The 43,733-nt window shown below is 69.1% G+C and carries 40 protein-coding genes (1 of these 40 only partly in view); 24 read left to right on the top strand and 16 right to left on the bottom strand.

Annotated features, from left to right (window positions below; genetic code table 11):
• The first annotated feature begins 152 nt into the window (after nt 1-152).
• From iolB to C5B97_RS06500, 8 genes are all read left to right on the top strand, one after another.
• Entirely contained in the window at nt 153-1,085 is a 933-nt protein-coding gene (iolB, locus tag C5B97_RS06535; protein ID WP_104311301.1) for a 5-deoxy-glucuronate isomerase, read from the top strand.
• Between the two features lie 66 nt (nt 1,086-1,151).
• The gene (gene iolD / locus C5B97_RS06530; protein WP_181026929.1) at nt 1,152-3,059 is read left to right on the top strand and encodes a 3D-(3,5/4)-trihydroxycyclohexane-1,2-dione acylhydrolase (decyclizing); all 1,908 of its coding nucleotides are present in this window, start codon (nt 1,152-1,154) and stop codon (nt 3,057-3,059) included.
• A gap of 61 nt (nt 3,060-3,120) precedes the next feature.
• Nucleotides 3,121-4,032, top strand: a complete 912-nt coding sequence (locus tag C5B97_RS06525; RefSeq protein ID WP_104311300.1) for a sugar phosphate isomerase/epimerase — start codon at nt 3,121-3,123, stop codon at nt 4,030-4,032.
• Nucleotides 4,033-4,059: 27 nt separating this feature from the next.
• A complete protein-coding gene (locus C5B97_RS06520; RefSeq protein WP_104311299.1) occupies nt 4,060-5,082 on the top strand; it encodes a Gfo/Idh/MocA family protein in 1,023 nt (340 codons plus the stop codon).
• 12 nt (nt 5,083-5,094) lie between these two features.
• Nucleotides 5,095-5,967 carry a sugar phosphate isomerase/epimerase gene (locus C5B97_RS06515; RefSeq protein ID WP_104311298.1) on the top strand — a complete coding sequence of 291 codons (873 nt, stop codon included), beginning with the start codon at nt 5,095-5,097 and terminating at the stop codon, nt 5,965-5,967.
• 179 nt (nt 5,968-6,146) lie between these two features.
• Nucleotides 6,147-7,598 carry a sugar porter family MFS transporter gene (locus C5B97_RS06510; RefSeq protein ID WP_104311297.1) on the top strand — a complete coding sequence of 484 codons (1,452 nt, stop codon included), beginning with the start codon at nt 6,147-6,149 and terminating at the stop codon, nt 7,596-7,598.
• Nucleotides 7,599-7,702: 104 nt separating this feature from the next.
• Nucleotides 7,703-8,737, top strand: coding sequence for a DMT family transporter (locus C5B97_RS06505; RefSeq protein WP_104311296.1), 1,035 nt, complete (start codon nt 7,703-7,705; stop codon nt 8,735-8,737).
• Entirely contained in the window at nt 8,734-9,405 is a 672-nt protein-coding gene (locus tag C5B97_RS06500) for a GntR family transcriptional regulator (RefSeq protein ID WP_104311295.1), read from the top strand. Before C5B97_RS06505 ends, C5B97_RS06500 begins: the two co-directional genes overlap by 4 nt.
• A 203-nt stretch (nt 9,406-9,608) precedes the next feature.
• On the opposite strand, the gene C5B97_RS06495 is transcribed toward C5B97_RS06500, so the two are convergent.
• The gene (locus tag C5B97_RS06495; RefSeq protein WP_104311294.1) at nt 9,609-11,150 is read right to left on the bottom strand and encodes a DEAD/DEAH box helicase; all 1,542 of its coding nucleotides are present in this window, start codon (nt 11,148-11,150) and stop codon (nt 9,609-9,611) included.
• 353 nt (nt 11,151-11,503) lie between these two features.
• On the opposite strand from C5B97_RS06495, the gene C5B97_RS06490 reads away from it, so the two are divergent.
• Nucleotides 11,504-12,730, top strand: a complete 1,227-nt coding sequence (locus tag C5B97_RS06490; protein ID WP_104311293.1) for a galactokinase family protein — start codon at nt 11,504-11,506, stop codon at nt 12,728-12,730.
• Between the two features lie 27 nt (nt 12,731-12,757).
• Here the strand turns inward: C5B97_RS06490 and C5B97_RS06485 are convergent, their stop codons facing one another.
• Nucleotides 12,758-13,792, bottom strand: coding sequence for a LacI family DNA-binding transcriptional regulator (locus tag C5B97_RS06485; RefSeq protein WP_104311292.1), 1,035 nt, complete (start codon nt 13,790-13,792; stop codon nt 12,758-12,760).
• Between the two features lie 129 nt (nt 13,793-13,921).
• On the opposite strand from C5B97_RS06485, the gene C5B97_RS06480 reads away from it, so the two are divergent.
• The 3 genes from C5B97_RS06480 (at nt 13,922) to C5B97_RS06470 (ending at nt 16,730) form a co-directional block, all read left to right on the top strand.
• Nucleotides 13,922-15,130, top strand: coding sequence for a Gfo/Idh/MocA family protein (locus tag C5B97_RS06480; RefSeq protein WP_104311291.1), 1,209 nt, complete (start codon nt 13,922-13,924; stop codon nt 15,128-15,130).
• A 1-nt stretch (nt 15,131) separates the two neighbouring features.
• Nucleotides 15,132-16,136 (top strand): sugar phosphate isomerase/epimerase, encoded by a 1,005-nt coding sequence (locus C5B97_RS06475; RefSeq protein ID WP_104311290.1) that lies wholly within the window; start codon nt 15,132-15,134, stop codon nt 16,134-16,136.
• 186 nt (nt 16,137-16,322) lie between these two features.
• Nucleotides 16,323-16,730, top strand: a complete 408-nt coding sequence (locus C5B97_RS06470) for a tautomerase family protein (protein ID WP_104311289.1) — start codon at nt 16,323-16,325, stop codon at nt 16,728-16,730.
• A gap of 204 nt (nt 16,731-16,934) precedes the next feature.
• Here the strand turns inward: C5B97_RS06470 and C5B97_RS06465 are convergent, their stop codons facing one another.
• The gene (locus C5B97_RS06465; RefSeq protein ID WP_104252487.1) at nt 16,935-17,711 is read right to left on the bottom strand and encodes a GntR family transcriptional regulator; all 777 of its coding nucleotides are present in this window, start codon (nt 17,709-17,711) and stop codon (nt 16,935-16,937) included.
• Between the two features lie 219 nt (nt 17,712-17,930).
• Here C5B97_RS06465 and C5B97_RS17905 point away from each other — a divergent pair, with 219 nt between their 5' ends.
• Nucleotides 17,931-19,283, top strand: coding sequence for a choice-of-anchor L domain-containing protein (locus tag C5B97_RS17905; RefSeq protein WP_181026928.1), 1,353 nt, complete (start codon nt 17,931-17,933; stop codon nt 19,281-19,283).
• Between the two features lie 170 nt (nt 19,284-19,453).
• On the opposite strand, the gene ffh is transcribed toward C5B97_RS17905, so the two are convergent.
• Entirely contained in the window at nt 19,454-21,025 is a 1,572-nt protein-coding gene (gene ffh, locus C5B97_RS06455) for a signal recognition particle protein (RefSeq protein WP_104311288.1), read from the bottom strand.
• Between the two features lie 79 nt (nt 21,026-21,104).
• Here ffh and C5B97_RS06450 point away from each other — a divergent pair, with 79 nt between their 5' ends.
• The 3 genes from C5B97_RS06450 to C5B97_RS06440 all read left to right on the top strand — a co-directional run bounded on the left by C5B97_RS06450 (nt 21,105) and on the right by C5B97_RS06440 (nt 23,180).
• Complete coding sequence (locus tag C5B97_RS06450) at nt 21,105-21,671, top strand: gamma carbonic anhydrase family protein (protein ID WP_104311287.1); 567 nt, start codon at nt 21,105-21,107, stop codon at nt 21,669-21,671.
• A 9-nt stretch (nt 21,672-21,680) separates the two neighbouring features.
• Nucleotides 21,681-21,896, top strand: coding sequence for an SCO4848 family membrane protein (locus C5B97_RS06445; protein ID WP_104311286.1), 216 nt, complete (start codon nt 21,681-21,683; stop codon nt 21,894-21,896).
• 102 nt (nt 21,897-21,998) lie between these two features.
• On the top strand, nt 21,999-23,180 hold the full coding sequence (locus tag C5B97_RS06440; protein ID WP_104311285.1) for a sorbosone dehydrogenase family protein: 1,182 nt from the start codon (nt 21,999-22,001) through the stop codon (nt 23,178-23,180).
• A 41-nt stretch (nt 23,181-23,221) separates the two neighbouring features.
• Here C5B97_RS06440 and C5B97_RS06435 read toward each other — a convergent pair whose 3' ends face one another.
• From C5B97_RS06435 to ftsY, 3 genes are all read right to left on the bottom strand, one after another.
• Complete coding sequence (locus C5B97_RS06435; protein ID WP_104311284.1) at nt 23,222-24,589, bottom strand: MFS transporter; 1,368 nt, start codon at nt 24,587-24,589, stop codon at nt 23,222-23,224.
• 125 nt (nt 24,590-24,714) lie between these two features.
• On the bottom strand, nt 24,715-25,107 hold the full coding sequence (locus C5B97_RS06430; protein WP_104311283.1) for a hypothetical protein: 393 nt from the start codon (nt 25,105-25,107) through the stop codon (nt 24,715-24,717).
• A 60-nt stretch (nt 25,108-25,167) separates the two neighbouring features.
• On the bottom strand, nt 25,168-26,043 hold the full coding sequence (gene ftsY / locus C5B97_RS06425; RefSeq protein WP_104311282.1) for a signal recognition particle-docking protein FtsY: 876 nt from the start codon (nt 26,041-26,043) through the stop codon (nt 25,168-25,170).
• A 97-nt stretch (nt 26,044-26,140) separates the two neighbouring features.
• On the opposite strand from ftsY, the gene C5B97_RS06420 reads away from it, so the two are divergent.
• Both C5B97_RS06420 and C5B97_RS06415 read left to right on the top strand, forming a co-directional pair.
• The gene (locus C5B97_RS06420; protein WP_104311281.1) at nt 26,141-26,707 is read left to right on the top strand and encodes a histidine phosphatase family protein; all 567 of its coding nucleotides are present in this window, start codon (nt 26,141-26,143) and stop codon (nt 26,705-26,707) included.
• Between the two features lie 233 nt (nt 26,708-26,940).
• Nucleotides 26,941-28,044, top strand: coding sequence for a TerC/Alx family metal homeostasis membrane protein (locus C5B97_RS06415; RefSeq protein WP_104311280.1), 1,104 nt, complete (start codon nt 26,941-26,943; stop codon nt 28,042-28,044).
• Nucleotides 28,045-28,360: 316 nt separating this feature from the next.
• Here the strand turns inward: C5B97_RS06415 and C5B97_RS06410 are convergent, their stop codons facing one another.
• Entirely contained in the window at nt 28,361-30,883 is a 2,523-nt protein-coding gene (locus C5B97_RS06410; RefSeq protein WP_258068043.1) for an RNA helicase, read from the bottom strand.
• Nucleotides 30,884-31,184: 301 nt separating this feature from the next.
• Complete coding sequence (locus tag C5B97_RS06405; RefSeq protein WP_104311278.1) at nt 31,185-35,144, bottom strand: AAA family ATPase; 3,960 nt, start codon at nt 35,142-35,144, stop codon at nt 31,185-31,187.
• Nucleotides 35,145-35,285: 141 nt separating this feature from the next.
• Between C5B97_RS06405 and C5B97_RS06400 the strand changes: the two genes are divergently transcribed.
• From C5B97_RS06400 to C5B97_RS06380, 5 genes are all read left to right on the top strand, one after another.
• Nucleotides 35,286-36,389: a GNAT family N-acetyltransferase gene (locus tag C5B97_RS06400; protein ID WP_104311277.1), complete on the top strand. Its 1,104-nt coding sequence runs from the start codon at nt 35,286-35,288 to the stop codon at nt 36,387-36,389.
• A 154-nt stretch (nt 36,390-36,543) separates the two neighbouring features.
• Nucleotides 36,544-37,254: a bifunctional 2-polyprenyl-6-hydroxyphenol methylase/3-demethylubiquinol 3-O-methyltransferase UbiG gene (locus C5B97_RS06395; RefSeq protein ID WP_104311276.1), complete on the top strand. Its 711-nt coding sequence runs from the start codon at nt 36,544-36,546 to the stop codon at nt 37,252-37,254.
• Nucleotides 37,255-37,314: 60 nt separating this feature from the next.
• On the top strand, nt 37,315-37,785 hold the full coding sequence (locus tag C5B97_RS06390; protein ID WP_104311275.1) for a hypothetical protein: 471 nt from the start codon (nt 37,315-37,317) through the stop codon (nt 37,783-37,785).
• 55 nt (nt 37,786-37,840) lie between these two features.
• Nucleotides 37,841-38,290 carry a ribonuclease HI gene (rnhA, locus tag C5B97_RS06385; RefSeq protein WP_104311274.1) on the top strand — a complete coding sequence of 150 codons (450 nt, stop codon included), beginning with the start codon at nt 37,841-37,843 and terminating at the stop codon, nt 38,288-38,290.
• A gap of 22 nt (nt 38,291-38,312) precedes the next feature.
• The gene (locus C5B97_RS06380) at nt 38,313-38,678 is read left to right on the top strand and encodes an iron chaperone (RefSeq protein WP_104311273.1); all 366 of its coding nucleotides are present in this window, start codon (nt 38,313-38,315) and stop codon (nt 38,676-38,678) included.
• An 18-nt stretch (nt 38,679-38,696) separates the two neighbouring features.
• Here the strand turns inward: C5B97_RS06380 and C5B97_RS06375 are convergent, their stop codons facing one another.
• Nucleotides 38,697-39,236, bottom strand: coding sequence for a TetR/AcrR family transcriptional regulator (locus C5B97_RS06375; RefSeq protein WP_104311272.1), 540 nt, complete (start codon nt 39,234-39,236; stop codon nt 38,697-38,699).
• Nucleotides 39,237-39,289: 53 nt separating this feature from the next.
• On the opposite strand from C5B97_RS06375, the gene C5B97_RS06370 reads away from it, so the two are divergent.
• Complete coding sequence (locus C5B97_RS06370) at nt 39,290-40,012, top strand: MBL fold metallo-hydrolase (RefSeq protein ID WP_104311271.1); 723 nt, start codon at nt 39,290-39,292, stop codon at nt 40,010-40,012.
• A 46-nt stretch (nt 40,013-40,058) separates the two neighbouring features.
• Here C5B97_RS06370 and mutM read toward each other — a convergent pair whose 3' ends face one another.
• From mutM to C5B97_RS06340, 6 genes are all read right to left on the bottom strand, one after another.
• Entirely contained in the window at nt 40,059-40,928 is an 870-nt protein-coding gene (mutM, locus tag C5B97_RS06365) for a bifunctional DNA-formamidopyrimidine glycosylase/DNA-(apurinic or apyrimidinic site) lyase (RefSeq protein ID WP_104311270.1), read from the bottom strand.
• A gap of 2 nt (nt 40,929-40,930) precedes the next feature.
• Complete coding sequence (gene rnc / locus C5B97_RS06360; protein WP_104311269.1) at nt 40,931-41,677, bottom strand: ribonuclease III; 747 nt, start codon at nt 41,675-41,677, stop codon at nt 40,931-40,933.
• Nucleotides 41,678-41,687: 10 nt separating this feature from the next.
• Nucleotides 41,688-41,891: a 50S ribosomal protein L32 gene (gene rpmF, locus C5B97_RS06355; protein ID WP_068484295.1), complete on the bottom strand. Its 204-nt coding sequence runs from the start codon at nt 41,889-41,891 to the stop codon at nt 41,688-41,690.
• Between the two features lie 41 nt (nt 41,892-41,932).
• Nucleotides 41,933-42,553, bottom strand: coding sequence for a DUF177 domain-containing protein (locus C5B97_RS06350; protein WP_258068027.1), 621 nt, complete (start codon nt 42,551-42,553; stop codon nt 41,933-41,935).
• A 44-nt stretch (nt 42,554-42,597) separates the two neighbouring features.
• Entirely contained in the window at nt 42,598-43,098 is a 501-nt protein-coding gene (gene coaD, locus C5B97_RS06345; protein WP_104252466.1) for a pantetheine-phosphate adenylyltransferase, read from the bottom strand.
• Between the two features lie 108 nt (nt 43,099-43,206).
• Nucleotides 43,207-43,733 carry the 3' portion of a copper resistance CopC family protein gene (locus C5B97_RS06340; RefSeq protein WP_104311267.1) on the bottom strand. 214 nt of this gene lie beyond the right edge of the window, so the window shows 527 of its 741 coding nt (coding positions 215-741); its start codon lies beyond the right edge, outside the window — the gene reads right to left on this strand; its stop codon occupies nt 43,207-43,209.

Genomic DNA, 43,733 nt, shown 5'->3' with positions numbered 1-43,733 from the left:
ACACCCGCGAGAAAGCCGTCACCAGCCGCTGGCTCGACCCCGCCAAGCACGGCGGCATCAACCTCGGCTTCCCCGAGAACGACTGAGCAGCCCAGAACGACTAGCCTCCACCGGCTAGCCAGACCATTCGCACCTAGAAAGACTCACGAGCAATGTCCTCACACGCAGCAGCTTCCCCCAGGGACACAGCAGAGAACACCTGGTTCAGGGCCCGCGGAGCCCTCTCGCGAGACGGCTGGGAGAGCGTCGTCGATGCGACGCTCCCCGGCTGGGAACACACGGGCATCCGAGTCGCAGACCTCTCCGATGGTGTGCGCCTCGAGCTGCCCGCAGGCGACATTGAGCGAATGGTCATCCCCCTCCGCGGAGACGCGGCCCTCGAGCTCGACGGGGCGGATGCGCCCGCATCCGTCGAGCTCGAGGGCCGCCCCTCGGTCTTCGACGGTCCGGCAGACGTCGCCTACCTGCCCGTCGGCACCAGTGCCGTCGTCACGGGGAACGGCAGGGTCGCCGTCGCCGAGGCGCCGACGACCCAGGTCTTCCCGTTCCAGGTGCTCCGCAAGGGCGACGTGCCGGTCGAGCTGCGCGGCGCCGGCCGCTCGAGCCGGCAGGTGCAGAACTTCGGCATCCCCGGCTCGCTGCAGGCCGCCAAGCTCATCGTGTGCGAGGTCATCACACCGGCCGAGAACTGGTCGTCGTACCCGCCCCACAAGCACGACGAGCACCACCCGGGCCACGAGAGCCGCCTCGAGGAGATCTACTACTTCGAGAGCGAGCCCACCAAGAACGCGACGGTCCCCGAGGGCGCTGACGCCTTCGGCATGTTCGCGACCTACACGTCGCCAGCGGGCGAGATCTCCATCAACGAGATCGTGCGCACGGGGGACATCGCGCTGGTCCCGTTCGGCTACCACGGCCCCGCCGTCGCGGCCCCAGGCTACGACCTGTACTACCTCAACGTCATGGCCGGCCCAGATGAGGCGCGCGAATGGCTCATCAGCGACGACCCGGCCCACGGCTGGGTGCGCGAGCAGTGGACCTCCCAGGAGTTCGACTCCCGCCTCCCCTACGGCCCCCAGCAGTAACGCCGCGCTTCCAACGCACCAGCATTAGCACCAGCACCAGCACCAGCTCAGTACCAACGCAGAAAGATGACGCAGATGTCAACCAAGCGAATGACCGTCGGCCAGGCGCTCGTCGAGTTCCTCGGCAAGCAGTACACCGTCGACGGCGACGTGCGCGAGCGCACGATCCCCGGCATGTTCGGGATCTTCGGCCACGGCAATGTCGCCGGCATCGGCCAGGCGCTCAAGCAGGCCAACGTCGAAGACCCGAGCCTCATGCCGTACTTCCAGGCGCGCAACGAGCAGGCGATGGTGCACCAGTCGGTGGGTTACGCGCGCATGCGCCGCCGCCGCGCGACGTACGCGAGCGCCGCATCCGTCGGACCGGGCGCCGCCAACATGCTCACGGGTGCCGCCCTCGCGACGGCCAACCGCCTGCCGGCACTGCTCCTGCCGAGCGACACCTTCGCGACGCGCGTCTCCGACCCCGTGCTGCAGCAGCTCGAGTTCCCGCACGACACGGGCATCCAGGTGACGGATGCGTTCCGTCCCCTCTCCCGCTTCTTCGACCGCGTGCAGCGCCCCGAGCAGCTGTTCTCGATCGCACTCGCCGCCATGCGCGTCCTCACCGACCCTGCCGAGACGGGTGCCGTGACGATCGCGCTGCCGGAGGACGTCCAGGCCGAGCTCATCGACGTGCCGCTCGCCTTCCTCGAGGAGCGCGAGTGGCACATCCGCCGTCCCCTCCCCGAGGCCGGTCCGCTCGCCCGTGCTGTCGAGGCGATCAAGAACGCGAAGAACCCGATCATCGTCGCGGGCGGCGGCGTCATCTACTCGGGAGCTGAGGACGAGCTGCGCGCGTTCGTCGAGGCCACCGGCATCCCGGTCGGCACGAGCCAGGCAGGCGGCGGGTCCCTCGACTGGGACCACCCGCAGTACCTCGGCGGCATCGGAGCCACCGGCACGACCGCCGCGAACCGCCTCGCGGCGCAGGCCGACGTCGTCATCGGCATCGGCACGCGCTACAGCGACTTCACGACGGCGAGCCGCACGGTGTTCCAGAACGACGGCGTGCGCTTCGTCAACATCAACGTGGCCGCCTTCGACGCCTACAAGCACGGCTCGCAGCTGCCCGTCGTGGCGGATGCGCGCGAGACGCTCGTGAAGCTCATCGGCGCCCTCTCCGGGTTCCGCGTGAGCGACGACTACTCGCGGCAGATCGCCGCCGAGAAGAGCGGGTGGGATGCGGCCGTCGACGCCGCGTTCGAGCCGAGCGGCCTCGAGCTGCCGGGCCAGCCCGAGATCATCGGCGCTGTGCAGGGCGCAAGCGACCCGCGCGACGTCGTCGTCCAGGCCGCCGGCTCCCTGCCGGGCGACCTGCACAAGCTCTGGCGCGTGCGCGACCCGCTCGGCTACCACGTCGAGTACGCGTTCTCCTGCATGGGCTACGAGATCGCAGGCGGCATGGGCGTGCACCGCGCGGCTCCCGACCGCGACGTGATCGTCATGGTCGGCGACGGCTCGTACCTCATGCTCCACACCGAGCTCGTGACTGCCGTCGCCGAGGGCATCAAGATCATCGTCGTGCTCATCCAGAACCACGGCTACGCCTCCATCGGCCACCTCTCCGAGACGGTCGGCTCCGAGCGCTTCGGCACCTGGTACCGCGCCTTCGACGAGGCCGGCTCGAACTTCCAGGGCGACGAGATCCTCCCCGTCGACCTCGCCGCCAACGCGCGCAGCTACGGCATCACCACGATCGAGATCGAGCCGAGCGCCAACGCCATCAGCGACCTGCGCGACGCCATGGCCGCGGCGAAGGCATCTGACACCTCGACCCTCATCCACATCAACAGCAACCCGCTCCTCTACGCCCCCGACGGCGAAGGATGGTGGGATGTGCCGGTCGCCGAGACCTCCACGCTCGACTCCACGAAGAGCGCGCTCGAGGCCTACAAGGAGCAGAAGGCCGCCCAGCGGCCGCTCCTCGGCTGACGCCACGACAACACCCTCTTCTCGACCTCCCCGAACGACCCTCAACAGAAAGCAGACGACGATGTCGCAGAGCATCCGAATCGGAACCGCACCTGACTCCTGGGGCATCTGGCTCCCCGATCACCCGGGCCAGATCCCGTGGCAGACCTTCCTCGACGAGGTCGTCAAGGCCGGTTACACGTGGATTGAGCTCGGCCCGTACGGCTACCTCCCCACCGACCCCAACCAGCTCTCCGACGAACTCGAGTCGCGCGGCCTGAAGCTCTCGGCCGGAACCGTCTTCACGGGTTTCCACAACGAGGACGAGAGCCAGTGGCAGCGCGCCTGGGACCAGGCCATCGCCGTCGCGGGGCTCGCCTCGAAGCTCGGCGCCGAGCACCTCGTGACGATCCCCGACATGTGGCGTGACGACATCACGGGCCAGGCGAAGGAGCCCCGCACGCTCGACGCCGAGCAGTGGACGCGCCTCGCGGCCGGCCATGACCGCCTCGGCAAGGCACTCCTCGAGGAGTACGGCGTCAAGCAGCAGTTCCACTCGCACGCCGACAGCCACGTCGGCACGTACCGCGAGGTCGAGCGCCTGCTCACCGAGACCGACGCTCGGTACACGAACCTCTGCCTCGACACGGGTCACTTCTCGTACTACGGCGGCGACAGCCTGCGCCTCATGAACGCCTACCCCGAGCGCATCGGCTACCTGCACCTCAAGCAGGTTGATCCTGACCGCCTGTTCGACGTCCTCAAGAACGATGTTCCGTGGGCCGAGGCCGCAGCCGACATGATCATGGTCGAGCCGCCGAACGGCATCCCGGAGCTCGGCCCCATCGTGGCCCGTGCCGCCGAGATCGACCTGAACATCTTCGGCATCGTCGAGCAGGACATGTTCGGCTGCTCGGCCGACCGCCCGTACCCGATCGCCGAGCGCACGCTCAAGCACATCTGCGGCTCCACGCCGGCAGCCCGCGCGAAGTAGCGCCAGAGAAGAACAGGAACCATCGACATGACTTCAACTGACCTCCGCGTCGGCGTCGTCGGCGCCGGCCTCATGGGCGCAGACCACATCGCCCGCATCACGAAGCGCATCAGCGGTGCCATCGTCTCGGCCGTCATCGAGCCGGACGAGGGACGCGGCACCGCGGCCCTGCAGAACGCGCCGGGCGCGCAGTGGTTCACGAGCATCGAGGACGCCATCGCGGCGAACGCCGTCGACGCGGTGGTCATCGCGACGCCAGGCAAGTTCCACGAGCCCGTGCTCCTGCCCGCCCTCGCGGCGAAGCTCCCCATCCTGTGCGAGAAGCCGCTGACGGCAGACTCCGCGTCGTCCCTGCGCGTCGTCGAGGCCGAGATGGCCGCGTCAGACCGACCGCTCATCCAGCTCGGCTTCATGCGCCGCTTCGACGCCGAGTACGCCCGCCTGCGCGAGATCATCGCCTCGGGCGAGGCAGGCGAGCTGCTCGCGCTGCGCGCCGTGCACCGCAACCCCGACGTGCCCGAGACGTACACGCAGGACATGCTCATCAACGACTCGGTCGTGCACGAACTCGATGTCATCCCGTGGCTCGCGGGCAGCGAGATCCGCAGCATCGAGATCAAGTACATGCGTCGCAACCCGAACTCGCCCGAGCGCCTCCGCGAGCCGATCCTCGTGCTCATGGAGCTCGAGAACGGCATCCTCGTCGACGTCGAGATGAACGTCAGCATCAAGTTCGGCTACCAGGTCGCGACCGAGGCAGTGTTCTCGAACGGGCTCGCCCGCATCGGCCAGGCCAACGGAGTGCAGACCTGGTCGGACGGCTCGTTCGCGAAGGAGGAGCACCGCTCGTTCGTGACCCGCTTCGCGGCCGCCTACGACGTGCAGATCCAGCGCTGGGTGGATGCGGTCGCCCGCGGAACCATCGACGGCCCGGACGCGTGGCACGGCTACCGCGTCGCGCTCGCCTGCGAGGCCGGCGTGAAGGCGTTCGACGGTGGCATCGTCGAGGTCCAGCAGGTCGAGCGCCCCGCGTTCTACGACAAGGCGTGAGGAGAGACCCCCATGGTTCGCATCGCACTGGACCCGACGCCGTTCCACCACGAGGCCGGCTTCCTCGAGTTCCCGGACATCGCAGCCCGCCTCGGCTACGAGCACCTGCAGATCACGCCCCACCCCGACTTCTCCTGGTTCTTCCGCCACCCGTCGGCCGACGACGCGTACGCGCTGAAGTTCAAGAAGCGGGCGGCGGATGCAGGGGTCAAGATCCCCGCCATCCTGCCGGTGCAGCGCATCTCGGGGCCGGAGGAAGCCGGCCGCCTCGCGGCGGTCCGCAACTTCACGCGGGTCATCGAGTTGGCGTCGCTGCTCGAGATCCCCGTGATCAACACGGAGTTCAGCGGAGAGCCCTCCCAGTTCAACGAGTCGGAGGACGCCTTCCACCGCTCGATGGAGACGCTGCTGCCGATCCTCGAGCGCGAGGGCATCCAGCTCAACATCGACCCGCACCCCAACGACTTCGTCGAGGACGGGCTCGAGGGGTGGCGCGTCATCCGCGGTCTGAACAGCAAGAACGTGGGCTTCGTCTACGTCGCCTCGCACACCTTCCACTACGGCGACCGGGCGAGGACGCTGCTCCCCGAACTGGGTGAGCGGCTCGGCGCCGTCTATACGGCGGACACGTTCGACCACCACCGTTCGCACGGCCTGCGCTACATCTCGAACCCTCCAGGGAACGAGGCGCGCATCCACCAGCACCTCCGCATCGGCGACGGCGACGTCGACTTCGCGGAGCTCTTCGCGACGCTGAAGCAGGTCGGGTACCTCGACCGCCCGGACGCGCTGATCGTCTCGAACGTCTTCGCAGAGGACGAGCGGGCCGACGAGGTCTCGAAGTTCCAGCTCGAGAAGATCCGGGAGCTTGTCGCCTCCTCCTGACGCCGTGTGGCCCCGCAGCTCTGAGCTGCGGGGCCATTGTCACTCCCGACGAATTTGTCAGGACATATTCACATCACGTCATTCTTCGGTTACCATCAAGACACGCGTTCGCAGAAGACGCGCCAGCAGCACCGCACAACCTTGCTCCACCTCGCAGCATCCACGACAAGGACGTCCAAATGGCCTCATCGCATCCGGCGGGCAACACCGCCGAGAAATCACTTCCGCCCCTCACAGCTGGGCCGCACCGTTCGCGGCTCGGGCTGATCTCGATCGTCGCGTGCTTCGGCGGTCTCCTCTTCGGCTACGACACCGGTGTCATCAACGGCGCCCTGAACCCCATGACCGAGGAGCTCGGTCTGACGCCGCTCACCGAAGGCGTCGTCACGAGCTCGCTCGTCTTCGCGGCCGCCATCGGCGCCATCTTCTGCGGCCGCCTCTCCGACGGCTGGGGCCGCCGCAAGACCATCATCATGCTCGCCGTGCTCTTCTTCCTCGGCACGCTCGTCGTCGTCTTCACCCCGAACTTCGAGGTGCTCGTCGTCGGCCGCATCCTCCTCGGTCTTGCCGTCGGCGGAGCGTCCACGGTCGTCCCGGTCTTCTTGGCCGAGCTGGCACCCTACGAGATCCGCGGGTCGATCTCAGGCCGCAACGAAGCCGCCATCGTCATCGGACAGCTCTCCGCGTTCATCATCAACGCCATCCTCGGCAACACGCTCGGACACCTCGACGGCGTCTGGCGCATCATGTTCGCCATCTGCGCCATCCCGGCCATCTGCCTCTTCTTCGGCATGCTGCGCATGCCGGAATCACCCCGCTGGCTCGTCGAGAAGGGCCGCGACGCCGAGGCGCTCGAGGTGCTCAAGACCGTCCGCTCACCCGAGCGCGCCGAAGCTGAGCTCGCACAGGTCGAGAAGGTCGCGCTGGAAGAGGGCCAGGAGAAGCAGGTCGGCTTCGCAGCCATCCTCAAGAACAAGTGGCTCCTGCGCATCCTGCTCGTCGGCATCGGACTCGGTGTCGCCCAGCAGCTCACGGGCATCAACTCGATCATGTACTACGGCCAGATCGTGCTCATCGAGTCCGGCTTCGACTCGAGCGCGGCCCTCATCGCCAACATCGCGCCAGGCGTCATCGCCGTGGTCGGTGCATTCATCGCGCTCTCCTACATGGACAAGTTCGACCGCCGCAAGACGTTCATCATCGGCTTCACGCTGACGACGATCTGCCACCTGCTCATCGGCCTGTCTTCGATGCTCCTCGAGGTCGGCAACCCGCTGCGCCCCTGGGTCATCCTGTTCCTCGTCGTCGCATTCGTCGGGTCGATGCAGACGTTCCTCAACGTGGCCGTCTGGGTCTACCTCTCCGAGGTCTTCCCGCTGCACATGCGCGGCATCGGCATGGGCGTCTCGATCTTCTTCCTCTGGGTCGCGAACGGCTTCCTCTCGCTGTACTTCCCCTCGCTCGTCGACGGAATGGGCATCACTGGAACCTTCTTCCTGTTCGGCGCGCTGAACGTGGTCGCGCTCATCTTCGTCGCAACGCAGATCCCGGAGACCCGCGGCCGCACGCTCGAGTCACTGGATGAGGGCGTCACGACCGGCGCGATCTTCCTTCCGACCGCGAAGAAGTAACCCCCTCTGCAGCAATGAGCGATGGGCTCGGCCGTTCTGGCCGGGCCCATCACTCGTCTTCGGATGCACCCCACGCGCACGACGGATTGTGTAACAATCTGTTCGTGGTGCCTCTCCTCCTCGTCCTCCTCGCCGCCGTCTGCTTCGGCACGACCGGGACGGCGCAGGCGCTCGGCGCGCCGGAGGTGAGCGCGTTCTCGCTGGGCTCCGCCCGTCTCGCCATCGGCGGGACGCTCCTCGGCGCCTGGGCGCTGTTCGCCGTGCGGCATCGCCGCGGAGCCCGCGGAACAACCGCGAAGTTCACGCCGGACGCAGCCCGGCTCCGCCGACCGAATCGTGCCCATCTCGGTCTGATCTCCCTGGGAGCGCTCGGTGTGCTCCTCTACCAGCCGCTGTTCTTCGCGGGCACGGCAGGCAGCGGCGTGGCAGTCGGCACCGTCCTCGCGCTCGGATCAGCACCGGTCCTCACGGGACTGCTGCAGTGGGCGCTCGAACGCCGCTTTCCCGGACTGAGCTGGGGCGTCGCGACCGCGATCGCCGTCCTCGGCGTCGCGCTCATCGCGGCGGCTGGCGCAGGAGACGCGGGCGGAGCGAACCTCGCCGGGATCGCGGCGTCGATCGGTGCCGGCGCGAGCTACAGCGTCTACACGCTCTCGGCGAAGGCGCTCATGAACCGAGGCTGGAGCGCCGACGGCACCATGGGCGTCGTCTTCGGTGTCGCCGGCATCGTCAGCGTTCCCCTGCTCCTCGCGAGCGGGGCCGAGTGGATGCTCACGCCGGCCGGGCTCGCGACCGCGGCCTGGCTCGGTGTCGTCACGACGACCATCGCCTACCTGTGCTTCGGGGCTGGCCTCGCGAAGCTGCAGGCAGCGACCGTCTCGACACTGACGCTCGCGGAGCCGCTGACCGCGAGCATCCTGGGGCTCCTCGTGCTTCGCGAGCAGCTCGCGGGCCTCGAAGCCCTCGGCCTCATCGTGCTCGCGGCGGGAATCGTGGTGCTGGTGCTGGGGTCCACCGCTGCCTTCCAGCGGTTCTCACCTGCGACGAAGATGAGACTCGCCGTGAACGGCGCGACAACGGGCACGGCTGCGGCTGGCATCCATCCGGACGCAGATTCGGCGGAGCGGCAGCAGCGATGACGCGTGCTGGAGCGCCTGACGCAACGCCACGACTGACCGCCGCCTCGAAGCTCGCCACGACGCTTCGCGAGCGCATCCTCGAGGGCAGCTACGCCCGCGGCCAGTCGCTGCGCGAGGAGCACCTCGCGGACGAGTTCGGACTGTCGCGGCACACGGTGCGCACGGCCCTCGCCGCGCTGGCCGCGGAACGGCTTGTCCACTCCGCTCCCTACAAGGGGGTCGAGGTCACGAAGCTCGACGACGCGGAGATCAGGGCCATGCAGGATCTGCGCTGCGCGCTCGAATCCGAGGCCGTGCGCATCCTGAACTCGAGGCACGCAGGCGGGTGGCCGCTGGCCGTGCGGCAGCCGATCCAGTCGAAGATCGCCCGATTGCGGGAGATCGAGGCGAGCGATGCGCAGTCCTGGCGCCTGCTCGAGGCGGCGCACGCCGCCGTGCACCAGGCCATCGTCGACGCGGCCGGGAGTCCCCGGATCAGCGAGGCCTCGCGATCACTCGAGAGCGAGGTCCGCCTGCTGCTGGCGGGAGCGCACGAGCACTACGAGGCCACGGGGCTGGCCGACGACCACGAGGCCTACCTCACCCTGCTCGAGCACGACGGCGCGGCCGCCGTGCGAGCCCACCTCGACGCCCTCACCGCCCACCTGGTGAGCGACTCCCCCGCCTGAGCCGACTCAGCGCCTGCCTGCGCAGCGCCCGTGGCATCCACACATCCAGACGAGAGCTGCCGCTTCCTGCGCGATCAAAGCCGCATCTCCCACGTGGATGGACTCCGAATGCGGGCAGACCGGCGAGCGGCGCGGGCAGAGCACGAACGGGCGGACCGATTGCTCGGGCCGCCCGTTCGGGGATGCTGTGCGTCTGGCGCTGACTACTGCCCGGAGGACCAGCTGGCGCGACGCGAGCCGCGCTCGCCGCCACCGCGCGACGGAGCCGCTGCGGAGGTGGTGCCTGCGCGGCGCGGGCGACCCTCGCCGCGGCGCTGGCCCTGGGCTGCACCCTCTCCACCCTGCGCGCGCGCGGGGCGCGACGCGGACGACGCGGAGGAGGTCTGCGATGAGGACCCGCCGCGGCCACGGCCACCGCCGGTGCTCGATCCGCCACGCGATGCGCCACCACGCGAGGAGGCGTTGTCGCGCTTGCGGCGCGCGTTCGCTCCCTGCGAGGTGCCGCGGCCCTGGCTGACCTCGACGTTGCCGGATCCCGGTCCACCCGGAACGGGGCGCACGGTCGGGGCGACTTCGCCGACGAGCTCGGCCACGAACGGCGAGTTGACGTTGGCGCGCTGCGGGGTCACGCCGATCTTCGCGCGACGGAGCAGCATCTCCGTGTCCTTGCGCTGGCTCGGGAGCATGAGGGTGACGACGTCGCCCTCGGAGCCCGCGCGTGCCGTGCGGCCGGAGCGGTGCAGGTACGCCTTGTGCTCTGCCGGCGGGTCGACGTGGACGACGAGCTCGATGGCGTCGACGTGCACGCCGCGTGCGGCGACGTCGGTCGCGACGAGCACGTTGACCTCGCCGCCGGAGAACGCCGCGAGGTTGCGGTCGCGGGCGTTCTGCGAGAGGTTGCCGTGCAGGTCGACGGCCGGGATGCCGGCAGCGGTCAGCTGCTTGGCGAGCTTCTTCGCCTGGTGCTTGGTGCGCATGAACATGATGCGGCGGCCCTTGCCACTGGCGAGGGCGTGCACGAGCGCCGTCTTCGCCTCGGGCGTCTCCGTCTCGTAGACGTGGTGCGTCATGGCGGCGACGTGCGAGTTCGACTCGTCCACCGAGTGGAGGATCGGGTCGTTGAGGAACTTCTTGACGAGCTTGTCCACGCCGTTGTCGAGCGTGGCGGAGAAGAGGAGGCGCTGCCCGCTCTGCGGCGTGGCGTTCATGATGCGCGTGACGACGGGCAGGAAGCCCAGGTCGGCCATGTGGTCGGCCTCGTCGAGCACGGTGACCTCGACGGCGTCGAGGTTCACGATGCGCTGCTTCATGAGGTCGTCGAGGCGTCCGGGGCAGGCCACGACGATGTCGACGCCGTTGCGGAACGCGGTCTCCTGCGGGCGCTGCGAGACGCCGCCGAAGACGGTGGTCACGGTGAGGCCTGCGGCCTTGGCGAGCGGCTCGATGACCGCTGCGACCTGGGTTGCGAGCTCGCGGGTGGGAAGCAGCACGAGGCCGAGCGGACGGCCCGGGCGGCGCTTGCCACCGGACACGGCACCGGCGAGGCGGGCGACGAGCGGGATCGCGAACGCGAGCGTCTTGCCGGAGCCTGTCTTGCCACGGCCGAGGACGTCGCGGCCTGCGAGGGTGCTCGGGAGTGTGGACTGCTGGATGGGGAAGGCTTCGCGCTTGCCTGCTGCATCGAGCACGCTCACGAGGGACTTGGGGACGCCGAGCTCGGCGAAAGTTGAGGTTGTTTCCGTCATATGGAGGTCTTGCCTTTCAATCAGCACGCAGAGAACGCACAACACTCGAGTGCTGCGCTCTTGCGGCGATGATGCGGGCGAATGTGCCCGTTCGCCGCAACTCGTGAAATCGTGCCGAGGCAGGAAAGGTGCCCTCGAACAACAAACGGTACGACGATTGTGGGAAATAGGACCCACGAAGGTCCGACTCTAGCACGCGAGACCAGTCCCGACCAGATGGAAGGCCCGTTCCGTAGGATGCGCGGCTCGTCCGCTGGAGTTTCGGCACTCGTTCAGGACGCAGTTATTAGAATCGGCCTGCGCATGCACAGGGGCGGACGCCCATTCGCCCATGCCTGAGAAACGGTGACGAGATGAGCAGAGACCTGACGACGATCGTCTGTGAGGGCTTTCGGGCCGCCTTCGAGCGCGAACCCCTCGGAGTCTGGTCCGCGCCGGGTCGCGTCAGCATCATGGGCGACCACACCGACCTGCAGGATGGCGTCGGCTACGGGTGCGCCATCCCCCTCCGCTCGAGCGCGGCGATCGCGCCGCGTGACGACGGCCGCATCCGCATCGTCACCGATCTCTCCACCGAGGAAGCTGTGACCGACCTGCGGTCGATCTCCTCGGAGATCCCCACCAAGGATTGGCGCGCGTACCCGCTCGGAGCGGTCTCGAGCATGCTGCGCTTCGCTCGCGAGAACCCGCCGGAAGGCACTCGCGGCGACGACGACGAGACGGACCCCGGGGTGCCCTTCTTTCTGGGCACCGGCCTCGACATCTTCCTGACGACGGACGTGCCCATCGGGGCTGGCCTCGCCTCCTCCGCCTCCGTGTGCGCCACCATCAGCACGGCCCTCAACGACTTCTGGGGCCTCGGCATGAACGTCGAGGAGCTCGCGGAGATCGGCCGACAGACCGAGGCCGACATCGTCGGCGCGCCCGGCGGCCTGAGCGATCACATCACCGTGCACGCCGCGCGCAGCGATGAGGACGTCTTCTTCGACGCGCGCGGGTCCGACGTCTCCATCCTTCCCGCGCCGCGACCAGCCGAGTCCGGCCTGGTCCGCGTGCTCATCGACACGCGGGAATCGCACCGCAACTGGTCGGCGGAGTTCGCATCGAGGGCCGAGGACTGCGCCAGGGCTGCCGAGGCGCTCGGCTGCCAGACGCTGCGCGAGGTGCGACCTGCTGAACTCGACGCGGCTGCGGACAAGCTCGACGAGGTCGTCTTCAGGCGCGCCCGCCACGTCGTCTCCGAGATCGCTCGCACGCTGGAGTTCACGAAGCTGATGCGCACGGGCGAGACGCCCGAGGAACGCAATCATTTGCTCGCCGCGTCGCAAGCGTCGCTCCGGGATGACTTCGAGGTCTCGACCGCGCGCATCGACTTCACCGTGGAGCTGGCCACCTACCTCGGCGCCGCGAGCGCGCGCATGACCGGCACGGGCCTCGGCGGCTCCGTGTTCGTGATGCACCCAGCCGAGAAGGTCGACGAGCTGCGCGAGAGCGTGCTGAGCGCGTACGCGGAGCAGGGCTGGGAGGCTCCCCTCGTGCTCGCCTTCGAACCTGAGGCAGGGGCGCGACGCGACCGCTGAGCCGCGTCATCGGCCCGCGAGCGCAGCTCAGGCGGAGCCGTCGGCGGACGCGGTCGAGCCCCGGACCGTGAGGATCGGCTGGATGAGCCTGCGCGTTCCCTCGCCTCGCTCTCCGGCCTCCGGACGGCGCCCTTCGATGCGCGCGAGCAGGAGCTCGGCCGCCACACGACCCACGTCGGCACTGCGGTCGTCGACCGAGGTGAGCGACAGGTGCTCGGCGCCCGCGAGGTGCGAGTCGTCGTAGCCGACGATCGAGATGTCGTCCGGCACACGCATCCCGAGCTTGTCGAGCGTTCCGAGCACGCCAAGCGCCATGACGTCGTTCGCGGCGAAAACGGCCGTGGTCTCCGGCCAGTTCTCGAGCAGCTCGCGCGAGGCTCGTCGCCCTTCGTCCTGGTCAGTGGGACCAGAGCCTCCGACGACGCGCGGCTGGAGCCCCGCCTCGACCATGGCCGCCTCGTAGGCCATGCGCCTGAGTTCGGCCGCTCGCCCGCTGCCCGTGACATGCCCGATCCTCGCGTGGCCGAGTGACCGCAGGTGCTCGACAGCGAGGCGGGCGCCAGCTTCGTCGTCGTTGGCCACGAGGTCGGCCCCGGCCGGCACCGTCGCCCGGTTGCCCGCGACGACGGTCGGCACCGGGAAGCCCTTCGCAGGCACCGCATCCACGTCACCGCCGATGACAAGACCCTCGACCCCTGCGGCGAGGAAGCCGCTGATCGGGGACTGCTCGAGGTGCGCGTTCAGGTTCGCGTCAGCCACCGTCACGTGGAAGCCGGGCCCGTTCAGCACCTCCTGCATGCCCTCGAGGAGGTCGACGAACCAGGGGTTCCTGAAGTCGTCGATCATGACGCCGATCGCGCGTGTGCGGTTCCCCGCGAGCGCCGTGGCCGCCCGGCTCGGCAGGTAGCCGAGTTCCTGGATCGCGGTCCGCACTGCCGCGCGCTTCTCGTCGCTGACTCGGGTCGAGTTCTGCAGCACAAGCGACACCAGTGACTTGGAGACTCCGGCGCGCTCAGCGACGTCGTAGATCGTCGGTCGCTTCTGGCGGGACGTGGGTGGCATTCGACACTCCGAACTCGGATCGTTTGACAGGACATTGTTTCATGACCTACCTTCCAGTGTAGCGCTCCAACACCGTCGTCGGTCGCCTGCGCTCACCATCCCAGCTCACGCAGAACCACAGGAGAACCAATGTCCACCTCACTGGGCGTCGCCGTCATCGGCGCAGGCATGGCCGGGCGCGCACACGCCGCGGCGTACCGCGTCGCATCCACTCTCTACAGCCCCACGCTGCCCAAGATCCACCTCGTCTCCATCGGAGACATCAACCCGGAGTTCGGCGCACTCGCCGCCAAGCGCTTCGGCTACGAGCGCACCGACTCGTCCTGGCAGGCCATCGCGGCCGCCGACGACATCGACGTCGTGAGCGTCGTCATCGCGAACTCCCTGCACCGAGAGGCCGTCGAGGGCCTCCTCGCAGCCGGCAAGCACGTGCTCTGCGAGAAGCCCCTCAGCGACTCCATCGAGGACGCCTACGCCATGGCCGAGGCCGCGGAGCGCGCCGACTCCATCGCCCGCGTGGGCTTCACCTACCGCCGATCCCCCGGCATCGCCCACATCCGCCAGCTCATCCAGGACGGCACCCTCGGCAAGCTGCTCCACTTCAGCGGGCGCTACTGGACGGACTACGCCTGCGACCCACAGGGCCCCATGAGCTGGCGCTTCAAGGGCGCACCAGGAAGCGGCGCGCTGGCCGATGTCGGGAGCCACATGGCGTACATCGCGGAGTTCCTTGGCGGTGAGATCCAGGAGGTCAGCGGCGGGACGCTCAGCACCGTCATCCACGAGCGCCCCCTGCCGCTCGGAGCCGTCCTCGGTCACGACCACGCGGCCGTGAGCGACACCTTCGAGTCCGTCGAGAACGACGACTACGCCGCGTTCTCACTGAAGTTCGCGGACGGCGCTGGCGCCATCGAGGTCTCCCGTGTGGCTCGCGGCCATGCCAACAGCCTCATCTTCGAGGTCTTCTGCGAGAACGGTGGCGCCAGGTACGACCAGCGTCGCCCCTCCGAGATCGAGCTCTTCCTGAACGATGTCCCCTCGGCCCAGAACGGGTACCGGCAGGTGATCCTCGGACCGGAGCACCCCTACATCGCCGGCGGGCTCGCGATGGACGCCCCGAGTGTCGGCTTCGGGCAGAACGACGCATTCGCCTACCAGGCGCGCTCCTTCCTCGAGGAGGTCGCCGGCGTTCCCGAGAGTGAATCGCTCCCCCGCTGCGCCAGCTTCGAAGAAGGCATCCACAACATGGAGCTGCTCCACGCCGTCGCCGCATCAGCAGCCGCGAACGGCTCGGCCGTGCGCGTCAATCCCACCACCACGCACAAGATCGGAACCTGACATGCGTCTCGGCGTCTACAACGCGATCCTCCACGACCGGCCGCTGCCGGAGGCGATCAAGGTCATCGCCGACCTCGGCCTCACGGGGATCGAGCTCAACTCGGGCGGCTTCCTCCCGGCAACCCACATCCCGAACTTCGACGAGATCCTCGAGAGCGATGATGCACGGGATGCGTTCCTGGCTCAGTTCGAGGGCACCGGCGTCTCGATCGCGGGTCTCAACTGCAACGGCAACCCGCTGCACCCCGACCGCGCGATCGGCGAGAAGCACGCCGAGGACATCCGCCGGTCGATCCGCCTCGCGGCCCGCCTCGGGCAGGACCGCGTCGTCACGATGTCCGGCCTCCCCGGTGGCGAGCCGGGAGCTACGACCGTGAACTGGGTGGTCAACGCCTGGAACTCGGCGGCGCTCGACGTCATCGACTACCAGCTGGACGTCGCCGCGAAGTTCTGGGCGGAGATCGATGAACTGGCCGGCGAGCACGGCGTGAAGGTGGCGCTCGAGCTGCACCCGCAGAACGTCGCCTTCAACCCGGCGAACTTCCGCGAGCTCATCGAGCGGGCCGGCACGACGAACATCGGCGTCGAGCTCGACGCCTCGCACCTCTTCTGGCAGCAGATGGACCCGGTGGCCGTCGTCCGCGACCTCGGCAAGTGGGTCTTCCACGCCGCCGCGAAGGATGTTCGCGTGAACCCGGCAGCGGCCATCTACGGCGTGCTGGACAACCAGTTCCGCAAGCTGTCCGCCGACGAGCCGCGCACCAACCTCGGTGGCGACGAGTGGGCGAACGCGTGGCCGAAGAACTCAGCGTGGGACTTCGTCGCCCTCGGCCGCGGCCACGACACGGCGTTCTGGACCGAGTTCCTCCGCGCCCTGCACGAGGTCGACCCGGAGATGTGGGTCAACATCGAGCACGAGGACACCTCGCTCGGCCGCATCGAGGGACTCGAGGTCGCCGCGAAGGTGCTCCTCGACGCCGACGCGGCTCTCGAGGCGTCGCTCTGACTTCCGTCTTGGGCACGACTCTTCTGCGAGAGCTCCGCGCCTGGCCACCGGGGCCGCATCCATCCGGATGCGGCCCCTCGTGGTCCCATGAGCCCGGAAGGTATTTGTTAGGACATTAGGACTTTTGAAGGTAGACTTCGTGAGCAGACAACGAATGTCACCCCTCGACCTCAAGGACACCGCACCATGCCTCTCGTACGCATCGACGTCAACGCCGGCCGCACGCCCGAGCAGATCTCGTCCATCGCCGACGCCATCCACGACGCCATCGTCGCCGAGTACGGGATCCCCGCTCGCGACCGGTTCCAGATCATCACCGAGCACCAGGGTGGCCAGATCATCGCCCAGGACGCCGGACTGGGCTTCGACCGCTCAAGCGGCGTCGTCATGATCCAGATCTTCACGCAGCGCGGCCGCACCACGGAGGCCAAGCAGTCGCTCTACGCTCGCATCGCCGAAGCACTCGGCGAGCAGGGCGTCGACGGCAACGACGTCTTCATCGGCTACGTCGAGAACGGCCCAGAGGACTGGACGTTCGGCTTCGGCCGCGCCCAGTACCTCACGGGCGAGCTCGCGGTTCCCAACCGCGCCTGACCTCGGCCCCACGACTGCCAGACGCTGCCAGCCGATGCGCCCGACCGCACCCTGTGCGGAAGGCACATCGGCTGGCAGCGTCTTCTCGCGCATCCCGGAGAACTCGCGCTGCCGGCGGTGGTCATCGGCCCGCGGACGAGGACCAACCCGCCACTTCAGCGCAGGTCACCGCTGTCAGCGCCCGTCAGCGCAGGTCAGCGCAGGTCAGCGCTCGACGAGCGTGATCTCGAACGTGTAGAGGTCCGGCCGGTAGCAGTGCCGCCCGTACTCGACGGCGCGACCCGTCGCGTCGAACGCGACGCGGGACATCGTGAGCACCGCTGCACCGCCGGAGAGATCAAGAAGGCGCTCCTCCTCGCGAGACGCGGTCCTGGCACCGATGCGCTGCTTGGCGATGCGCATGGTGACGCCGCGGGCGCGGAGCAGCTGGTAGAGCCCGTGCTGGATGAGCTCATCCTCGGTGAGCTCGACGAACGGCTCTGGCAGCACGTTGTCGAGCACGGCAAGGGGGACCCCATCCGCGCTTCGCAGGCGCGAGATGTGCAGGGTGGGGCTTCCGACCTCGATGCCGAGGGTCTCGGCGAGCTCGGGCGTCGCGGCCTCGACTCGGCGAGAGAGCAGCGTCGTCGTCGGCTTCTGCGCGGACCGCTCGAGATCCTCATACAGGCTCGTGAGCTCGACGTTGCGGGTGACGGGCCCGTGCACGACCTGCGTGCCCACACCGCGGCGTCGGACGAGGAGTCCCTTGTCGACCAGCTCCTGGATCGCTCGGCGCACCGTCGGGCGAGAGAGGCCGAGGCGGTGGCCGAGGGAGATCTCGTTCTCGAGCTTCGACCCTGCAGGCAGCGTGTCGTCTCGAATCGCCTTCTCGATGCGCTCCGACACCTGGTGGTACAGCGGGACGGGGCTCGAACGGTCGATGCCGACGAACAGCCCGAGCGGGAGTCGGGCCTCGCCTGTTGTGGCAGCTTCATTGCTCAATGGCGCACTCCTCGGACGACTTGATGACCTGACAAGCGTACCTGTCGACGAGCCCTCACCAGTGGCGGCTCATCGGGGTGGCGCGCATTCACACGAGTCACATCCGCCACACCTTCTGGTCCCGGGACGCACGAGCCCGTCCTGTTTCCCAAGATTCTCTTGATTTTCAGCGAACTAGCGGCTTAGCATCACGAAACCCACAGATCCTCAGGAGAACACATGCGACTCCGCACCGCCCTCGCCGCAGGGGCAACATCCGTCCTTCTTCTCGGAGTCGGAGTCGGCACCGCCGCCGCCTCGCCCGGGCAGACCGTCACCGACCTCACCGCCCAGACACCCGAAGATCTGGTCGCCTCCCTCGTCGGCGACGAGACCGCCGTCTCGAATGTCGCCTACACGGGCGCGCCGGAAGCCTCCGGCAGCTACTCGGGATTCACGGACCTCGGCGTCGAGAGCGGCGTCACCCTGACAACCGGCTCAGCCGGCGAAGACGGCGCCCTGCTCGGCCCGAACGAGTCCGGGTCGACCACGACATCGCACGGCCTTCCAGGCGATGCGGACCTCGACAACATCGTCGAGGGCTCGACCCGCGATGCCGCTGTGCTCGAGTTCGACTTCGTCCCCACCGAGGACAACATCGCGTTCTCCTACGTCTTCGGCTCCGAGGAGTACCAGGAGTTCGTCGACACGGGCTTCAACGACGTCTTCGCCTTCTTCGTCAACGGCACCAACTACGCGACCTTCGACGCGGATGGCACCACCACCGCCGTCGCGATCAACAACATCAACCACCTGCGCAACACGGGGCTCTACCGGGACAACCCCGCGGACTCCGGCGCCTTCGACACTGGCCTCGACGGGCTCACGACGGTGCTCGGCCTCTCCGCCCCAGTCCAGCAGGGAGAGACGAACCACATCAAGCTCGTCATCGCCGACCGCGGTGACAGCTCCTACGACTCGGCGGTCCTCATCCAGGCCGGCAGCTTCCGCTCCAACACGCCGCCGACGGCGGCCTCGCAGAACCTGTCCACAGACATCGACACGCCGCTCGACATCACGCTTACGGGCGCTGACGCCGAAGGCGACCCGCTGACCTACACCGTCGTCACGCAGCCGGAGAACGGAACGCTCAGCGGCGAAGGCGCTGACCTCACCTTCACCCCGGCCGACGGCTTCGAGGGAGAGACCAGCTTCACGTTCACGACCAACGACGGCTCCGTCGACAGCGAGGTGGCCACGGTCACCATCACGGTGAGCCCCGTCGTCGTGACGCCGACGCCCACCGAGACGACGACGCCGACTCCAACGCCGACCGAGACGACCACGCTGACGCCGACGTCCACCAGCACGGCCACGCCGACCGCAACCGTCGTCCCCCCTGTCCCGACGACCACCGCGCCGACCTGGACCCCGGCACCGACCTCGACCCACACGACGCCGCCGGCCACTGGCGGAGGACTCGCGACGACCGGTGCTGAAGGCTTCGCCCCCGCGCTGGCGATCGGCGCAGGACTCCTGCTGGCCGCCGGTGCCGTGCTGCTCCTCACACGCCGCATGAGGAAGTCCGACTAACGGCAGCGCACGAACGCACGGAGGGGCGCATCCATCAGTGGATGCGCCCCTCCGTGCGTCCTGCCGGCCGCGGGGCGACGCGCGAAGCGAGCCCGCTCAACGACGGAGGGGCACATCCACCGAGATGGATGCACCCCTCCGTCAGGTGCCGCCAGCGGCAGCGTTTCGAGCTACCCGCGACCCAGGTACTTCTGGAGCTGCTCGAGCTCCGCCGGGCTCGGCTGCCCGTCGCCTGCCGCGGGACGTCCGAGACCCGCGCCACCGAACGCGCCACCCGGCCGCTTCGGAGCCGCGGCCTCCTCGACGGCCTGCTGCGCGCGCTTGGCCGGATTGCCGCTTCGCTTGCCCTGCTGCTTCTTCTTGCCGCCCTTGGCCGCAGCCTTGCGACCGCCGTGCTGGCCTGGCATCGGCCCCATGCCGGGGATCTGCGGCGTGCCACCGCGTGCGACGGTCTTCATCATCTTCGCCGCCTGCTCGAAGCGCTTCACGAGCTCGTTGACGTCGGTGACGGTCCGACCGGAACCGCGGGCGATGCGCGCGCGACGCGAGCCGTTGAGCAGCTTCGGATTCTGCCGCTCGGCCTTCGTCATCGACTGGATGATCGCCTCGGTGCGGACCAGCTCGCGCTCGTCGAAGTTCTCGAGCGCCTCCTTCATCTGGCCCATGCCCGGGAGCATGCCCATCATCTTTTTGAAGTTGCCAGCCTTGCGCAGCTGCTGCATCTGCTTGAGGAAGTCATCGAGGGTGAAGTTCTCGGTCGCGAGCTTGCCCGCGATCTCCATCGCCTCGTCCTCGTCGAAGGCCTTCTGAGCCTGCTCGATGAGGCTGAGGATGTCACCCATGTCGAGGATGCGCTTCGCCATGCGGTCGGGGTGGAAGACCTCGAAGTCGTCGAGCCCCTCACCGGTCGACGCGTACATGATGGGACGACCGGTGAGCTGCGCCACCGAGAGGGCGGCGCCACCGCGGGCGTCTCCGTCGAGCTTCGAGAGCACGACGCCGGTGAAGTCGACGCCCTCCTGGAAGGCCTTGGCCGTCGCGACGGCGTCCTGGCCGATCATGGCGTCGATCACGAAGAGGACTTCGTCGGGGGTCGTGGCGCGGCGGATGTCAGCCGCCTGCTTCATGAGCTCCTGGTCGACGCCGAGGCGGCCGGCCGTGTCGATGATGACGACGTCGTGCAGCTTGTCCTTCGCGAAGCGGACCGCATCCGTCGCGACGCGCACTGGGTCACCGACGCCGTTGCCGGGCTCAGGGGCGTAGACCTGCACGCCTGCCTGCTGGCCGACGACCTGCAGCTGGGTGACGGCGTTCGGACGCTGGAGGTCGGCCGCGACGAGCAGCGGCGTGTGCTTCTCCCCCGCGAGCCGCTTCGCGAGCTTGCCGGCGAGCGTCGTCTTTCCGGCGCCCTGAAGGCCGGCGAGCATGATGATCGTCGGCGGCTGCTTGGCGAACTCGATCTGGCGGGTGTCGCCGCCGAGGATGCGCACGAGCTCCTCGTTGACGATCTGCACGACCTGCTGAGCCGGGTTCAGGGCGCGGTTGACCTCGTCGCCGAGGGCCCGCTCGCGCACGTGCGCGGCGAAGTCCTTGACCACGGGAAGCGCGACGTCGGCTTCGAGGAGGGCGCGACGGATCTCGCGCACGGTTCCGTCGACGTCGGCGGGCGTGAGCTTGCCCTTGGAGCGGAGGCCGGCGAGCGTCTGCGTCAGCCGGTCAGAGAGGTTCCCGAAAATGGCCATAGTCCGCCCATTTTAGCCGAGGTGGCGGAGTCTGGCGTGCGGGGTCGCGAAGGAGCAGCGCAACTGCGAGTATCGGAGCATGACCAGCGCCGCTCCCCTGATTCTGCCGTTCGAGGGCAAGACGCCCCGCATCCACGAGAGCGCGTGGATCGCGCCGGGTGCCGTCATCGTCGGTGACGTCGAGATCGGCCCGGAATCGTCCGTCTGGTACGGGTGCGTGCTGCGAGCGGATGTGGGTGGCCGCATCGTCATCGGGGCCCGGTCGAACCTGCAGGACGGCACCGTGGTGCACGTCGAGCGAGAGGTCGACACGATCATCGGCGACGACGTGACGGCCGGCCACCAGGCGCTCCTGCACGGCACGACCATCGCGAACGGCACGCTCATCGGGATGAAGGCCGCGTGCCTCTCGAGGTCCATCATCGGCACGGGCTCGCTCGTCGCCGCGGGCGCCGTGGTGCTCGAGGGCGCGAGCATCCCTGACGGCGTCCTCGTCGCCGGCGTGCCCGCCAAGGTCCGGCGCGAGCTGACAGCAGCGGAGAGCGCCGCGTTCATTCCGCACGCGGCAGGCTACGTCGCCCTCGCGAAGCGGCAGAGCCCCGCTGGCGCTGCCATCTCGATCGGGGACGCCACCGCCCGCCCATAGGCTTGGGGCATGGTCTTCCTCGCAAGCATCGCCCTGCTCGTCGGTGCTGTCTTCAACGTGCTCGTCTGGCCGTCCTTCTACCGTCGGGTCTCCAACGACCCGCGCGCTCGGGACGAGAACGGTCGCCCCACTCGCTTCCTCACGGTGCACGCCGTGCTCGTGCTCACGGCGCTCGTCATCGGCATCGCCCAGGCGCTGCTCGGCATCCTCCTGCTGACGAACTGAGCCGCGTCGCTGGCGCAGGCGCCAACGGCCCCGGCACGGAGCGCCAGCACAGACTGCTCGGCTTGACTGGTCGCATCCGTCGTCGAAGGATTGGCCGTCACCATGACCAAGCGCACCGCTCCGCTCATCGCCCTCACCGCGGCCGCAGCAGTGGCCCTCGCCGGATGCGCGCCGACAGCACCCGAGACAGGGGCGACGGCGACGGCCACGGCGTCGGCCAGCCCGTCGCCGGCATCCACGACCCAGGCTCCGGCGACGTCAGCAGCAACAACCACCGAAGAACCCGGCCCCGTCGCCCCGAGCGGCGACCCGCGAGTGTTCACGACTGGCCTTCAGGCCCCCTGGTCCGTCGTCGAGCTGGAGACGGGCGATTTCCTCGTGAGCGAGCGCGACTCCGGCCAGATCGTCGAGGTGTCCGCCGACGGGTCGAACCCCAATCGCGTCGTGACGACCATCGATGACGTTGCACCGGGCGGCGAGGGCGGCCTCCTCGGCCTCGCCCTCGCGGGGACGAGCGACGACGCCGAGCAGTGGCTGTACGCCTTCTACACCGCCGACGCCGACAACCGCATCGTGCGCTTCCCCGTGACCTGGGAGGGTGGCCTCGGCGTCGGGGCCCCCGAAGTGATCGTGGACGGCATCGCGAAAGCCGGCAACCACAACGGCGGGCGACTCGCGATCGGCCCGGACGGCTACCTCTACGCCTCGACCGGAGACGCGTCCCAGACCGATCTCGCCCAGGACCAGGACTCGCTCAACGGCAAGATCCTCCGGATGGAGCTCGACGGCTCCCCCGTCGCCGACAACCCGTTCGGCAACCGCGTCTACTCGATGGGCCACCGCAACCCGCAAGGCCTCGCGTTCGACGCAACAGGTGCGCTGTGGGCGAGCGAGTTCGGGCAGAACACGTGGGATGAGCTCAACAAGATCGAGGCGGGCGGCAACTACGGTTGGCCGAACGTCGAAGGCCAGGGCGACGACCCCGCGTTCCTCAACCCCGTCCTGCAGTGGTCGACCGACGAGGCCAGCCCGAGCGGCCTCGCGTACTCGCGCGACACGCTCTTCATGGCCGGCCTCGGCGGGGAGCGCCTCTGGAAGATCGCCATCCCAGGGGCATCAGAAGCCAGCGACGAGGCACTCTACGTCGACGAGTTCGGGCGGCTCCGCGACGCCGTCGTGACCTCATCCGGCACCCTGCTCGTGCTGACGAACAACACCGACGGGCGGGGGTCACCGCGCGACGGCGACGACACCCTGCTCGAGCTCACGCTCAGCGCGACGTGACGCTTCCCCGGCCTGCGCCATCCGCCCGCGACCGGTCGAGGTCAGCTCGCCGCGGTGACGGCCTCCGGCTTCGGGTTCCGCACGCCGAGCCATGAGCTGAGCGCCCCGGCGAAGAGGAGGCCAGCCGTCACGAACATGAGCGGCTGGAAGCTGGCCACGTCGATCGTGCCGCCGGCGATGACGCCGATCATCGCGATCGCCACGAGGCCGGCAACTCGCGAGATGGCGTTGTTGGTGGCCGAGCCGATGCCGGACTGCGTCGTCGGCACGGAGCCGAGGATGGCGGACGTGAGCGGAGCGACGGTCATCGAGAGGCCGAGCGAGAAGACGACGACGCCCGGCAGCACCTGGGTCCAGTAGTTCACCTCGGAGCCGAGCCCCGAGTACATCAGCGTGCCGACGCCCGCGAGGATGGGCCCGACCGTCATGAAGAGGCGCGGCCCGAAGCGTCCGCTGAGCGAACCGAACCACGATGACAGCGCCACGTTGGCGATCGACGTCGGCAGCGTCGCGAGCGCGGCGAACGTGGCACTGAACCCGGCCACCTGCTGCAGGTAGATGGCCAGCACGAAGCCGCCCAGCGAGAGCGCCGCGTAGATGAAGACCGTCGCGATGTTGCCAGCCCAGAAGTTGCGGATGCGGAAGAGCCCAAGCGGCAGCATCGGCTGCGGCGCACGCGCCTGCCAGAACAGGAATCCCGCGAAGCTCAACAGGCCGAGCACAAGAGGCAGGAAGACGACGGGGCTCCCCCACCCGTAGTTGCCCTGCTCGATGAGCGCGAACACGGGCCCGCCGAGGCCGAGGAAGCCGAGCACCGCCCCCAGCACGTCGATGCGCCCGCCGGACCTGCTGTCGACGCTCTTGTCGAGTCGGGTGAGCATCCAGAGCGTGACGAGGATCGGGATGACGTTGATGCCGAACACGAGACGCCAGGTGACGTAGTCGGCCGCGAGGCCGCCGAGGAAGGGGCCGGCGAGGAACGCGGCACCGGTCCAGGCTGTCCAGATGCCGATCGCCTTCGCCTGCGCGGCGTCGCGGAACGCCGAGATGATGAGCGCGAGCGAGCTCGGGACGAGCAGCGCCCCCGCCACCCCCTGCAGTGCCCGCGCGACGATGACGAACTCCGGAGTCGGCGACAGCGCGATGGCGACGCTCGTGATGCCGAAACCGATCAAGCCGAAACGCAGCACCGAGATGCGACCGAACACGTCAGACAGGGAACCCGCGAGCAGGATGAGCGAGCCGAGCGTGATGAGGTACGCGTCCACGATCCACTGCTGGGTGCCGAGTCCGCCGCCGAGTTCGGCGACCATGGCCGGGAGCGCGACATTGGTCACCGAGCCGTCCAGGAAGGCGACGAACGAGGCGAGGATCGCGATGACGAGGATCTGGCGTTGCTGGCGGGTCACGTGGCTGACAACCTCTGCCGTCGACGAATCCTTCCGCCTCGCCGCGATTTCGTCATTTCGTCTCGCGCCACGGGAAAATCGTCTGCTTCGACGGCGCTGTGCGAGCTCGGCTCCTCATGGCAGGCTCAGCCTCGTCCGCGCTCCCGGCGGAGTCGGTCGGCTTCCAGCTGGGCTGCGTCAGCGGCCATCCGCCTGAGGATGTCGGGGCGGAGGAGCACGAGGCGGAGCAGCTCGGGCAGCTGGGCGCCGCTGAGCTGCGGGAGCAGCTTCCACCGCAGGGCACTCGTCACCGCGTTCGCGAGCACTGCCACCAGCACGAAGACCACGAAGAGCCACGGCCGCGACCCGAACGCCGTCCAGATCAGGAGGGCCGCCCCGAGCAGGCTGACGGTCGCGAAGATCACCATGCGCCAGGATCGCCTCGGTACGGAGCCGAAGGCCATGAGGACTCCGCCCGCACCCGCGAGCACCACCGCGAGCGCGTAGGACAGGAACACGAACAGCGCGTCAGCTTCCATCAGAGACCTCTTCCACGGATGCGAGGCACACTACTCCCCCGCACTGGGCGACGGCGGGCCTCAGCCGACGAGCTTCTCGGCGAAGACGTGCGGCGTGAAGCCAGCCAGGTCGTTGATGCCCTCGCCCTGCCCGATGAGCTTGATCGGCAGACCTGTCCGCTCCTGCACCGCGAGCACGAAGCCACCCTTGGCGGAGCCGTCGAGCTTCGTCACCACGAGGCCGGTGACGCCGGCGTGCTGGATGAACGCCTCGGCCTGCGCGACACCGTTCTGGCCGGTCGTCGCATCGAGCACCAGCAGCACCTCGGAGACGGGCGCCAGCTTCTCGACGACCCTGCGGATCTTCGACAGCTCGTCCATGAGCCCGCTCTTCGTCTGCAGACGGCCAGCAGTGTCGATGACGACCATCTCGAGCCCCTCGCGCATCGCGATCTCGACCGCCTGATACGCGACCGATGCTGGGTCCTGCCCGTGCTGCTGCGGGCGAACGATGCCCGCGCCGGCGCGCTGCGCCCAGGTCGCCAGCTGCTCGACCGCCGCCGCGCGGAACGTGTCCGCCGCCGCGACGACCACGGTGCGTCCGTTGATGCGCAGGAAGTTCGCGAACTTGCCGATGGTGGTGGTCTTGCCGACGCCGTTCACCCCGACCACGAGCGTCACCGCGGGGCGCTCGCGCAGGTTCAGCGTCGTATCGAACTTCGAGAGCCGCTCCTCGATGAGCTCGCGCAGCATCCGCTTCAGGTCCTTCGGGTCCTCGGTATGGAACCGGTCGACCTGCTCGCGCAGCTGCTCGACGATCTCGTCGGCGATGTCGGGTCCGAAGTCGGCCGTGATCAGCGCCTCCTCGAGGTCGTCCCACGTCGTCTCGTCGATCTTCTGCCTGCCGAACATGCCGCGCAGAGCGCCGGACAGTGACCAGGGAGTGCGTTCAGCCATGTGCCAAGCGTAGTCAGCGCTCTGACACCATGGGTGCTGACCCCTCAGCCAGCGGCGAAACTTCGCCAGCGAGGGTGGAAACCTCGAACGGAGCACTATGCGCATCGGCCTCATCCGCCACGGCGAAACCGAGTGGAACGCGACCGGCCTCCTCCAGGGCGCCACCGACATACCCTTGAACTCGAGAGGCCTCGACCAGGCGGGAGATGCAGCCGGGCTCCTCGTGGGCCAGGGCTGGAGCAACCTCTACAGCTCCCCGCTCTCCCGCGCGAGAGTCACGGCCGAGATCATCGGCGAGGGAACGGGCCTCGGTGCCCCGATCCTGCTGCCCGGCATCATCGAGCGCAGCTTCGGGGTCCTCGAAGGTGAGAAGTACTGGATGCCCGACGGGACCCGCCGTCCACTCGACCACCCCACCGTCGAACCGCGAGCCGCGGTCGTCGAGCGGTCACTCGCCGCCATCGGCGAGGTCGCGGCCGCCCACCCGGACGAGGACTCCCTCATCGTGTGCCACGGCAGCGTCATCCGCCTCGTCCTCACCGCGATCCTCGGCGCCCAGGCGCCGCACATCGGCAACCTCGGCCTCAGCATCCTGCGACCGGGCGCTGAAGGCGGCTTCGTCGTGACGCTGCTCAACGGGTACCCGCTCGTTCCCACGCCGTAGCAGGCATCCGGGAACGCAGGCACGCGAATCCCGGATTCGAGCGACGGATTCCTCGCCGCCCCTGGCGTCGCCCCGTCCACGGTGTACGATGAGCTTCGTTGAAGGGGAGTATTCCTCCTGCGACGCGCTCGTCATCACGGTGACTGTCATCAGCCACCCGGGCGCGTCGGTCGGTTTCTGCCGACGGAAGAGACCTTCGGCCGATTCGCCGAACACACCCCTCCGGAGGACCCGTGGACGTTCCCATTTGGATCTGGGCGGTGACCATTGCCGTGGTCATCGGCTTCTTTGTTTTCGACTTCTTCACCCACGTGAAGACGCCGCACGAGCCGAGCCTCAAGGAAGCCGGCTGGTGGTCGATCTTCTACATCGCGCTCGCCGTCGTCTTCATGGTGGCGCTCGGCTTCGTCTGGGACTGGCAGCACGCGGGCGAGTTCATCGCCGGCTACACCACCGAGAAGGCGCTGTCGGTCGACAACCTCTTCATCTTCCTCATCATCATGACGAGCTTCAAGGTGCCGAAGATCGCGCAGCAGAAGGCGCTGCTCATCGGCATCGCCATCGCTCTCGTCATGCGCTTCGCGTTCATCATCGCGGGTGCCGCGATCCTCGAGGCCTGGGTCTCCGTCTTCTACATCTTCGCCGCCTGGCTGCTCTACATGGCCGTCAAGCAGGCCATCGACTCCTTCAAGGACGAAGAGCCGGAGATGCCCAAGTGGGTCGGCCTCGTCCGCAAGATCATCCCCGCCAGCGAGCACTACGACGGCGACAAGTGGAAGATCCTGGAGAACGGCAAGAAGGTCTGGACGCCGCTCATCCTCGTCATCGTGGCCCTCGGCTTCACCGACCTGCTCTTCGCGCTCGACTCCATCCCCGCCATCTTCGGCATCACGCAGGAGCCGTACCTCGTCTTCATGGCGAACGCCTTCGCGCTCATGGGCCTCCGCCAGCTGTACTTCCTCATCGGCGGGCTCCTCGAGCGCCTCGTGTTCCTCGACCTGGGCCTCGCGTTCATCCTCGGCTTCATCGGCGTGAAGCTCATGTTCCACGCGCTCCACGAGAACGAGCTGCCCTTCATCAACGGTGGCGAGCCGCTCCTCTGGATCCCCGAGATCCCGATCTGGCTGTCGCTCACGTTCATCTTCGGCGTGCTCATCGTCGCGACGATCGCGAGCATCATCTACACCCGCGCCAAGGGCGACGACGCTCCCAGCACCGTCGGGTCCGCCGCCGGTGGGCCTGAGGCCGCAGCCGCCGGCGTCGAGGGCACCACGCCCGAGACCGCAGAGGACACGGACTCCGCTCCGGTCGCCAGCCACGAGCCCGACCGCCGCTAGGCACCACGCCAGCAGTACGACGAAACCGGATGCACGCGCCAGTCGCGAGCATCCGGTTCCGTCGTTCCTGCCCGGCGGACCAGGGCGGACTCGTGCGGCCTGGTGCGGTCTCCGGTGGCCTCCGGCGCCGCCGGTGCCCGCTGCACACCTGGGGTTTGTGCATCCGCGTGCCGTGTTGTGGATGCGCGACCCCCAGGTCTGCGGATGGTGCCACCGCAGACCTGTGGCCGCCGCACCCGGGTCTTGCCGGAGGCATGCGCAAGCCCCAGGTCTGCTGGCTGCCCCGGAAGGGGCGTGCCGGGCGAGGGCGCCGGGTCTACAGGCGCGCGACCTCGGTGACCCGCACGACGGCCTCCCCGGCCTCGTGCGACTCGGCGAGGTCGACGTCGGCGCGGATGCGCCAGTCGTGGTCGCCAGCCGGGTCATCGATGATCTGCTCCACATGCCACACGCCGGTCCAGAGGCCGCCCGACTGGCGCCCCTCGGAGTCGTCGATCGTGAGGAGCTTCGGCGAACGAGCCGCTGCATCCACCCCCATCGAGTCGTGGTCGGCGAAGTAGTCGTCGAGAGCCTTCGACCAGTCCACGTCCGGGTCGAGCTCGGCGAGCGCCTCGTCGCGCTGGAGGGCAGCGAGCTGCACTCGGCGGAACATCTCGTTGCGCACGAGCACCGTGAACGCGCGGCGGTTGCCGACGACGCTCGGCGGGGCCGGTGGCACGACGGGCTCGTCGCTCGCTGCCTGCTGCTCAGGGTCGACCAGCGACGCCCACTCGTCGATGAGGCTCGAGTCGACCTGGCGCACCAGCTCGCCGAGCCACTCGATGATGTCGAGCAGCTCCTCGGTCTTCGCCTCGTCCGGCACCGTCTGGCGGATGGCCTTGTACGCGTCGCTCAGGTAGCGGAGCACAAGCCCCTCGCTGCGCATCAGCTGGTAGAAGTTCACGTACTCGGCGAAGCTCATGGCGCGCTCGAACATGTCGCGCACCACCGACTTCGGCGAGAGCTCGAAGTCGCGCACCCACGGCTCGTGCTGCGCGAACAGCTCGAACGACTGCGCGAGGAGCCCCTCGAGCGGCTTGGGATGCGTGATCTCCTCGAGCCGCTCCATGCGCTCGTCGTACTCGATGCCGTCGGCCTTCATCTGCGCGACCGCCTCGCCACGCGCCTTGAACTGCTGCTGCGAGAGCACGGGGCGCGGGTCGTCGAGGGTCGACTCGATGATGCTGACGACGTCGAGCGCGTAGTGGCCGGAGCCGACGGCCCCCTCGCCGCTCGTGTTCTCCTCGGAACCGCGGTCGCCGGGAGCGGCCTCAGCGTCAGGGTCGAGCAGCTCGATGGCCGCGAGCGCAAACGGCGAGAGCGGCTGGTTGAGCGCGAAGTTCGCCTGCAGGTCGACGGTGAGGGTGATGCGCCCCTGCCTGCCGATCTCGACGATGCCTGCCGTCACGAGCGTGCGGAAGATGCCGATCGCGCGCAACGCCAGCTCCCGCTGACGGGCGGGCTTCTCGTGGTTGTCGTAGACGAGCCTCTTCGCGTTGCCGAAGACGTCTCCCCCACGCGCGATGACGTTGATGATCATCGACGCCGTGATGTGCATATGCGAGGTGAGTGGCTCTGGCTCCGCGGAGACGAGCTTCTCGAACGACTTCTCACCCCACGAGACGAAGCCCTGCGGCGCCTTCTTCTTGACGATGCGCTTGCGCTTCTTCTCGTCGTCGCCCGCCTTCCGGACCGCAGCGGCGTTCTCGATCTCGTGCTCTGGCGCCTCGACGACAACCGTCCCGGCCGTGTCGTAGCCGGCCCGGCCCGCGCGCCCCGCGATCTGGTGGAACTCTCGCGCCGACAGGTGTCGCATCCGCTGTCCGTCGAACTTGGCGAGCGCCGTGATGAGCACCGTGCGGATGGGCACGTTGATGCCGACACCAAGGGTGTCGGTGCCGCAGATGACCCGCAGGAGGCCCTTCTGCGCGAGCGTCTCGACGAGGCGGCGGTAGCGGGGCAGCATGCCAGCGTGGTGCACGCCGATGCCGGCCCGCACGTACCGGGACAGCACCTTGCCGAACGCCGTCGTGAAGCGGAACCCGCCGATGGCGTCGGCGATCGCATCCCGGCCTGCACGGTCGACGACCTTGAGACTCGACAGCGCCTGCGCCCGCTCGATGGCCGCGGCCTGCGAGAAGTGCACGATGTAGATGGGCGTCTTGCGCTCTTCGACGAGCTTCTCGACGGTCTCGTGCGTGGGCGCCACGACGTACGAGAAGTCGAGCGGGACGGGACGCTCGACGCCGGTCACGAGAGAGACATCGCGCTGCGTGCGGCGTTCGAGGTCCTCGACGATCTCGGTGACGTCGCCGAGGGTCGCCGACATGAGCAGGAACTGTACGTCGGGCAGCATGAGCAGCGGCAGCTGCCACGCCCACCCGCGGTCTGGGTCGCCGTAGTAGTGGAACTCATCCATGACCACCTGGTCGACGTCGGCGTCAGACCCTTGGCGCAGGGCGAGGTTCGCGAGGATCTCGGCGGTGCAGCAGATGATGGGCGCGTCCGGGTTCACGGAGCTGTCGCCCGTGACCATGCCGACGTTCGCAGCCCCGAAGATCTCGACGAGGGCGAAGAACTTCTCGCTCACGAGCGCCTTGATGGGGGCCGTGTAGTAGCTGCGGCCGCCCTGCGCGAGGCAGGCCGCGTGGGCGGCGATCGCGACGAGCGACTTGCCGGTGCCCGTCGGCGTGGACAGGATGACGTGCGCCTCGGAGACGAGCTCCATGACGGCTTCCTCCTGCGCCGGGTACATGGTGATGCCGCGGCTCGTGGTCCACAGCTCGAACGCCTCGAACATGGAGTCGGCGTCGTACGGGTCCGGGAGGAGGGTCACGAGCCCAAGCTTGGGCTCGGGCGTGGCGGGGGCTGGGGCGGAGGTGCCGTCGACGGAAGTCATTGGGTCCATCGTCCCACGCCCGGGTCCGCCGGCGGCGCGGAGCTTCCGGCAATCGCTGCGAGCCAACTGGCCCTTGTCGGCACCTCACCCTCGAACGCTGCCAGGCGAATGGCCCTTTACGCGGCTCCATTCGGGCCCATTGACTGGCAGCGATCCCGGATGCGCGGGCGCGACGCGGGCAGGCAGGCAGGGGCGACGCGGGTTAGGCGGCGGGCTGGCCCTCGTCGCGCTGGATGCGCTGGCCGACGACCGCGGAGACGCCGTCCTGGCGCATCGAGACGCCGTAGAGCGCATCCGCGATCTCCATCGTGCGCTTCTGGTGCGTGATGACGATGAGCTGACTGGAAGCGCGCAGCTCCTCGAAGACGGCGAGGAGTCGGCCGAGGTTGGCGTCGTCAAGGGCGGCCTCGACCTCGTCCATGATGTAGAACGGGCTCGGCCTGGCCTTGAAGATCGACACGAGGATGGCGACGGCCGCGAGCGAGCGCTCCCCGCCGGAGAGCAGCGAGAGGCGCTCGATCTTCTTGCCGGCCGGTCGCACCGAGACCTCGATGCCCGTCGTGAGCATGTCGTCTGGCGCCGTGAGCGTGATGTCGCCGGAACCGCCGGGGAAGAGGATCGGGAAGACCGTGTGGAAGGCCTCCCGCGTGTCCTCGAAGGCCGCCTCGAAGACGGTGCGCATGCGCTCGTCGATGTCGCCGACGATGCGCAGCAGGTCGGCCTTCGTCGCCGCGAGGTCGTCGAGCTGGTCGGCGAGGAACGCGTGCCGCTGCTCGAGGGCCGCGAACTCCTCGAGGGCCAGCGGGTTGATGCGGCCGAGCGTCGACATCTTGCGCTCGGCGGCGGCGAGGCGCGCCTGCTGCTCGGCGCGCACGAAGGGCACGCCCACGAACTCCTCCTCCGCATCCTCCTCGAGAGTCGCGGCGAGGTCGTCGTCGAGGTGCTCCGGGAGCGCGGGACCGGGACCGGCTCCAGCTCCGGCGTCGCTGGCGGTGTCAGTGTCGCTGGCGGTGTCGGCGTCCGTCGCGCTGTCTGCGCCTGCGTCGGCGCCTGCGTCGGCGCCTGCGCCCGCGCCCGCGAGCGCGAGCGCAGCATCGTTGGCACCTGGGGCGACGCTCGCCGCGCCCTCTGTGCCCACTGCGCCGGCGGCGACGGACGCATCCGTCGCGTCGCCCCGATCAGCGGGCTCCCCCGCGCCGTTCGCAGCAGCCGAGCCCGCCGCCTCGCCCTCGGCGGCGACCTCGTGCCTGGCCCGCTGCTCGGCGAGCGCGGAGGCGATGCGCTCGGCCTTCGCGCGCAGCGCGTCGTCGTCGGCTGGCACGAGCTGGTCCGGCCCGTACTCGGCGACGAGCACGGCCTCGGCGAGGCGCAGCTCGCTCGCGGCGCGCTCGAGCGTGGAACGCAGCGCGTTCTTCTTCTCGTAGATTTGCAGCTCGATGGAGTGCACGTCCTCGGTGATCTCGCTGAGGCGGGCGCGCAGCTGCTGCTCGGTCTGCCGCAGCTGACCGAGCTCCTCGTGCTGGGCGGCGCGTTCACGCTCGGCCTCGGCGAGCTGCTGGTGGGCTTCGGCGAGCGACTCCTGCACGGCGGCGGCGAGGCGCGGGATGGCGACGAGCACGCGCTCGGTCTGGGCGAGCTCCGCGCGGCGCACGACGGTCTCGCGGGCGGCCTTGTCCGCGGCCTGACGGTCGGCTTCGAGCTGGCGTTCGAGGGACTCTGCGCGGAGTCGTTCGCTGCGCGAGCGCTCGCGCAGCGTCTCGAGCTGCAGGCGCGCCTCGACCTCGGCCTCGCGGGCGCGCTCCACCCCTGCGTTGGCGTCGACGCGCGCCGAGGAGTCGAGTTCGGGCCGTGGCAGGGCCTCGTGTTCCGCGAGCGCCGCCTTGGCCGCGCTTGCCGCGTGCTCGGCCGCCTCGACGCCGCCGGAGGCGAGGTCGAAGGCCTTCGCGGCGCGCGCGAGCTCGGCGGTGCCCGCATCCACTCGCGCGCTGGCCCGGTTGAGCTGCTCGCGTTCGGCCGCGAGCGCGCCGTCGAAGGCACGGAGCGCGTCGAGCGTGCGCTTCGCCTCGGTCTTCGCGGCCTGCGATGCGGCGCGATGTTCAGCGAGCGCAAGCGCTGCCTGGTCGAGCTCGTCGGCGACTACGGCGAGGCGGGCGGATGCGCGGTCGCGGGCCGCAAGCAGCTCGAGTCGACTGGTGCCCTCTTCCGCGAAGCCGCCGCGCAAGGAGGTGCTCGTGACGACCTCTCCGGCGCGGGTGACGATGGTCAGCGTGGCGTCCACTGGTGCGTCTCCGGAGGACGCCTGCGCTGCCACCGCGGCCCGTGCCTCGTCGAGCGTCTCGCTGACGTGGACGCGGGCGAGCAGCGCGGCGATCGCGGGCGGCGCCTGCACGAGCTCGACCGCGGGGCGCAGGCCTTCCGGAGGCGTGCTGCCATTGGCGCCGGTCGACGTCGCGGCGGCGGCGCCCAACTCGGCGACCACCTCGACGAGGCCGAGCTTCTCCCCCGTGGCGTGCTCGAGCACCCGGAAGGCGGCGTCGGCGTCGCTCGCGAGCACCGCATCCGCCGTCGAGCCGAGGGCTGCGGCGATGGCGGCCTCGTAGCCCTCGTCGATGCGGAGGTGCTCGGCGACGGGGCCTTCGACGCCGTCGAGGCGGGCGGCGAGGAGGGCCGCGGTGCCGTCCTTGGCGGCCGTCGCGAGAGTGAGCGCCTGCACGCGGGCCTGGAGGGCGTCGCGTTCGCGCTCGAGCTCGTGGGCTCTGGTGCGTCCGGCGTCGAGCTGCTGTTCCGCTTCGCGCTGCGCGGCCTCGGCTCGCTTGTAGGCGGCGTCGAGCTCGCTCGAGTCGGAGGCGCTCTGCGCGGCGCTCGCGTCGAGCTGCTCCTTCGCTTTCGTGGCCTGCGCGAGGCGGTCGTTCGCCGCGTCGCGCGCGTTGCGCTGCCTGAGCACCTCGCCGCGCACCGACGCGAGCTTCGAGGCGGCGGTGTCGGCGGCGCCGCGCAGCTCGCTGCGGGTGAGGTCGTAGGCGGAGATTCGCGTCGCCTGGGCTTGGATCTCGACATCGATGCGGTCGAGCGCGGCACGCGCATCCCGGGTTGCGACTTTCGTCGCCTCCCAGAGCGTCTCGGCCTCGGCGGCCCGCTCGACGAGCACTTCCGCCTCGCGGCGGGCCACGTCGACGGCTTCGAGGGTCACGGTCGGCACGAACGCGGGCGACTCGAGGCGCGACACGAGCAGCCCCTTGCGCTGCGAGGCGAGCGCGTTGAGGTTCTGGATGCGCTCGCGCACGCTCTCCAGGTCGAAGACGACCCGGCGCGCGCCGTCGGCCGCGTCTCCCCGGTTCTCGGCGGCGAGCAGCTCGGCCCGGTTCAGGGCTGCGGTCAGCTTCTCCTGCAGGACGACCCGCTCCTCGGAGCGCTCCTGCTCGATGCCGGTCGCGAGGCGAAGGGCAGCGCGCAGCTGCACGACGTCGTCGGCGAGCAGGCGCGCCTTCGCGTCGCGCGCGATGGCCTGGATGCCCTGCGCGCGCCTGGCGATGTCGGCCTGACGGGAGAGCGGCTTGAGCTGACGGCGCACCTCGTTGGTGAGGTCGCGGAGGCGCGTGAGGTTGGCCTCCATCGCCTCGAGCTTGCGCACCGTCTTCTCCTTGCGGCGGCGGTGCTTGAGTATCCCGGCGGCCTCCTCGATGAAGCCTCTGCGCTCCTCCGGGGTCGCGCGCAGCACGGCGTCCAGGCGTCCCTGGCCGACGATGACGTGCATCTCCTTGCCGAGCCCGGTGTCGCTGAGCAGCTCCTGCACGTCGAGGAGGCGCACGCCGTCGCCGTTGATCGCGTACTCGGACCCGCCGTTGCGGAACAGCGTGCGGCGGATCGTCACCTCGCTGTACTCGATCGGGAGCATCCCGTCGGCGTTGTCGATCGTGAGCGTCACCTCGGCGCGGCCGAGCGGCCCGCGCGTCGCGGTGCCGGCGAAGATGACGTCCTCCATCTTGCCGCCGCGGAGGCTCTTCGCTCCCTGCTCGCCCATGACCCAGGCGAGCGCGTCCACGACGTTCGACTTGCCGGAGCCGTTCGGGCCGACGACGCAGGTCACGCCAGGTTCGAGCGCGAGGGTCGTCGGTTGCGCAAATGACTTGAAGCCCTTCATCGTGAGGCTCTTCAGATGCATGCGCGCTCGCTGGCCTCTCGCTGGTGGTCGGACTTCGTTCGTGGGTCGGACCGGGCTGGTTGCTCGGACTGGGGTCGCGGCGCCCCGATCGGCGCGCTGGCGGGGCTGACGGGGCCCTGGCCTGACAGCTACGGTACCGGAGTGGACTACTTCATTCGGGAGCTCACGCCTCCAGAGCCGGCGTCGGCCCGAGACGGGGAGGCCTGGCGCCTGCTGGAGGGCTTCCGCGACATCGTCAACTCCGGATACGCCGCCACCTACGGCGAGGGTCGTCTGCTCGAGACGAGCCAGCGCATCCTCGCCGACTGGACCATGCCGGGCCCCGTCACGAGCCGCCTGTTCCTCGCCTTCCTGAGCGGCGACGGGCGGGACGCGGGCGAGCATCCGGTCGCCGCGGCGAAGTTCATGGTCTCGCCCCGCGACTCCCCCACGCACGCGTACCCGCACGTCGTCGTGGATGCGCCTGCCAGGCGGCGAGGCATCGGCACCTTCGTCGCGGCCCGCCTCGAGGAGCTCGCACGGGCGGACGGCCGCACGTCCCTGCAGGCCTGGGTCGAGCATCCGACCCCGGGAGGCGAGCGGGTGGCCGCGCCGACCGGGCACGGCAGCGTCTCGGCGGCGGACCCCGCCGCTCGCTTCCTGTGGAAGACCGGCTGGGAGCTCGGCCAGATCGAGCGCATCAGCGAGCTGCGCCTCCCGGTGTCGGCCGAGAGCCTGCTCGCGCACATGGAGGCCGCGGCCGCTCGGGCCGGTGACGACTACCGCGTGCTCACCTGGGAGGGCGAGAGCGACCCCGCGCACCTCGACGACCTCGCGAGGCTCAACGGCGACATGTCGGTCGACGCCCCGGCCGGTGAGCTCGAAGTGGACGAAGAGCACTGGGATGCCGAGCGAGTCGCCCAGCTGGAGCGCCGCGCGCTCGCATCCGGGGCGACGTTCCTGAACGCGGCCGTGCTGCACCTCCCGAGCGGCCGCCTCGTGGCCCAGTCGATGCTGCAGCTCGACCTCGACGACACCACGCGCCCAGCGCAGCAGGACAACACGCTCGTCACGTCGACGCACCGCGGCAGGCGGCTCGGGATGCTCGTGAAAGCCGCGAACCTCGAGCAGCTCGCCGAGCGCTACCCGGAGTGCACGGGCGTCTTCACCTGGAACGCCGAGGAGAACGCACACATGCTGCGCGTCAACGAGGCGCTCGGCTTCACCGCGCTCGCGCCGGAGGGCGGCTGGCAGAAGCGGTTGTAGCGAGCACGCCGGCCGATGTGCGTGATGAAACAGGCCACGACGAGCCAGATGCGCCTCGGCGGGCCACCTCGTCCCGCAGGTTGGACGCGCGTCCGCGTTTGCGGTTCCCGCAAGCGGTATTGCCATCGCCAGCGTGCCTGCGCATGCTGAGCGCATGACCTCGCACCACCACCACGCATCCGATGCCTCCGATCCATCCGCAGCTTCGGGCACGAACGCTGCCGCGGCCGCCCATCAGCCGCAGGCACCCACCGAGTTCTGGGAACAGCTCTACTCGGCGAAGCCCGCCGTGTGGTCTGGCCGCGTGAACGCGAACCTCGCGAGCGTCGCCGGCACGCTCGCGCCGGGCCGCGCTCTGGACCTCGGATGCGGTGAGGGCGGCGACGCGATCTGGCTCGCCCAGCAGGGCTGGCGGGTCACGGGCATCGACATCTCGACGGTCGCCATCGAGCGCGCACGCTCGGCGGCGCATGCTGCCGGGGTGGATGCGTCACTGCTCGACTTCGTGGCCGGCGACCTCGAGACGTGGCGTCCGACAGAGCCGCTCGACCTCGTCACGGCGAGCTTCCTCCAGTCGCCCGTGCACCTCCCTCGAACGCAGATCATCCGCGAGGCCGCCCTCACGCTCGCCCCCGGCGGCCACCTCCTCACCGTCGCGCACGCGGGCCCGCCATCATGGGCGTCGGGCTCCGAGCATCCCGCGCACCTGTTCGTGCATCCAGAGCGCGAGGTCGCCGACCTGGCGTTGCCCGCAGACGAGTGGGAGGCGGTGGTCGCCGAGCTCCGCACCCGCGAGGTCACCTCACCGGATGGGGAACCCGGCACCCTCGAGGACAGCGTGGTGCTGCTGCACCGTCGCGCCTGACCCACCACTGCCCCCCTCCCGGTCTGCTTGACTGAGACCTCGACGACAAAGGAGTGAACAGTGAATGGTGCTCGACCCTTCCACGTCGCCGGGGCGGGACTGCTGGCCATCGCCGTGTTGACCGGATGCGCCTCGTCACCTCCCGAGGATGAGGCGCACTACGCAGACCTGGCGCGCGCGGCCGACGAGAGGGACGTGCTGCCTTCCGCCGTCGAGACCACCCAGGACGGCGTCGAAGTAGATGTCGAGACGGTCAGGCTCGCCGCGGAGAACGACGGGACACTCGTCTTCCTCGCGCGCGGCACGCAAGGCGGTGAGGACTCCGTCTGCCTCGTGCTGACCGGACCTGGCGACGAGGACTGGGGGCTCACCTGCAGCATCGTCGGCGGGAGCTTCGGGGATGACCGCTCCACCTACTTCGTCGTGCCGGACGATGCGAGCCCGGAGCGCCTCCCCCAGGACATCTCCCTCACCCGGCTGAGCGAGAACGTCTACGTGAGCCCCGCGGCCGCGCCGGAGGAAGTGCAGTGAAGCCGGACGGCGGCGCGTACGCTATCGGTTTTGGCCGCGAATCCGGAGGACGCACGTGAGCGATGTTGTGATGTACACGGACGGCGCCTGCAAGGGCAACCCAGGGCCTGGCGGTTGGGGGGTCTGGCTGAAGTCGGGCGACCACGAGCGGGAGCTGTTCGGCGGCGAGCTCAACACGACCAACAACCGCATGGAGCTCAAGGCCGTCATCGAGGGCCTCAGCGCACTCAAGAAGCCCTGCAACGTCGCGCTCTACCTGGACAGCCAGTACGTCCGCAAGGGCATCACCGAGTGGATCAAGGGGTGGAAGGCGAAGGGGTGGAAGACCGCTTCGAAGCAGCCCGTCAAGAACGCGGAGCTCTGGAAGGAGCTCGACGCGCTCGTCGAGGACAGCGGCCACACCATCGAGTGGCGCTGGGTGAAGGGCCACTCAGGCGATGTCGGCAACGAGCGCGCCGACATGCTCGCGAACAAGGGCGTCGACCAGGCACGACGCGGCGGCTAGGCCGCTTCCGTAGACTCGAAGCATGGCTGAGACGGCGAGCAGCATCGACGAGTACCTCGAGGCACTGAGCCCGGAGTATCGGGGCGAGCTCGAGCGCATCCGTTCGATCGTGAAGCGCATCGTGCCGGAGGCCGAGGAGAAGATCAGCTACCGGATGCCGACGCTCGCCTACAAGGGCAGGGCGCTGGTCTACTTCACGGCGTCGAAGAAGCACCTGAGCTTCTACCCGTCCGAGTGGGCGATCGAGGAGTTCGCAGACCGCCTCACCGACTACACGACGACGAAGCACGCCATCCAGTTCACGGTCGCGAAGCCGCTTCCGGATGCGCTCATCGAGGAGCTCGTGACGTACCACGCACGGCAGATCGACGCCGGCCGGCAGCAGTAGCTCGCGACTCGACGCGAACTACTCGTCGCCGATCGCCTTGACGATGCTCGCGAGCCCGAAGCGCCACGCCTCGTCGACGTCCCCGCCGAGGTTGAAGCCGCTGTTGAGCTCCATGCTCACGAAGCCGGCAGCCCATGCCGTGAGCGTCCGGGCCGCCTCGAGCGCACGTTCTTCACCGGCCAGTTCGCCCGCGAGCCGCAGGATGCTCTGGCTGGCGGACGCTCCGAACTCGGGCCGTGCCGTCGGCGTCCCCGCGCCCGGCGTCAGGATCAGCTGGAAGGCGGCTGGCCGCTCGTGGCCGAAGGCCCGGAACTCGCCCGCGAGCTGCTCGAGGCTGCCCGCCTCATCAAGTCGTTCCCCGAGTTCGCTGAGGGTCGCTTCCGCCACGAACTGGATGAGCTCCTCGCGGTTCGCCACGCGCTTGTAGAGGGACGGAGCTCGCACGCCGACACGGGCGGCGACCGCCTGCATGCTGAGGCCTGCGAGCCCCTCGCTCTCGAGGAGGTCGCGGGCAGCGAGCACGATGGCGTCGAGGGAGGTCCTGTCCGGAGTAGGCATGCATCCACTATAGCTATTGACAGTAGCCATGATGGCTACATAGATTAGCCATCATGAGACTCGACACTTCGCTCCACCGCATCGGCAACGACATCGTGGCCGCCTACCTCGTCGTGACGCCGGAGGGCGTGACCGTCATCGACGCGGGCCTGGCCGGCCACTGGCGCGAGCTCGTGACAGAGCTCGCGACGCTGAGGCTCACGGTCGCCGACATCAGGGGCGTGATCCTCACGCACGGCGACTCCGACCACGTGGGCTTCGCGGAACGCCTCCGACGCGACCACGGTGTGCCGGTCTTCATCCACGCTGAAGACGCGGAGCGGGCGAAGGGCGGTCCGAAGCCAGCGACCGCGAAGCAGCAGATGAGGCTCGGCGCGCTCCTCGGGTTCGCCGCCTACACGCTTCGCAAGGGCGGCGCCCGGACCCGGTGGCTGACAGAGGTCATCGAGGTCCAGGGCGGCGAGACCCTCGACCTCCCTGGCTCGCCTCAGATCATCGGCATGCCCGGCCACTCCGCGGGCAGCATCGCCGTCTACGTGCCGGTCGCGGATGCGGTCTTCGTGGGCGACGGGCTCACTACCCGCCACGTGCTCACGGGCACGGAGGGCCCTCAGCCGGCCCCGTTCACCGACGAGCCCGCCCAGGCGATCGCATCCCTGCAGGCCATCGTCGACACCACAGCGAAGTGGGTGCTGCCCGGCCACGGAGCCCCGTGGAGCGAGGGAGTAGAGGCGGCGGTGGCGGCGGTCGAGTCGGCGGCCACTGGGCCCCGCTGACCGCGATGCTCGTCCACGCGACCCAGGACGTCGCTGGTGGCGGCGGCTAGCGCTCGCGCTGGCACTTCTCGCAGAAGTGCGAACCGCGGTTCTGGAACTTCTCGCGCACGATCGGCCGCCCGCACCTCGGGCAAGGCTTCCCCTGACGCCCGTACACGTTGAGCGAATGCGCGAAGTAGCCGGCCTGACCGTTCACGTTGACGTACTGAGCATCGAAGGATGTGCCACCCTCGGCGAGCGCCTTCGCGAAGACCTCGCGCACGTGCTGCAGCAGCTCCCTCGCCTTCGACGGCGACAGCCCCGCCGTGTTGCGCGCGTAGTGCAGCCGCGCTCGCCACAGCGCCTCGTCGGCGTAGATGTTGCCGATCCCCGAGATGAGCGTCTGGTCCAGCAGCGCTGACTTCACGCCCGTCTTGCGTCGCAGCAGCGCGGCCGACCAGGCGTCGTCGTCGAAGTGCGGGTCGAGCGGGTCCCGGGCGATGTGCGCGACCTGCGATGGGACATGCTCGCCCGCGACGTCCAGGGTCGGCACAAGCCGGTCGATCGCGAGCGAGCCGAACACGCGCTGGTCGGCGAACGCCACCACGAGGTCGCCGGCAGGGCCGTCGACGCGGATGCGCGCGCGCAGGTGACGGTCGTCAGGAGCGTCGGAGGAGCGCAGCAGCATCTGCCCGCTCATGCCGAGATGCGCGGTCAGGGCCTCCTCGCGGCCCTCAAGCGGGAGCCACAGGTACTTGCCCCGGCGGGAGACGCTCGAGAACCGCGCACCCTCGAGCGCACCCACGAAGTGCGTCGAGTCACCGAGGTGACGACGGAGGGACCGCTCGTCGAGCACCTCGACGGCGGACACGGATGCCCCCGTCACGGCGGGGGCGAGGCCGAGGCGGACGACCTCGACTTCAGGCAGCTCCGGCACGGCTAGGGGACCGAAGGGGCGACGTCGTCGCCCTGACTCAGCTGATGCCACGCGGCAAGCGCCCCAGCCACTTCGGCCTGCTTCTTGCTCGTGCCGACACCCTTCGCCTGAGCGAGGATGCGCTTCTTCTTCAGCACCGTCACCGTGGCAGTGAAGCTGCGGTCGTGCTCGAGCCCGGATCCCTCGACCTCGTACCTCGGCGGCTCGGCACCGCGAGTATCGGCGAGCTCCTGCAGAGCGGTCTTCGGGTCCTGCTCGGCGCCGAGGCGCCACACGACCGCGAGCTTCGGCTCCACCAGTCGCAGGATCAACTCGGTCGCGACGTCGACACCGGCGGACAGATAGGCGGCCCCGATGACCGCCTCCATCGTGTCGGCGAGCACCGAGTCCTTGTTGTTGCCACCCGTCAGGTGCTCGCCGCGCCCCAGGTGCAGATACTTCCCGAGGTCGATGCCCCGAGCGATCTCCGCCAGCGCCACCGTCGAGACGAGGGACGCGCGCAGGCGCGACAGCTGCCCCTCCGTGTAGTCGGGGTACGTGCGGTAGAGCATGACCGTCACGGCCTGCCCGAGAATCGAATCGCCGAGGAACTCGAGGCGCTGATTGTCGGGGATGCCGCCGTTCTCGACCGCGTACGACCTGTGGGTCAACGCGAGCTCGAGGAGCGCGGGAACGAAGTCGACCCCGAGGCCGCCTGCCAGCTCAGCTGACGGTGCGGCGTCGGGGTCGATGATCTTCACGTCGTGCATGACGCGAGGATCAGACGTCTGCGACCTTGCGGCCCTTGTACTCGAAGAACAGCGGAGTGCCAGCTGCGTCCTCGACAACCTTCGCGCGGTGCGGGAGGCTGTAGGTGACCTTGCCGTTCTCAACGGTCTTGACGAGGGTCGGCACGGAGGCCTTCCACTGCGAACGACGCGAACGCGTGTTCGAGCGGCTCATCTTGCGCTTGGGGAGAGCCATCGGCGTCTACCTTTCATCTTTCATCGTGCAGGGAGGCGAGCTCATCTCTGGCCCGACTCCCCCTTGTAATCATGGTTGCGCGTGCCCTCACGAACATCTGTCTCACGAGGACCCGCGACTTCCTCAGAACCCGTTGCTGGTTCCTCGGCTGCTTCTGTTGAAGCGCCAAACCCTGCCAGTGCCGCCCAACGCGGGTCAACCGCGGGCGCCTGCTCTTCGAGCGGCTCCACCAGCTTCTCGCCGGTTTCGGGATCTAGGCCGAGGCAGTCCGGCCGACAAACCGGCTGGAATGGCAGTGCGAGCACTACCGCATCGCGAACGGGCGGTTCAAGGTCGACAGTGTCGTCGTGAACCTCGTACTCGAGGGCTTCGTCGCGAGCATACGCGAAAAGCTCTGCGAAATCGACCCGGAGCGGCTCGTCCAGCGGCGTCAGGCATCGGCTGCACTCCCCGCTCATCCGGGACTCGAGGCTTGCGGTCGCCAGAATGCCGTCGTGCAGCACCTCGAGACGCACGTCGAGCTCGATCGGAGTGCCCTTCTCGATGTAGCCGAGCCCTTCGCCGATGCGCTCAGGCGCATCGAAGTCGAGCTCGAGGGTGCGCATCGTGCCGGCCTTGCCCACGATGGTCGCGATGTTCACGAGGTACGGAGAGGAAGTCACCGGGAGATTGTACGCCCTCGGCTCGGAGTGCATCCCGAACCCCCTTACTCGATGGAGGTGTCGGTGTCGCCCTGCAGGTACTCGTACACGACGCGCGGCACGTACGGCGAGACGTCGCCCCCGAGGCCAGCCACCTGACGGACCAGCGAGCTGGACACGTGCGCGTGACTCGGGTCGGGGAGCATGAACATCGTCTCGACACGGGCGAGGTTGCGGTTCACGATCGCCATCGGGGTCTCGTAGGTGACGTCGGCCTGCGAGCGGATGCCCTTCACGATGACCTTCGCGCCGACATCGGTGCAGTAGTCGACCAGCAGGCCGACGCTCCAGGAGGCGACGCGGACGTTGCCGCGGATCCCGCTCGCCGAGACGGCTTGCTCGATGAGCTCCACCCGGCGTGCGATGGGCAGGAGCGCGTGCTTGTCCGGGTTGTGCACGACGACGACGTGCACTTCCTCGAAGACCGAGGTGGCGCGCTGGATGACATCGAGGTGGCCAAGGGTCACCGGATCGAACGAACCGGGCACAACAGCGATTCTGCTCATGCGGACAAGACTACGGGGCACTTCCTGCGCGAAGCGCGCACGAGAACCACGTTGCCGCTCGCGGGCGGAACGCGGGGCCGGAACGCCGCCCGGCGGGCGAGCTCAGCGTCAGCGCGCGTTGGGCGTGTCGTCGTCCTGGTCTGCCGTCGGCTCGTCGGCCTGCGGCTTGCGGCTCGCCTCGAGGTCAGCGGCCTTGCGACGGAACACGAGGAAGGAGACGAGGACGACGGAGACTCCGGCGAGCCCCATGAGCACCCAGGCCCACGCTGGGATGCCCGAGTCCTGGGGAACCGGGGTGCTGGATTGCTCCGCCGCGCCTGTCGCTCCCGCGTCGCTGTTGGTGAGCGTGGACCCCTTCGTGTTCTCCGCGGCTCCGAAGCCGGCGGGCGCGGATGCTGAGGGCTGCGCGTCCTCGACGGAGGCGACGCCCTCGGAGACGGTGAACGGGATGGTGCCGGAGATCGGATGGCCGTCGGAGGAGACGACCTGCCAGTTGAGCGCGTAGTCTCCGGCAGCGAGCTCGGGGAGCGCCTGGTCGACCACCGTGCCGTCCACCGTCGCAGGCGACTCGAGGTCGACGGCGGTCTCCTCCACGGCACTCACCGCGAACAGCTCGATCTGCGGTCCGAGCGTGC

This window comes from Pseudoclavibacter sp. RFBB5 (genome assembly GCF_002931555.1).
Taxonomy (GTDB): Bacteria; Actinomycetota; Actinomycetes; order Actinomycetales; family Microbacteriaceae; genus Pseudoclavibacter.
The sequence above is the reverse complement of the archived record's forward strand: the minus strand, read 5'-3'. Positions and strand labels throughout refer to the sequence as shown.

Coding starts and splice junctions, on each gene's coding strand:
- iolB (WP_104311301.1), top strand. CDS start 153: ATGTCCTCACACGCAGCAGCTTCCCCCAGGGACACAGCAGAGAACACC.
- iolD (WP_181026929.1), top strand. CDS start 1,152: ATGACGCAGATGTCAACCAAGCGAATGACCGTCGGCCAGGCGCTCGTC.
- C5B97_RS06525 (WP_104311300.1), top strand. CDS start 3,121: ATGTCGCAGAGCATCCGAATCGGAACCGCACCTGACTCCTGGGGCATC.
- C5B97_RS06520 (WP_104311299.1), top strand. CDS start 4,060: ATGACTTCAACTGACCTCCGCGTCGGCGTCGTCGGCGCCGGCCTCATG.
- C5B97_RS06515 (WP_104311298.1), top strand. CDS start 5,095: ATGGTTCGCATCGCACTGGACCCGACGCCGTTCCACCACGAGGCCGGC.
- C5B97_RS06510 (WP_104311297.1), top strand. CDS start 6,147: ATGGCCTCATCGCATCCGGCGGGCAACACCGCCGAGAAATCACTTCCG.
- C5B97_RS06500 (WP_104311295.1), top strand. CDS start 8,734: ATGACGCGTGCTGGAGCGCCTGACGCAACGCCACGACTGACCGCCGCC.
- C5B97_RS06495 (WP_104311294.1), bottom strand. CDS start 11,150: ATGACGGAAACAACCTCAACTTTCGCCGAGCTCGGCGTCCCCAAGTCC.
- C5B97_RS06490 (WP_104311293.1), top strand. CDS start 11,504: ATGAGCAGAGACCTGACGACGATCGTCTGTGAGGGCTTTCGGGCCGCC.
- C5B97_RS06485 (WP_104311292.1), bottom strand. CDS start 13,792: ATGCCACCCACGTCCCGCCAGAAGCGACCGACGATCTACGACGTCGCT.
- C5B97_RS06480 (WP_104311291.1), top strand. CDS start 13,922: ATGTCCACCTCACTGGGCGTCGCCGTCATCGGCGCAGGCATGGCCGGG.
- C5B97_RS06475 (WP_104311290.1), top strand. CDS start 15,132: ATGCGTCTCGGCGTCTACAACGCGATCCTCCACGACCGGCCGCTGCCG.
- C5B97_RS06470 (WP_104311289.1), top strand. CDS start 16,323: ATGCCTCTCGTACGCATCGACGTCAACGCCGGCCGCACGCCCGAGCAG.
- C5B97_RS17905 (WP_181026928.1), top strand. CDS start 17,931: ATGCGACTCCGCACCGCCCTCGCCGCAGGGGCAACATCCGTCCTTCTT.
- ffh (WP_104311288.1), bottom strand. CDS start 21,025: ATGGCCATTTTCGGGAACCTCTCTGACCGGCTGACGCAGACGCTCGCC.
- C5B97_RS06450 (WP_104311287.1), top strand. CDS start 21,105: ATGACCAGCGCCGCTCCCCTGATTCTGCCGTTCGAGGGCAAGACGCCC.
- C5B97_RS06445 (WP_104311286.1), top strand. CDS start 21,681: ATGGTCTTCCTCGCAAGCATCGCCCTGCTCGTCGGTGCTGTCTTCAAC.
- C5B97_RS06440 (WP_104311285.1), top strand. CDS start 21,999: ATGACCAAGCGCACCGCTCCGCTCATCGCCCTCACCGCGGCCGCAGCA.
- C5B97_RS06430 (WP_104311283.1), bottom strand. CDS start 25,107: ATGGAAGCTGACGCGCTGTTCGTGTTCCTGTCCTACGCGCTCGCGGTG.
- ftsY (WP_104311282.1), bottom strand. CDS start 26,043: ATGGCTGAACGCACTCCCTGGTCACTGTCCGGCGCTCTGCGCGGCATG.
- C5B97_RS06420 (WP_104311281.1), top strand. CDS start 26,141: ATGCGCATCGGCCTCATCCGCCACGGCGAAACCGAGTGGAACGCGACC.
- C5B97_RS06410 (WP_258068043.1), bottom strand. CDS start 30,883: ATGTTCGAGGCGTTCGAGCTGTGGACCACGAGCCGCGGCATCACCATG.
- C5B97_RS06405 (WP_104311278.1), bottom strand. CDS start 35,144: ATGCATCTGAAGAGCCTCACGATGAAGGGCTTCAAGTCATTTGCGCAA.
- C5B97_RS06395 (WP_104311276.1), top strand. CDS start 36,544: ATGACCTCGCACCACCACCACGCATCCGATGCCTCCGATCCATCCGCA.
- C5B97_RS06380 (WP_104311273.1), top strand. CDS start 38,313: ATGGCTGAGACGGCGAGCAGCATCGACGAGTACCTCGAGGCACTGAGC.
- C5B97_RS06375 (WP_104311272.1), bottom strand. CDS start 39,236: ATGCCTACTCCGGACAGGACCTCCCTCGACGCCATCGTGCTCGCTGCC.
- C5B97_RS06370 (WP_104311271.1), top strand. CDS start 39,290: ATGAGACTCGACACTTCGCTCCACCGCATCGGCAACGACATCGTGGCC.
- rnc (WP_104311269.1), bottom strand. CDS start 41,677: ATGCACGACGTGAAGATCATCGACCCCGACGCCGCACCGTCAGCTGAG.
- rpmF (WP_068484295.1), bottom strand. CDS start 41,891: ATGGCTCTCCCCAAGCGCAAGATGAGCCGCTCGAACACGCGTTCGCGT.
- coaD (WP_104252466.1), bottom strand. CDS start 43,098: ATGAGCAGAATCGCTGTTGTGCCCGGTTCGTTCGATCCGGTGACCCTT.